This window comes from Peribacillus sp. SIMBA_075, from assembly GCF_046534585.1.
The window spans coordinates 1-57,671 of record NZ_JAWRYN010000014.1 but is presented as its reverse complement, the minus strand read 5'-3'; the positions used below and the strand labels follow the sequence as shown (position 1 = coordinate 57,671).

Genomic DNA, 57,671 nt, shown 5'->3' with positions numbered 1-57,671 from the left:
GATTCGCAATAAAATGAGTTACTCCCCCAAAAGTTCCTGCTTTATTTGGTTCTGTATCCAGAACCACAATCCAATAGATGGAATTTGGTAAATAATTAAAGGCATTGCCTATACACATTAATGCAAGTACTGCTGCAGCACTCTCGACAGTTGGGATCAACATAAAACAAACAGCTGTACAAAATAAGGATGCTACTGTGAACCAAGATCTGGCAATACGTAAATTCCCTGTTTTTCTACGTAATATATCGGAGATTTTACCACCTAATAGTCCAGTGATAATAGCTCCTACCCAGGGAATCATACCAATATATGAAAGAGAAGAAAGTGAATAATTAAATTCATCTTGCAGATATTTTGGGGTCCATGTAAGTAATAAAATATTTACATATAAAAAGGCAAAATATCCAATGGCATTAAATACTAACGTAGGGTTTTTAAAAAAATGGTACCATGGCACATTTATTTGTTCGTCTAATTTCGTCTCACCTTTAATTAAAATATCTGCTCTTCGAATTTCTTCTAGTTCGGTTTTCGAGACTCTTGGATGATCTTCAGGTAAGTTTGTAAATACTTTATTCCAAATTGCTACCCAAATAAAGCCTAATATACCGAGAATAACAAATGTTACTTTCCAGTTAGTGAATGTTAGAAGACCTACTACGATGGGTGCAGTAATTAATGCTCCAATTGGCGTTCCAACTAATCCAAGTGCTACAGCAAACCCTTTTTCTTTAGGGGATACCCAGTTTGCCATCGTTCGGTTCATCGTTGATAAGGTAGGTCCTTCAGCAAACCCAAATAATACACGAAATACAGCAAATCCTGCTAATGCTGACCCTCCAAAAAATGCTGCACCTATGTGACCTGCGAATATTGTCCCGATTTCAAAAAAAGACCATGTGGTTCCAGCAATGATCCACATGAATTTCGGGCCTTTTTTATCTGCCAATGCTCCTCCAAATAGTGCGCCGAATATATAACCATATCCAAAGTAACCTAGTATTGCTCCCCAACTTACTGGATCTAAATTGAACTCCTTGATGATTTCAGCTTGGGCATATGAAAGTGCACCTCTATCAATATAATTAATGATTGTAATAAGAATAATCATAAAAATGATAAAATAACGATAGTTATTTCTCAACATGTAATCCCCGCCTTGATGTTTATTAGAGAGCGGCATTACTTACTGATTTTAAATATAAAAACAGTAATCCTGCCCTTTATCTAGTTTTTTTTTCATTTTGTAAGGTATCAAAGCCTTTTTACATCCACTGAAATTTCAGCGGATGTAAAGAGGCTCCTGATACACTGATTGAACTCCATCAAATGGCTGTATCATGAGAGATACGGTCAAGCAAATGATTGGCGATGGGTATGGCTCTGTTCTTTTAGTGAATTTTATAGACCAGTCAGGCTTTTGGATACAGCCTTCACTCTATCATTCACAACTTGAACACCCTTTTTCCATACGGACTTAACGTGATTAACTCCAAATAAATATTGCAATTCCTGATAGTTTTCTACATTCCATAAAACGACATCGGCTTGTTTTCCGACTTCAAGCGAACCTACCTTTTCTTGTCTGTTGATTGCACAAGCAGCATTGTATGTTGCCGCCGTTAGTGCTTCAGCAGGGGTAAGCCGCATCGAGATGCATGCCAGGTTCATGACAAGAGGCATAGAAGTCGTCGGCGAGGATCCAGGATTGCAATCAGTCGAAATGGCAACCGCTACACCTTCATCAACCATTCGGCGTCCTGGAGCCGCATCTTCTCTTAAATACAAAGCTGTGGCTGGAAGCAAGCAGGCAATGGTTCCTGACTTAGCCATAGCTTGAATCCCCTCTTCGGAAGCCTTTAATAAATGTTCAGCTGAAATCGCTCCTATTTCGGCAGCCAGTTCTGCTCCACCGTATGGCTCAATTTCATCGGCATGAATTTTAGGGATCAAACCGTACTTTTTTCCCGCCTTTAAAATACGCTCTGATTGTTCAGGGGTAAAAACCCCCTTTTCACAAAATACATCATTGAATTCAGCAAGCTTCTCTTCAGAGACAATTGGAAGCATATCATTTATCAAATGGTCGACAAATTCATCCTCACGGCCTTTATAATCCTTTGGAACTGCATGGGCTCCCATAAAAGTAGGAACAAGGTCAATCGGATGCTCCTCCTGTAACTTCTTCATCACCCGCAATTGCTTTAACTCAGTTTCCAAATTCATTCCGTAACCGCTTTTACCTTCTACTGTAGTCACGCCATGAGCGAGAAACGAATCAAGACGCCTTGTGGTTTGTTCCATCAACTCTTCTTCACTTGCTTCCCGGGTCATGCGGGTTGTTGCATGAATGCCCCCGCCCCCGTTCATTATGTCCATATATGTTGCACCTTCAAGACGCATTTCAAATTCACGCTCACGACTCCCGCCATATACAACATGCGTATGGGGATCAACTAGCCCTGGCGTCACTAAATGGCCAGAAGCATCGAAAACTTCAGCTTCATGCATTCTATCTGCATAGAGTTCTTCCAATTCCTTGGTCGTACCGATCGCTTGGATCAAACCAGATTCCATCCATATGCTTCCATCTTCAATCAACCCCAGCTCCGACATTGCCTCTTTGGAACGAGGACCTTTCCTATCAGATGTAAGGGTAGCAAGTTGAGTGGCATGTTTTATCCAAATTGGTTTTTTCATTGTTTATCAATTCCTTTATTAAGCATTGGGATATTAATTCCTCTTTCACGGGCTGTTTCCTCTGCCAGTTCATACCCTGCATCAACATGACGCACTACGCCCATCCCAGGGTCCGTTGTCAACACTCGCTCAATCCTTGCTCCTGCTTCTTTGGTTCCGTCTGCCACAATTACAACGCCTGCATGCATGGAGTAACCCATTCCTACGCCGCCGCCATGATGTACGGAAACCCAGGTTGCACCGCCCACTGCATTCACCATTGCATTTAAGATCGGCCAGTCAGCTACTACATCCGAACCATCCTTCATGGCTTCCGTTTCACGATTTGGCGAAGCAACAGAGCCTGAATCCAAATGGTCACGCCCAATTACTATCGGGGCCTTCAATTCACCGCTTGCAACCATATCATTTAGGATTTTACCAAAACGGGCGCGCTCCCCATAACCAAGCCAGCATATGCGGGACGGCAGGCCTTGGAACTGGATTTTTTCTTGAGCCATCCTGATCCAGTTACATAAATGTTCATTATCAGCGAATTCGCGTAAAATCGCTTGGTCTGTTTTATAGATGTCTTCTGGATCACCAGATAAAGCCACCCAGCGGAATGGACCTTTACCTTCACAAAATTGTGGACGGATATAAGCTGGAACGAAGCCCGGGAAGTCAAAAGCATTCTCTACCCCTTCATCTTTCGCAACTTGACGGATATTGTTGCCATAATCAAACGTCACGGCTCCTTTTTCCATCATTTCAAGCATCGCCCTTACATGTTTGGCCATTGAAGCTTTAGAGAGTTTAATATACTCTTCCGGATTCGCATTCCGTAATTCTGCAGCTTCCTTCATAGACAAACCTGAAGGTGTATATCCATTTAGCGGATCATGGGCGGAAGTTTGATCAGTCAGGACATCCGGAATAAAGTTCCTTGCGATCATTTCAGGAAGAAGATCGGACGCATTCCCAATCAAACCGATAGATAAAGCTTTTCCAGCAAGTTTTGCTTCTTTAGCTAAACGAATGGCTTCATCCAAAGAATCCGTTTTCACATCGGTATAACGGGTCTCAATCCTCCTGTCAATTCTTGTCTCATCAACATCGATCCCGATACAGACACCACCGTTCATCGTAACTGCTAGCGGCTGTGCCCCCCCCATTCCGCCTAAACCTGCAGTTAGAGTAATGGTGCCTTTTAACGAGTTATTGAAATGTTGTTTAGCAAGCTCGGCAAATGTCTCGTAAGTACCCTGAACGATACCTTGCGAACCAATATAAATCCAGCTACCAGCTGTCATTTGCCCATACATCATCAATCCCTTTTTATCAAGTTCATGGAATGTTTCCCAGTTCGCATACGCCGGGACGATATTTGAATTTGCAAGCAGGACACGTGGTGCATCCGTATGCGTTTTAAAAATGGCCACCGGTTTCCCTGATTGGACCAATAAAGTTTCATCTTCTTCAAGCTCTTTTAGTGATTTGACGATTGCATCAAAGCATTCCCAGTTACGAGCTGCTTTCCCAATCCCTCCATATACCACCAAATCTTCTGGACGTTCTGCGACTTCAGGATCCAGATTATTCATCAGCATTCTAAGCACTGCCTCTTGTTGCCATCCTTTCGTATGCAAATCAGTACCTGTATAGCGGATAACCTTGTTTGTAATCGTGTTCATTTTTATTTCCCCCTTGTTTTTGTTATATTTTCATTCTATATGAAAAATTCAGAATAATTTATTATAATTTAATGATTATTTTATAAAATAAATCAAAGTTTTGTAGTTAACTTTACTTTTTTATGAATAGTATTAACATTTAAAAAAAGGACGATTCAATATAACTGAATCGTCCTTTTTTATAATCCAGACCGATAAGCTGATGGTGTACAAGCTTCAAGCAGTTTGAATTTGGCATTGAAATAGGTTTGATGTGAATAACCGGCTAATTGTGCGATTTCCTCCAATGATAAATCCGTTTCCTTTAATAAGCGTTTAGCTTCCCTAATTCGAACTTGATGCAGCGTATTGCGAAAAGACTCGCCGGATTCAGCCGCAAAACGACGGCTGAGTGTGCTTTTATTGACACGCAGAGTATCTGCACAGGTCGCTAGATTCCACTGGGCGTCCCAATAGTTGGACTCGATCAGCTCTCTTGCTTTTTCGCTAAGTGTACGAGCTCCTTCCTGTAATTGCCCATGATCCTGCAGAAGTAAATGGGTGGTGAACGCATGCAGCTCTTTTACTATTTGATGAATGACTGGTTTATGGACGATTTGCTGAAATACGTCATAGTATATTGCTTCTAGTGAAGCATTTTGCAAATTATATGATTTCATATGCCTACGGATCTGCGCAAGTACGCTTGTAAGGCGAATACGAACGATTTCCGGGTCAGGGTATGGTTGTTGAAAAGTAAGGAATTCACGTTCGATCCAGTTCCTAATGGCTTTTGCATCCCGTCTTTCGAGCATTTCTATCCAAAGTCTTTGTTCAAGGGGAGTGAGGAATGGATCCATCTCCTGAGGCGAAGTTTGTTGACTTTCGGCTAAAATGATATCATATCCATCGAAAAAGATTTGTCTTGTAAATTCACGTGTTTGCTGGTACATCCTTTTTAAAGATTCATCAGGATTTGCCGCTTTTATTATGATAGCAAGAGGCTCATCCATTCTTTCTTTCCAGTGGGCCAGGAACGCTTGGTATTCTTCCTTATATACATCAGTTTCCTTTGTTTCCTGGACGCATAAAATAAAATCCGATAAAGCGAAGATTTGATTCTTACCAGTAAAAGAATATCGTTGCAGTTTATCATAAACTAAAGGAAGGGTCTTGTTATCAGGTGTCAAAAATGCCACCATGGTTATTCGACTTTCATGCCTCCGGTCTGTCAAGAAGAAATCAGGATAACCAATATCAAGTGTTTTCTCATCATGCATGGCGTCTGTCGAGAAAAGACCTTGATCATTTCTCAATTGAAAACGCAATTGTTGGATATGCTTTACCAAATCCGCTGAAGAAAAAGGACGGAATAGGACATCTTCCGCACGAAAACGCAAGGCCCGATAAGCTGTTTGAAAGATTCGCTCAGATGAAATGCCTAACCATCGAATTCCCCTCCGCTTTAACGAAACACCCATCGCCTCACTTTCATCCGTCCAAATATCCATATCCAAAATAACGAATTCCGGTTGCTGATTACGAATGCCCTTTTCAAATTCTTCAATCGTTTTCCATAAGATAAGTCTAACTCCCGTTAGGTGCGACTCGACTATCCAACGAATTCCTTGAGCCTCAATCTCATCTTTTGCCACCAAATGAATTTCCACAACATCCCCCCATTTCCACTTCATATTCCTTTCATCATATAAATATGAAGTCAGCCTTTGAAAGAAAAGGAATCCCTGGCCTTTACAAAGTAACTTGTATCTAATCTCCATTCTAATCCCGCCGAATACTTCAAACAAGTCATATTAAGCAGAACCTGCGATTAGGTTAATTTTGACATGCCCAAACGTTATTTTATATCCATGGAAGGTACCATATCTAACACGTTATTAGCGGTATAACTATATGAAAATATTAAAAAAACACCATAGAAACTTGTGGTTTCCAATGATGTTTCTTTTTTTAGTTTTCAGTTAGATCTGTTATAAATGATTAATATTGACTTCAACTTCTTTAATGGTGTTTTCTTCTGGAGCACTTGACAATTTTAATGATAATAGAGTGATGACTCCTATCACAAGTAATCCTGATAAAATAAACATACCTTGAGTAAAGGCAACAGTTCCAAGAATCATCGGTCCTACAAAACCGCCCAATGCTGCAAATGAATTGACTAGGGCTATGCCAACTGGTGCAGTGGACTCAGTGAAGAAAAATGTCATATAAGCAAAGAAGCATCCACTGAAACCGTATAACCCGAATGATGTAATCGTTAACATCAGCACCATCATAAAGACACCATCTGAAAAGCCGCACCCGATAAATCCGGTAACTGCTATCAGGAGACAAACAAGCAAGTGTGGTTTATGTGCATTCGTCCGATCAGAATTCCAGCCAACAAATATAACCGCAGGTATACCGACTAACGAAGGAATCATCGCTAACCAGCCTATTTCTAAATTGGTTGTTGCATTTTCCGATAAAGATTTTATGATGGTTGGCATCCAGAATGACAATCCATAGATAGATGTGTACCCAGCGAAATAAAAAAGTGACAACTTCCAGATTTTCGAATCTTTCAGCATATCAAGCTTAGTGACTTTATTTATTTTCGAGCTTACTTTTCTTTCAGCACTCAACTCCCCTTCTAACCAAACGCTTTCTTCCTTAGATAACCATTTAGCGTTAGTGGGCCTATTAGTTAAATAGAAAACAACAACAACTCCAATAATAATGGCCGGAATGCCTTCAAGGATGAACATCCATCTCCACCCTGCCATACCGAACCAGGAAATATTGTCAAGAATCCATGTCGACACAGGTGCACCAATCAATCCGCCAATCGGTAAGGCTAAAAGCAGGGCCGCTGTTGCCCGTCCTCTTTCGCGGGCCCTGAACCAATATGTTAAATACAAAATTATACCAGGGAAAAATCCAGCTTCGGCGACACCTAATAAAAAACGGAGAATGTATAAATGCATCGTTGTTTGCGCAAAACCTGTTAATATGACAACAAGTCCCCACGAAATCATTATACGGGCAATCCATATCCGAGCTCCCACTTTATGCATGATCATGTTGCTTGGAACTTCAAAGAAGAAATAGCCAATAAAGAAAATACCGGAAAGCAATCCAAAAACCTCAGCGGATAAGGCTAATTCTGCGTTCATTTGTAAAGCAGCATAGCCTAAATTGACCCTGTCCAAGTATGCAATGCTATAAAGGATCAAGATAAATGGAAGAATGCGTCTCATCGTTTTATTAATCGTTCTTTTCTCTATTTCACCACTGAAATGATTCATGATTATTTCCTCCCTTTTCAAGCTACCCTTTCCCAAAAAACATACGATTATAGCGGACCTTTCCTTGCTCCCCGACTCTCTGGTTCAATCCCGAGACCACCAAATTCAATACCACCTCCCCTCCATTTACATTCATTAACCCAACAATATTATTAAACGAGTCCATATCCACAGGATGAAATAACCCTTCGTTCATGAAAGTTACTGATTGGATAGAGATCTTTAGGAAACTTTAACCACCCTTTTCACCCATTTTTAGAAAAACCTCTTGATTTCATTGGATTAACATCCCCTCATACATGATCCGGAACGTTCGAAAGCGCTTTCGTAATATCCCAAATGAAATGAAGAAAGCGTTGTGATTATTCATAATTTACGATAGATTAAATAGACTATCCGCTCTCTAACTAGACTGTAGTCTGATATTAAACTACACAGGAATATTCTGTCAATTATCCCTCGCATATTTTTCCATGATTGATCCAAGAAAGAAACAGCATAGGGGAGATAAGACTCGTGAAGAAATTTTAAAAATATCCTTAAAGCTATTTAGCGAAAAAGGTTATGATAAAGTTACAGTTGACGAAATCGTGAAAAAAGCCGCACGTCAAAAGGGTCATTTTACCAACACTTTTCAACAAAATCGGATATTTTTTTAGTAGGGTTCACAGAAGTCCATGAATACTATTGCGAAGCCTTCCATTCTTTCCCGGATGATACGGAAATTGATCTGTTTTTCTGGAAGAAGAAAATGAAAGTGATTTACTGGTCCGCATTAGATAAAACAGCTGACTGTTAAATGAATATTAATCCCAGCAATCTCACTGAACGGTGTGGTAACTCCATTATTCTATAAAGTTCATACATTTTTATTATTTCACTTGAGTGTCATACAGTTTTAACGAGGAGTCGAAAGCTAGTTATATGAAACGATTTTTCTTTATCATCCTATATGCAATATTATTTGGTTTTTCCCTGCAGGCCTTCCATTTCAAGCTTGACCACCCTATTGCAGAAGATATCAGCCGGCTGATGCCAGTTAAAATGAAAGCGATAAATGCAGAAGATAGTGAAGAAGCAATCAAAAAGGTCGTTTTGGAAGCTGCAAAAAATGATGATCCCATTTCCATTGCCGGTATGCAGCATAGCCAAGGGGGACAGACACTATATCCAAAAGGCATCCTGCTTGATATGAAGCAATATGATAAGATCCTTGATTTGGATGTAAAAGAAAAACGCATCACGGTAGAAAGCGGAGCAACCTGGGCTGATCTACAGAGATATATCAACCCATATGGACTTGCACTGAAGGTCAGTCAATCCCAAAACATTTTTACCATAGGCGGTTCTTTGAGCGTTAATGTCCATGGCCGCGATATCCGTCATCATGCCTTGATAGAAACCGTGGAATCTTTTAGATTGCTTAACGCGAAAGGACAAATCCTGACGGTGAGCCGCGAAGAAAATCCTGAGCTCTTCTCTTCGGTTATTGGCGGATACGGTTTATTTGGAGTGATACTTGATGTGACACTCCACCTTACCGATGACGAACTTTATAAAATTAAAACTAAATCACTCCATTATGATGAATATACATCGTATTTTAAAAGAGACGTTCTTCAAAACGATGATGTCAAAATGCATCTGGCAAGAATATCTGTTGCTCCTGGCTCCTATTTGGACGAAATGTATGTAACGGATTATTATAGGGCAAATGACCAAGCACAGCTATCAAACTACAATACTCTCAAACGGGAAACGATCGTTGCCGTGCCTAAATTCTTTCTTGGTCTATCGCGTTATAATGACTGGGGTAAAAAAAGGTTTTGGGAAACTCAGGAGACTTACACGGCCAATATTGATGGTAACTTGGTTTCCAGGAACAATGTGATGCGGTCGGATTCTGCCTTTATGGATTACAGCAATCCCTCCAAAACTGAAGTGCTGCAAGAATACTTCGTTCCGATTGATCAATTTGCTGATTATATCGATGATCTAAGAAAAACTTTATTCGATGAAAAAGATTTTAATTTATTAAATATTACAATTCGTTATGTGGAACATAATGATGAATCACTCATGTCCTATGCCAAAGATGATATGTTCGCTCTAGTAATGCTCATCAATCAAGGGACAGATAACGAAAGTAAGGAAAATACGGGAAGGGTCATCCGCGACATGATCAATGTGACGCTTGACCATAATGGCAGCTACTATTTGCCCTATTATGGGTATCCAACCAAGACACAATTATTTGAAGCCTATCCGCGCACTAAGGAATTCTTTCAATTAAAAAAGAAATATGATCCTGATAACCGCTTCATGAATCTTTTCTATGAGGAGTACCATCCATGAATTATAAACGTTTCGTTTTTTACCAAGGCACTGTTGGAATGGCTGCCAGCATGATCTTCCCTTTTTATATTTTGCTAATCAAAAATGTAGGTACCAGCTATTCGCAATTCGGATGGGCATATGGCATATTCTCACTGACTGCAGCACTTAGTTACCCTTTAATCGGAAAATTAACGGATAAAGCCGGTGACAAAGCATTTCTCCTTATCTATTCATGGGGGATGGCACTTATCCTTCTTGCCTTTCCTCTCGCATATGAAATTTGGCATGTCTATCTCCTGCAGATTATTATGGGGGTTCTTGGGGCTGTTCAAAAAAATACTGAAAAAACGGTACTTGCAAGGTATGTTAAGAAAACAACTGCGGGTAAGGAAATTGGAAACTACCATGTTTGGACATCCATTGGTGCTGCAGCTGCCGTGATTGCAACCGGATATTTAGTCGACTTTTTAACGATTGGAAGCATCTTTTATCTTGCATCCTTAATGTTTGCCTGGAGTGGATTTATTATAATGAAGATGGAGAAAAAATCTTCACTATCTAATGCAGAATAAATAAAAACATAAGGATTTATTGCTGGTTGCGATAATAACTTTTCAGTAAAAGAAGCATCTGCTTAAACCTCAGTAGATGCTTCTTCTACAATAATTGAAGTACTTAATAGCGTCGATATAGAATCTAGTTATCATAAAAAAGTTTGTAGTTCTTTTGCTATCTCTATCAATCATTCCATCTTACAAAGATAAATTAAACCTGCCTCCCTTTAACCACTTTCGCATCGCCATTTTTACGAATTCTAAAAGTACTGCGTTTATTTGTACAAAGCTATGGACCAGAGCATATAAAAAACTACTTTCTTATCAACTTTTTCATTAATTTTTTGTCTAAAAAAACTAATGACATCATAATTATACCCATTCCAATCAATTGATGAATAGACAGGGCTTCATGTAAAAAGTAAAAGCCTAAAATCATTCCGATGACAGGCACTATATAATTACTAAATGAAGTAAATAAAGCGCCTTCTTGCCGAATCAGCCTATTAAATAATGCGTAAACAACACCCGCATGGAATATGCCTAAAATCGCTAAGTAGATGGATTGAGATGGTTCTATATCCAATTTGAAAGATTGCTCAAACAAAAGGGACATGGGGATTAGAAATGCACTGGCAATCAGTAATACATTTCTCATATGAATAACGGAAGACCCCTCGTTTAATTTCTCCATGATAATCAATGATAATCCAAAACTCATGGCGGCCAATATCAATAGGATACTACCCTGAATACTGTTAAAAAAGTCTTGGAATCCTTGTGTTGGCCAGGATAGGAAAGCAATACCTGCAAACCCGAATAGGATACTTCTAATCTCCCCCCTTGTGCTTTTTCTTTTGAAAAATGCTATTAAAAAGAGGATGGTAAAGACAGGAACCATTCCAATCAGCATCGCTGCGATACTGCTAGGCACCGTTTTCTGCCCTTGTGCAATAAACGCGAATGGCAGTACAACTTCGAAAACCGCAATGATTATATACCATTTATAAAAACTCCTATTTACTCTGCGCTCTTCTTTTGATAAGAAAAAACCAATGAAGAATAAACAGATACCACCGATACATGCTTTGATGGCTGACAAAGTAATAACCCCAACATCATCTATAACTAATGCAATAAAGAAGAATTGAGATCCCCATATACCACTAATCAAGAGTAACAACACATATTTATTCATTCACTTTACCTCCCTTTTCATCAATGGCTCGGCAATAGTTTTACTAATATGCTTTGACCGATTTCCACCAAAATAGTTCGTGCCGATTACACCAACAAGAATAATCATTGCACCTACAACGTGATAATAGTGAATGGTTTCATGTAAGAAAATTACCCCAGCTATGATCGTAATCAATGTCGCTAAATTACTAAAAACGCTCATTTTAGAGGCAGGTAATATAGATAATGCATAGTTTGATAAAAAACCAGTAAGCAGTGACGATAAAGCACCAAGATATACGATTGAAATAAGAAATGAACTACTTGTTAAGGGTAAAAAAAAGCTACTAATTGATTGATTAATTATATGGTTGATGATGGCCATACTATTAAAAGCAACAAAACCAAAGAACGTCATCACATAAGTTAACGTAAATAGTGAATATTGCTTTGTTAATGTCCTTGCTACCACATTATAGAGAGCGGCAGCAATTGAGGATAATAAGATCAGGATCGTTCCTTTCAAACTATGAGCCTCAAGTTGCAAGTCATTCATGACAAAGATAAAGATGACCCCCATCACTGAAAAATAAAGGAAAAATTTTTGACTTTTACCCGCATATTCTTTCAAAAATAATGAAGCTGATAATAACGTGAAAATTGGTATGGTCGCTTGGATAATACCCGCCTCTGAAGATGAGATATATACGAGACCAAACACTTGAAAGGTAAAGAATGAAATTGGATAAAGGAGCACCAACGGAAGAATTTTCAAAGTATCCTTTGCACTCATTTTCACTGATGTCCTCCTATACAGCTTATAAATTATCGCGATCAAAAAAGCCATCGTAAATCTATGTGCCAATATATCTAGCGGACTCGCTTCCATTAATGATATTTTTGTGAAAATAAATGAAAATCCAATAATAAAAGCATATAGTATCGCCGCAAAATAGGCTTTTTTTGTTCTGGCATATTAAGTAATTCCTCCTTTTCAACACCCGGCCGGTTGTTAATATCGTATTAAAAGCTTCACTACGATACAATACAAATAAGAAGCATCTGTAACGGTACAGTTTTTAGGAGGAATTCATGTTAAAATACGAAGCTTTGTTTGATGAATTTGAATCTCTGATCCAAAATGGACAGCTCAAAGCGGGCTTTAAACTCCCATCGATTCGTCGATTAAGCGAACAACATCAATGTAGCAAAAGTACAGTCTTGAAAGCCCTGCAAGAATTGGAAAAGAGGCATTTAATCTACGCGGTTCCTAAAAGTGGATATTATGTCGTGCAAAAAGAATTTGATGGTAAAAGTGAACCAACAGCGGAAATCGACTTTGTTACCTCCGCCCCCTCTTGGCATCAATTTCCCTATCATGACTTTCAACATTGTATCAACAAAGCCATCGATACCTATCAGCAAGAATTGTTTATCTATGGCACCCCAAAAGGACTACCCTCTTTAATTAAAGTGATACAAAAACAATTAGAGCAGTATCAGGTTTTCGCAAAAGAAGAACAGATTTTCATTACTTCTGGCGTGCAACAAGCCCTTTCCTTATTAACGTTCATCCCATTTCCTAATGAACGTACCCATATACTTGTTGAACAGCCTAGTTATCATCTGTTTGTGGAGCAATTGAAAGCGTACAAGATTTCCGTGCTAGGAATCCAACGAACAGCAGCAGGTATTGATTTTGGGGAATTAGAGCGGATTTTCAGCAGTCAGAAAATTAAATTCTTTTATACGATGCCCCGTTTCCATAATCCGTTAGGGACTTCTTACTCTAAAAAGGACAGAGAAGAGATACTAAAACTTGCTGTAAAATATGGTGTCTATATTGTAGAAGATGATTATTTAGCAGATTTCGAAGAGAATATGAAGGTAGACCCCATTTTTTCCGGGGATACTCATCACATGGTCATTTATTTAAAAAGCTTCTCTAAAATAATGTTTCCAGGATTGCGCATAGGTGTTGCCGTATTGCCTAAACCATTAGCGGTCAACTTTCAACTATATAAAAGAACAGCGGATATTGATAGTTCAATGATTTCACAAGCAGCCTTGGAAATCTATATAAAGAGCGGTATGTTTGAACGCCATAGAAACAAAGTACGTCTGTCCTATCTAGGGCGTGCAAAATTGCTATATGATGCTCTAGAAAAGCACTCTGCTCAAGGCTTTTATCGCCCATCATCCATATGTATGAACGCTCATATCGTACTGCCTAATCGTTTAAATAGTGCTCACCTCATCAAAAACTTACAAAATCAACAAGTACTGGTAGAGACGATAGGTCAAAATTATATAGATGGTTTTCACCAGGAAAAAATAGTAAAGATAAACGTGTCCAATACAAATATACAAAAACTTGACCAAGGAATAGCTCTCATTTTTAAAGAATTGAATAACAAGCAAAATTATTACATATAGAACTTTTACAAATGTATAGCCACTTTATAGCAAAAAATAGTGGAAATATATTTTTTGCTATTGTAATAATGAAAACATGGGCAAATGAGCACAAACAAAAGAGAGCCAATTAGAATTGGCTCTCAACAATGTTTATCTTTTCAGTCCACTTTATTTATAAAATTTTATACGATCCTCAAGTGGTTTGAACTCTTTATCACCCGGTTGAGCTGTTGGATTTCCAAATGGCATTTGCGCAATCAATTTCCAGTTACTTGGAACATCCCATTCTTTTTTCACTTCATCATCAATTAGAGGATTATAATGCTGTAAAGTTGCTCCCAATCCTTCTGCTTCGAGTGCAGTCCAAACAACTAATTGATGCATGCCTGATGTTTGTTGAGACCAGATTGGGAAGTTATCGGCATAGGTTGCAAATTGTTCTTGAAGTGATTTCACCACAGATTCATCTTCAAAGAATAAAACTGACCCATATCCCGCTTTAAAGGAATCCATTTTTTGTTGAGTACCAGAGAAATCTCTATCTCCAACAGCTTTCCTTAAAGCCTGTGTCGTAATATCCCAAAATTTATCATGTGCCGAGCCTGTCAAAACAACAAGGCGGGAGGATTGGGAATTAAAAGCCGATGGTGTGTGTTTTACCGCAAATTCAACTATTTCTTTAATTTTCTCATCCGATACTTGGACTTCTTTATTGATTCCATAATATGATCGTCTCTCTTTAATCGCGGTGTAAAAATCTTTTGTCATGATTCATTCCTCCAGAGCATTTTTTCTATTTCAAATGATTATTCCATTTTTTATTTCTACCTATTTTAGTATGGGCATAAACCAATATATAATTCGCAAAAGGCTATCATTTATTCTTTAATGAATTCCTTGGTGCTTCTTACTGTATCAATGGGACGGACCAACTTTTCGATTTGATCCCTTTTCGGTTCTAAGAACGGTGGTAAAGATAACTTTTCCCCAAGCGTTTCATATGGCTCATCCCCCATAAATCCAGGACCATCCGTGGCAAACTCGAATAAAATTTGCGGCGCCACTCGCACGTAAAGCGACTCAAAAAAGTGACGATCAACATAACCGGAAGTATGAAATTGGAAGCTTTCCATTCTTTTGATCCATTCTTCAAGAACGGAACGATCTTCTACACGGAAGGCTGTATGGTGAACAGTCCCAAAACCCTGCCGTGCCTGAGGAAGGATAGAATTATGTTCGACAATTACTTGTGCTCCATTCCCACCTTCCCCTACTTCGAATAAATGAAATGATCCTTCAGTGTCTATTTCTTTGAATAATAGGACTTTTTCCATCATTTCTTTAAAGTATTCGAAGTTGGCGATGCGAATGAAAATTGGTCCTAATCCTGTAATTGCATACTCCAGGGGAATCGGTCCTTTTTGCCAAGGGATTCCAGCTGCAATCCCTTCATTGTTTTCATCTGAGATCAATTGATATTGCTGATCATCAAAATCAACAAAAGAAATGATCTTTTTACCAAATTGTTCTTGGATTCCTGTATTCCCCACTTCTAATCGATCGAAGCGCTTAACCCAATAATCTAATGCTGCATCATTCGGTACACGAAAGGATGTTTTTGAAATCTCATTAGTCCCATGCACTCCTTTTGGAATACCAGGAAAGTCGAAGAAAGTCATGTCAGTACCTGGACCGCCTACATCGTCAGCAAAAAACAGGTGATACGTTTGGATATCATCTTGGTTAACTGTTTTCTTGACTAAACGCATGCCTAATATATTTGTGAAAAATTCATAATTCTTTTCTGCACTGCTTGTTATGGCTGTTACGTGGTGTATTCCTTTTAATCCGTTCATATTTTATTCCTCCCATTAAAACAATTCAACTTTTGGATGTTCAGCTTCTTTCTTTATCCCCTACATTTTTCCTTCAATAAGAATGGCCTATTCATTAAAGGAGGTTTATTATCTCGAATTAATATATCTTTATTTAAAGATAATTTATCATGAATAACATTTGTTGTCAACAACATTACCTCAAATTAATATATCTCAACTTCAAAATAATTTAGGCAAAAAAAAAACGTCCTTGTCCATTTTCATTTTTATAATATCCCCTAAAGCAAATACCATTTTAGAATATAGGTTACTGCTATAGCTATAAGTCGCGGCAAAGACGATCCATCACTTCTTTGGCAAAATTGAATCAGAATTAAATGTGTTTTAATACGAAAGCCCCCAGGAAAAAACAAATCCTTTACGTGAGGGCTATTTCGTTTTGTTTTTTTATTTTACTTGACGCAATTCCCCTTGTTTTTCGGATGAAGAATTTGTACCATCATTTACTTTTGACTTCTTAGAAGAAAGATAAACTCCTGCGAAAATAATAAGCAGGCCAATAATTACATTAGGATTAATCGCTTCTCCCAGCAGGACATAGCCCCAAACCATAGCGGTTCCAGGAATAAGATATGTGACCGTTGCGGCTAATTCTGGGCTGCCATTTTTATTGATGTAGAAATAGATCAGCTGTCCTAGCCCAGAGCCAAAGCACCCAAGTCCGACTATGGATAAAATCGTTAGCGGTTCCAACAACATCACTGGCTTAATCGGCTCTGTTATCAGCATCCCGATCAAACCGATAACGGCACCCGTGAGCAGCGTAAACGTCGTAATGACCAATATGCTGGTATTGGAAAGAAATCTTTTCGTAAATTGGCCGGCAAAACCATAACAGGTGGACGCTAGCAGCATTGTCCCAATCCCAATGAATTCCTTGCCGAAAAGCTGACCGACTTGAAAATCCATCAATACTAGAATTCCGAAAAAACCGATAAGAATGCCCACCCATTGTCGGGCGGTTAAAACATATGAAAAAATGATAAATCCGATGATCCCCGTCCAGATCGGAGTGGTTGCATTAAGAATCGATGCCGTGCTGCTGTTAATCTCTGTTTCACTTAAAGCTATTAATCCCCATGCTAATCCACAATTGAAGATTCCGACAACGACCAGTGCTTTCCACGGCAATTTCCAGTTGATATCCCTGCGCTTCAACCATAAAATGGGAAGCAGCATAACAGCACCTGCCAAACAGCGGAGAAAAACAATTCCCCAAATGCCCGCTGGCGGGAGCAGCCACTTCATAAAAACAAACGATAAACCCCATATCAAACTAAGGCCGATTAAAGCCCCGTATAATCGAAGCATGATGTTCCCCCTTCCTACTTTCTTATTATGACAAACATTGTTAGGGATTTCATATAAAATATAAGATGAACTTGAAATTTATTTTCTGCCAAAATCGGTATAGAGCAGGATAAAAATGCCACAGATTCCGAATCAAATAAATGTTTTTTCATTTCATAAAAAACTAAAGAAGCTGGAGCTCATTAAAGAAGGCAAGCCAGTCCATAGGCTTGCTTTCATCTGAAAAAAAAGTAAAAAAACACAACATGTTATTTCGTTTCTTCCTCCTACCGCCCGTTTAAGCTAAGTTTTGGGTAATACTTAACATGTTCACCAATCACTGTACCGCGTACAACATTTAAAAATTCACAATATTCATTGCTAATATATCGAATTTATCGACAATTACAATTCCATAATATGTACTTTCAAATACCCTAGCTAATAGTTTATTATTGGAGAATTGTCCAGTAAGTCTCCTTTACCCAGAATCATTTACCATATAATGCCGCGCTTTTGTTCAATACATCCTTACAAAATGAAATTTTTTCAAAAAATCACCGCGAAATAAAGTGTTTTTAAAAGGCTGTTTTCACATACTTTGTTGCTATTTACCAGGTAGTGAGTTGTGGTTGACTTCCCCTCCAGATGCTCGCTTTCCTTGGTGCGGGCGGTGAGCCTCCTCGGCGTAAACGCCTGTGGGGTCTCACCTGTCCCGCTGCTCCCGCAGGAGTCTCGCACTTCCGCTCCAATCAACCTTAAATAGTTTCGTTTTAAAAACAACAATCTTTACGAAAAGAGCCATTTAAAAAAATCGGTCGAGATATTATATGCCCTCTCTATCGTAATCAAATAGATTATTTTTTCACGCTTCTATAGATTTTATTTAGCGCAAAAAAAGCCTGGCAACCTTTTTTATAGTTGCTAGACTTACGTTCATTTTTAAGATTCAACCCCGATATAAACGGCTGATTTTGATGTTTACTAATCTGTATTATGTGAACTATTGAAAGTAATAGTAATTTATGAAATAGTCAACTTGTTCGAACATTACTCTTCAGGTGCTTGGTCTATACTCGCTGTAGTCTCGTCTCCAATAATACAAGATAAAGTTTAATATTTGCCCGACTTGCTGCAACGTATAAGATCCGAGAAAATTCTAAGGTCGTTTGACGATAGACTCAACTTGAATGGTGGTATTCTGGGGATGATTGATTATCCCCATTGGCTGAATGGAATAGAAATCACCTGTTTTATTGATTGTTAATGTACCCTTATCCCATATCTTCAGGTTTCACCTTACCTGTTCGGACTTTTTGGGCAAGTTCACGGACATCCTTGGCAATTTCCTACTAGGTTCGTTCCTCCGTTCCGATCATTTAATAGGCTGCCAGGTCCCGCAGTGCCTTTTCAACTTTTTCAGGATTCACCATGAAGGATTTCTCCAATGCTGGGGAATATGGCATCGCTGGAACATCCGGGCCTGCCAGTCTCATGATTGGGGCATCCAGATCGAAGAGGCAGTTTTCTGCAATAATTGCCGATACTTCACCAATGATGCTCCCCTCCTTATTATCTTCAGTAATCAATAGGACCTTTCCTGTTTTCGATGCAGCTTCAATAATGGCTTCTTGATCCAATGGATAAACGGTTCGCAGATCAAGTATATGAACGGATATGCCATCACTGGCAAGTCTTTCAGCTGCCTGAAGCGCAAAATGAACACAAAGGCCGTAAGTAATCACTGTAACGTCCTCGCCGTCACGTTTTACATCCGCTTTACCAATGGGTAAAACATAATCATCAGTCGGCACTTCTTCTTTAATAAGGCGATAGGCACGTTTATGTTCAAAGAAAAGGACCGGGTCATCATCACGAATGGCTGCTTTCAATAACCCTTTCACGTCATATGGCGTAGATGGCATGACAATTTTAAGTCCCGGTTGATTGGCAAAAATGGCTTCAACAGATTGTGAATGGTATAACGCGCCATGTACTCCCCCGCCGTATGGAGCCCTGATGACGATAGGACATTGCCAGTCATTATTGGAGCGATAACGAATTTTTGCAGCTTCTGAAATGATTTGGTTGATTGCAGGCATGATAAAATCAGCAAATTGCATTTCTGCAATCGGCCTCATCCCATACATGGCCGCGCCAATGCCCACTCCTGCGATTGCTGATTCAGCAAGCGGGGTATCAATGACCCGCTGTTCCCCGAATTGTTCGTATAAACCAGATGTCGCTTTAAAAACGCCGCCTTTTTTCCCTACGTCCTCCCCTAAGACAAATACACGGGAATCACGTTCCATTTCTTCTCGCATAGCCATTATAACGGCATCTATATAAGATATCACTGCCATCTTCTTTCCTCCTTACTTATCTGCATAAACGTATTTTGAAAGCGTGTCTTCATTTGCAAATGGAGCATTTTCCGCATAATCCGTCGCTTCGTTCACAACTTCCATTATTTCCTCGTTCATTTGTTTCTCTAATTGATCATCCATGATCCCTACAGCTTTTAAATAGGCCCCGAATGTAATGATTGAATCTATTTTTTTTGCCTCCGATACTTCTTCAGGCGACCTGTATTGACTATCATCATCGTCGCTTGAATGGGGTGTCAACCTGTATGAAACCGTTTCAATCAAGCTTGGTCCTTCACCACGCCTTCCCCTCTCAGCCGCTTCTTTCACCACCCGGTATACTTCGATCGGATCATTTCCATCAACCGTCACCCCTGGCATGCCATAACCAATGGCCCGGTCCGACACTTTGCTGCAGGCCAATTGTTTTTCGATAGGGACGGAAATGGCATATTGATTATTCTCGCACATCAAGATAACCGGAAGTTTATGTACACCTGCAAAATTCGCTCCTTCATGGAAATCACCTTGGTTTGATGACCCTTCACCAAATGTAACGAATGAAACGATATCTTTTCCTTCCATTTTTGCAGCGAGTGCAATCCCCACTGCATGCGGCACTTGAGTGGTAACTGGCGAAGATCCCGTTACGATGCGATTCTTTTTTTGCCCAAAATGCCCAGGCATTTGCCTTCCGCCTGAATTCGGATCTTCCGCTTTTGCAAAACTGGATAACATTAAATCTCTGGCGGTCATCCCAAATGCAAGCACTACCCCAAGATCCCGGTAATAGGGAAGGATATAATCCTTTTCACGATTTAAAGCAAACGCAGCACCCACTTGAGCTGCTTCTTGTCCTTGACAAGAAACGACGAATGGAATTTTTCCAGATCTGTTCAACAGCCACATCCGTTCATCTATACGTCTTGCCAACAACATCACTTTATACATCTCTAGCACATTTTCATCACTCAGACCTACTTGCAGATGACGGTTTTCAACCATATGTCATCATCCCTCCTAATAATCAGAACATTTTACTTTAAAACCCAAATGCTGGTCCTCATACTGGCACCCTTTTCAAACGGGAGTGCTGTATCACGAAACACTATTGTTTCTCTTTAGCTATCTCTTTGTCTCGCAAACTAAATTCGCTTATATTTTCTCGAAGGAAGAAAAATCTCCATTATGTAAACATGCTTTCTATTTAACACCCATACATTCTCATTTACGTTATCATCTAGTATTATTACCTGGTACTAATCCAATTCAATATTATCCTAACACTTTTTATCACATATTTTCAACTAATATCACTTTGTAAAACAGATCAATTTTCTTGTCTAGTGAATTAAGAACATGAAAAAATGTGTTGTTTGAATTTCCTAAACGACTTTGCCTGAAGTACAAAGCCTATTGTTGTTTTTAAAACGAAACTATTTAAGGGTGATTGGAGCGGAAGTGCGAGACTCCTGCGGGAGCAGCGGGACAGGTGAGACCCCACAGGCGTTTACGCCGAGGAGGCTCACCGACCGCACCAAGGAAAGCGAGCATCTGGAGGGGAAATCAACCACAACTTTATGTCCGAACCAAAGTCAAGAAAAACACCGGAATGATGAAATCGTTTTTTTGTTGACTAAGTTGAAAAATAGATGTAAATTAAAATAATTCATAAAAATAAATGTTCAGTTTGGAACAGTTTAATAAAGAAAGAATGGTGATGTTGAGTGAAGAATGAAAAACAAATAATTCAATCAGTACAACTATTGCGTTCATTTTGGAACGTGCAGAAAAATATCATGCGATTCGTTCAAAAGACAGCGGCAGAAAATGATTTAACAGTTCCGCAATATTCGATTTTGATGACCATTTCCCCTCATAAGGAGACCACTCAAAAAATAGTTGGGGAGAAAACGTTTCTTCCAAAAAGCACACTGAGTCAAGCGGTCGATGGCCTTGTTCGGGCAGGCATGCTCCAACGAGAGCATGTGGAGGGCAACCGGCGTGAGATTCAGCTGTCAATCACCGAAAAGGGGAAAAATACATTAAAAATGATTCATTTTCAAGAAAGCAGTATCCACCAAATATTTCAATCGGCGATTGAATTGCTTTCTGAAGAACAGTTTGAAGAGTTGCTTGAAACGCATCTTCAAATTACAAACTTTTTAGAAGCTCAAGCAATAGAAAAAGGAGAGTGTACAAAATGATAAAAATACTGAAAAATTTATCCGTTTATAAGTGGATTATTTCCGCAGTTATCGGTCTGGTTTTTATTCAATCGATGTCGGACCTCTTTTTACCTACACTCATGGCGGATATTATTGATAAAGGCGTCGTTCGAGGTGACACTCCTTACATTTGGAAAATCGGTGGTTTGATGCTGGTGGTTTCAGCACTTGGCGCTTGTGCTTCCATAATCGCAAGCTACTATTCGTCCAAAGCAGCAATGGGAATGGGACGGGATCTCCGGCTGAGAGTCTTTAATCATGTAGAAAAATTTTCGTTACAAGAATTTGACGAAGTCGGTACCGCGTCATTGATTACACGGACGACCAATGATATAACACAAGTCCAGCAAGTGGTTATCATGATGCTACGTATGGTAATCAGTGCACCCATCATGTTAGTCGGTGGAGTGATCATGGCAGTATCCATGGATGCAAAATTGTCCCTTGTCATTGTCGTCACTATGCCTTTTTTGATTGGTTCCATCCTGCTTATTCTATCCAAAGGTGTACCTCTTTTTCAAAAGGTGCAAAAACGATTAGACCGGTTGAACCTTGTATTAAGAGAAAATTTAACTGGAATTCGTGTCATTCGTGCCTTCAATCATGAAACACAAGAAAAAGAACGCCTTAAGAAAGCAAATAAAGAATTGACAGATGTCTCGATCAAAGTCAATAAAATCATGGCGTTCATGATGCCTGTAATGATGCTTGTCATGAACTTGACGGTTGTTGGTATCATTTGGTTCGGAGGAGTTCGTATTGATAACGGCGGCATGCAGATCGGGGACTTAATGGCCTTTATCCAATATGTAATGCAAATTATGTTCGCCCTTGTAATGGCATCCATGATGTTCGTTATGGTTCCACGCGCGGCCGTATCCGCAACGAGGATAAACGAGGTCCTTGACATGAAACCTTCATTCTTAGATGAAGGGACAGAAAAGGCAGATCGTGAACACGGTACACTTGAATTTGAACATGTGACCTTCAGTTACCCAGGAGCAGAAGAGCCTGCATTATCGGATATCAGTTTTTCTGCAAGACCTGGTGAAATCACCGCAATAATCGGTGGAACTGGTTCAGGGAAAACGACGCTCGTCAATTTGATCCCTCGCTTCTATGATACTTTAAGTGGGACAATTCGCGTCAATGGTGTTGATATTCGTAATTCATCACAAGATGAAGTTCGGTCAAAAATTGGCTTTGTACCACAAAAGGCTGTCCTCTTTACGGGTACCATTGCTGAAAACATTCGCTTTGGAAAACAAACCGCCACACAAGATGAAATTGAGTATGCAGCCCGTATCGCGCAAGCTGAAGATTTTATCAGTAACATGAAAGACGGCTATCATGCAGAAATAGAACAAGGGGGCTCAAACCTATCAGGAGGGCAAAAGCAACGGCTTTCGATTGCACGGGCACTCATTAGGAAACCTGATATTTATATATTTGATGATAGTTTTTCTGCACTAGACTTCAAGACAGATGCCAACCTTCGTGCAGCCTTGAAAGATGAAACGAAAAATGCGACGGTACTACTCGTTGCACAGCGGGTCAGTACGGTCGTTGACGCTGACCGAATCATTGTATTGGACGAAGGACACATTGCGGGTATGGGAACACACCAAGAATTGCTAAGTACAAACGACATATACCGTGAAATCGCCTTATCACAGCTCTCAGAGGAGGAAATTGCATGAGTAATCAAAAAAAACCTCAAAGCGGCGGTCAGATGGGGCATGGTCCTGGTGGCGGTAACATGATGATGATGGGTCAAAAAGCAAAAGATTTTAAAGGAACACTAAGACGTCTCTTGGCCTATTTAAAACCGCGGCGCAACAAATTGATTGCCGTGTTCTTCGCTGCAATCATGAGTACGATTTTCATGATTGTCGGACCAAAAATCATGGGAACGGCGATTACGGAATTATTCGAAGGGGCTTACGGGAAATTTCAAGGAATACCTGGAGCAGCTATTAATTTTGATAAAATTGGCCAGATTCTTCTACTACTTGCTGGACTGTATGTCTTAAGCAGCCTTTTCAACTATGTACAACAATACATTATGTCCAGTGTTGCACAAGAAACGGTATATGATCTACGGGAAGATGTTAATAAAAAGCTCGAGAAACTTCCTCTCAAATATTTTGAAGGACGTCCTAACGGGGAAACACTTAGCCGAATGACAAATGATATTGATACAATCGGGAGCACCCTTCAACAAAGCTTAACGCAGTTCATCACATCAATCGTCACGATTTTGGGGATTATCATCATGATGCTTTCCATTAGCCCGTTATTGACATTAATCTCGATAGTCAGCTTACCTTTGTCAATATTTGCAATACGGCCTATTTTAAAAAGATCCCAAAAACATTTTGCCGATCAACAGCGTACACTTGGGCAATTAAATGGGCACATTGAAGAGATGTACACTGGCCATCAAGTCGTTAAAGCATTCGGACATGAAAAAAAGGCAAGTGCCCAGTTTACTAAGGTTAATGAAGAATTGTATAAAGCGGGAAGAAAGGCACAGTTTATATCTGGAATCATCATGCCCATGATGTTTTTTATCGGAAATTTAAGCTATGTCCTCATCAGCGTTGTCGGCGGAATATTGGTAACGCAACGTTCGATCTCAATTGGTGATATTCAAGCATTCATCACATATTCAAAGCAGTTCACCCAGCCGATCACACAAACAGCCAACATCGCAAACATTATTCAGTCAACGGTTGCAGCAGCTGAGCGTGTCTTTGAGCTACTTGATGAAGAAGAGGAAATGAAAGAAAAAACCACAGCTAAAATAAGGAGAGCAAATGGTGCTGTCACTTTTGAACATGTCGACTTTGGATATGGGGAAGAAATGTTAATTAAAGATATGAACATCGATGTCTCGCCTGGACAGACGGTCGCAATTGTTGGACCGACTGGTGCTGGAAAAACGACTATGATAAATCTTTTGATGAGATTTTATGAACTAAATGGCGGAAAGATTAAAATTGATGGTCTGGATACACGGAATATGTCCAGGAATGATCTTCGTAAGAACTTTGGGATGGTGCTTCAAGATACCTGGCTCTTTAATGGCACGATTAAGGATAATATCGCTTATGGAAAAAATGGAGCAACAGATGAAGAAATTTTTACAGCTGCTCGGACGGCACATGCCGACCATTTCATTCGGACACTGCCAGATGGTTATGAGACAGTTTTGAACGAAGAAGCTTCGAACATCTCACAAGGACAAAAGCAGCTTTTGACAATCGCACGAGCTGTTCTTGCAGATCCACCAATCATGATATTGGATGAAGCTACGTCGAGTGTGGACACTCGGACCGAAGTCTTTATCCAAAAGGCGATGAACAGACTGATGGAAGGACGGACTAGCTTTGTCATTGCCCATCGTCTCTCAACGATTAAGGATGCAGATTTAATTCTCGTTATGGATCAAGGAAAAGTGATTGAGCAAGGAACGCATTTGGAATTATTAGAAGTAAATGGTTTCTACGCAGATCTTTACAATAGTCAGTTTACCGAAAATGTAGCTGGTTAATAAGAAAGAGGCTCGATTTCCATTCGGAATCGAGCCTCTCTTTATAATATTCTTACCCACAACCACTCCATGCTTACACCGATTAGTCACCCATAAATAAGCGAAAACTTATAAGCTGTATCAATATCCCCTTTTATTTCCTTTTTTCAAAAATTCCCAATCAACTCAATATTTTTTTTGACCCTTTGAAGAAGATGAAACACCGCTTCCGTTTCTTCCAAAGAAAATCCAGATAATGCAACCTTGTCGTATACTCCCCTTCTTTCTGTAAAAAGGGATAGACCTTTTCACTTTTATCAGTAGGATATAACTTTTTAATTTTTTTGTTGCCCTCATCATTTTTCTTTTCGATAAAACCTTGAATTTCAAGTTTTTAAATGGCACGAGCTGCTGTCGTTCGGTCGACCTTTATCATTTCTGCTAACTTTTCTTGAATGATTCCTCAAAATACAAATACTGCCCTTTTGTAAGGTCAAATTCTTTAAATTCGATATTACTTATAGAGTCCAATGCCCTGCTATCATTCCAATTTCACGGAGTATTTCCTTCATTCAAAAAGCCTCTGACTACTTTTGTTGTATTTTCAACAAAATTAATTTCATTTATACTATAAAAAGGATAGACATTTATTATGACTTGTCTTATTAAATAAATTTAGAAAAGGGATGAAGAACATTGGATTCTAAAAGAATAACTACAGAAAATGATTTAAAAATAGCCTTTCATATCAGAAAAGAAGTATTTGTCGAGGAACAAGGTTTCCAATTAGAAAGTGAATTTGATGAATTTGATACACTTAATGCTCTTTCTGAACACATATTAGTTTATTATAATGAAAAACCAGTCGGAACTGGAAGGTTAAGAGTTGTTGATGGTTTAGGTAAATTGGAGAGAATTTGCATCTTAGAGCCTTACCGTAAATTTGGTCTTGGAAAAATAATAATAAAAACGTTAGAAGAAATTGCAAAAGAAATGGAATTATCCCTGGTTAAATTACATGGTCAAACACAGGCAGAGGGCTTTTATAAAAAACTCGGCTATCAAACTTCATCCGATGTCTTTATGGAAGATGGCGGTCCACATCTTTTAATGAAAAAAGAATTAATAAATGAATAAGTGTGTTAAATGTAGGTAAAACAAAAATTAACCTCTATCTGATCGGGATCATACTATTAACCCTTGGTTGTTCTTTAACTATCCAATCAGACCTTGGAACATCACCATTTGGCGCCCTTTTGGACGGGCTTTCCATACAAGTCTACCTTACTGTCGGAAGCTGGGAATTCATAATAGCCTTTATCATGATATTTTTATATTCGCTTTTAAAAAGGCAAAGACCAGAATTTTTGGTCTGCTGACAGCTTTTATAACAGGTCTTGGTAATTGAATATGGCTTTTTTTATTGCATAATTTGGTACAGCCAGAACTAATACTCAATAAACTTGTCTGTTTAGCTGTTGGGTTAACTGTTATAGGACTAGGAACGGCTATCTACTTACATGAAAATTTTGCACCAATAGACCGTTTGATGTTGATCATTCAAGATTTAACTGGAATGATTAAAAAACATTAATTTATCTTGTTTTGGTAATCACATTCAATGGAACAGTTGGTATCGGGACTCTATTAACCGGTTGTTTAGGAGGGCCTTTTCTCAATTTCTTTTCCCATTAACTAGTAGTTTATTAAATAACCCCATTCCATCAGCAAATAGAGATAAAGATAAAAACCATTCTATATAGGACGGTTTTTATCTTTATTTTTCAGTTTTATTCCACAATCTGTCCCTTTTATGAAGCAACTAAAGCTTAATTTCTCACTTTCCATCGAGGAAATAGGATTATTTAAATTTGGATTTCCTTAACGTTGTAAATCCGCGTATTTCCGGTTCAAGCTAAGGAACCGTAATAACTCCAAGCCCTTTATAACACGAATTGTTATAAAGGGCTCCGCCTTTTCATTACACAACGGGTGCTTTTTCATGAACAAGCGGGTGAAGCGCTTGAGTCTCATCAATGTAAACAAAAGCATCATATCTATTTGACAATACAGAAGGTACATAGTTTCCATATTGTTCATATTCCGGTCTGTATACAACCCCAATCGCCCGATGTCCAATCCTATCTTGGAATAGCTGCCGATTTTCATCATTGAAAATGAGCAACTTATCATACGCCCCCGAAAGGTGCATAGCCTCCTCCCAACTTCCTTTCATTGCCGGGAGTACTGTTTTTATTTCAAAATCCATGCCCCACTCGTCTGCTGCAATTACAGTTCCCCTGTAGGTTCCGAAACCTGTGATAAATACATCTTCAGTTGGGTTTTGCTCACGAATGACCTGGCCGACATTAATCATCCCGGAATCTCTCATATCAGTAGCACTGGCATCGCCAACATGGGTATTATGTTCCCACACAATCGCCTTGCCTTCAGAACCGTAAAAATCCATAATTTCATTAAGTGCATCCACCATATGCATATCTCGAATATTCCATGATCTATCGTCATGAACTACCATTGTCCTGTAATAATTTTCTGCATTATACGCCACCAGTGCATTCACTTGAAGATTCAAATTCAATTCTTCGTGATGAGGGTATTTTTCTTTTTTTCGCTGAATAGTTGTCAGTAATTCGGCCACTTCCTCTATACAGTCTTCCGAATAAATGCCTGCCGAAACTGCGTACTCTTCGTTATTCCGATTGAATGGCTCAAAACATGTGAACGCATGTCTGGCAGCATCGAGGTCAGGTGAATCAATTTGCTTTAAGTAATGGATGACTTCATCCATGGATTCCCAAAGACTATAGATATCGATTCCATAAAATCCAATTTTCGTTTGATTTTGTCCAGACTCATTGTATTGTTTCATCCATTCGATCAAGTCGATTATTTCCTCGTTTGCCCACATCCAGGTCGGCCAGCGGTCAAAATTCTTAAGAACATCCTGTGCGGATTTAGTTTCTAGGTCATAACCTTTAACATATCTATTAATTGCCTGGCATGCGGGCCAATCACCTTCAACGGCTACAAAGGTGAACCCTTTTTCTTTAATCAGTTTTTTTGTTATTTCAACTCGGGCCGTGTAAAACTCGGATGTTCCATGTGATGCCTCACCCAGCAAAACAAATTTTGAATTTTTAACTTGCTGAACGAGCATATCCCAATCAGCTTCACTTGTAAGCGGGACTGAATGTTCGATTATTGACTGAACCAGATTATGATGCACTGTTTTTCCTCCTTTTCTTCTCACGACCATTATCGTTTGTACTCAGCATTATAAGAATTTGAACCTGCGTGTACTGACAGTAGTGTATCAGCGTATCCTACTAGACGATTTACAAGTTCATCACAAATGGAGTAAACCAGCTGAAAATTTTCTTCCTCAAATAGAGCATAGTCATCCAGAATGACCGTCGTATTAATGAACATATCTTTGTTTCCATATAGATTGTAGTGAACTATAACCTTTCCAGCAGCGCCTCCAGTAACTGGATCCTTAAAGCCGGGAATAAAAACAAACCATTCTTCAGCAGTAGCAGACCTGAAGTTTTTTGTGAAAGACATTCGCTCGGTTACATTCTGTATCTTTTTTAAATCTTCCGGGTTTAGATCCTTGATCTTATTCATTCCATAGCCACCCTTAACACCCTTGTTAATAATCATCAGTTATAGATTTTCCTTAAGGGACCAATCCTATAAATATTATTATGAAAAAATGACTTTCCACGGAAAAAAGCACGCCTGAACCGCCTAGACTGGCATAAACTTCAAGAGAACCAAATTTTTTGCCATATACTTATTATTGTTCAGATTCTTCATTAATTTTAGGTGAGAATGGGTCGGTCAGAATATCACTTAATATCACTGCCCAAAAGGGGACAAACTATATTTGAAATAAGAAAGGAGATGTGAGACATGACAAAAAAATTTAATAAAGGCAGCCGAAATCAAAATTCACCGCAATTACACGGACAAGCTCCTGTTAGTGGCGACAACAGTAAAGGAAATAAAAGAAATAAAGACCAAAGTTCAAAAAGAGATAGTGGAATTTAAATGAAACAAACCGGTCATATTGAAGTGAACCCAAAAAGTTAGACACTTTATTTAATTAGACAGACTTGAGGGCATGAACCCGGTAATCTACTGGGCTCATGCCTTTTAATTTCGCTTTGATTCGTCGGTGATTGAAGTGGATATAATCTTCTAGTTCTTGTTTAAAATGTTGTCGGTGATCGGCATTCAAAAGGGCTGAAAATTTTATGCATATTAAATCTGACCGGAAAGTGGGATTTGAAGCAGGCCTTCACAACAGGTGGCATGCCAAGTTCGCACTAATCCTATGTGGGAGCGAATAAAGGCTGGTTGCATACGGAGACATCTCCTGCGACAGCGTTTGCCGTGATTGTGATGAATGATGCTCAGGGGATTCGGCGCCATACAGGTGCTAAGTTTGTGAATGATCTTGAAGATAATCTGCGAAGTTTTCTGGAGAGTTTCCGAGTTTTGAGTTTGTGGAGCGTGAAAAAGAACTAAATGAACTGCTCGGACATTAGCCTGTGGAGGTGGGAGCTGATGAACTGCTTGGAGTTGTACTTGGGTTTATGTCGGGTAAATTGGAGGATGGCAAGCCCTCAAAAATCAAACGGCTGAAAACGGTGGATAAGCCTTCATATTCTAAATCTTGAAGTAATGTATAAAAATTTCATAACGCTTATATTAATCCGTTCCTGTGCTATTAAAATAGACGAACAATAACTTAAGATAATGGGTTTTTAACAGTTCAAAACCGAATAATTTATCTCAATGAATTTAGAGCTAAAAATGACCTAGGCCTCTCTGCTTATTAGAAAGGCTTAGGTCATTTCATGTCCCCAAACTCAGTTCTTCCGGGACATTTTCATAGCGAAAGAGTACATATCGGATCTGAATAATCCTTTATAATATTCTACTAAGTTACCATCAGAATCAAAAATCATCCGTTCTGTAATCAGCAAACACATCGTTTCTTTTATTCCCAAATGTTCTGCATCTTCTTTTGTTGGAAAGCCGCAGGTTATAATTTGTTCCGCTTCACAAAAGTTAATGTTCAGATCTCCTTCGAGTGCGTCATACAATACGGTGGTACTTAAATCGAATTTCGTCAATTCTTTTCCTAGGTCCAAAGAATAATAATGCAATTCAATGGCTATGGGGACATCCCCCTGTAGTCGCAGCCTTTTAATATGGTAAGATTCATCTTCAAAACCATTTGCATCAGCTATATTTTCAGGCGTCATTACCCGGCCATGATCCAGTAATTCAATCCCCATGCCTTTAGTGGTTTCAGTGAAACTTATCATTTTAAGCCATTCCTGTACGGGTTTAAGGGAAACAAATGTTCCCTTCCCATGCCTTTTTTCCAATATCCCCTCACGAACCAGGATGGATACGGCTTCCCGGACAGTGCTTCTGCTGACTGAATACATATCCATTAGTTCCCTTTCACTCGGGATTTTGTCTTTATAATAACCTTCTAAAATCTGATTTTCCAATATGGTTTTTAATTGAGCGTGTAATGGGATTGGATTTTTAAAGTCTAACTCCATAAAATTTCCTCCAAACAGAAAAAGACATCGTAATGTTCGTATCAGCTCTTATATTGTAAACCAAATAGTTATAATTTTCAAACATGCCAACATTCACTTTTCCTTATATTGGGATTCGGCAGATTATCCATTGTTTCTTTTCCAATACAACTCACATTCAAAAACCGTTTTCTATGAATGAATAAATAAGCCCCGTTTAGTACTCGTATTCAGGGTATCCTATATGCACCCTTCACCACAAGTGGAAGATTAAACAATAAAGTACGTGATTATGGAAAGCAGCAAAGAGGTAATGGTCATGGCTAAAAGAGGACGCATGGCTTTTGTGCGCAGTGCCTGCAGGCTTACATTCAGTCCAAGACCGATCATGGCCATTGTCAATATGAATGTAGTTGTATTGGAAATACCATCCATTACGATTGGAGACACCGTAATATAAGTTCCAAACACATAACTTCCAATTAGACTCATGATTATAAAACCAACGAGGAACCAGGGAAAATCAATTTTGGCATCATGGCCCATTTTCCCGGATGTACGTTTTTTCATCCAATACATAAAAATGAAGCATAAAGGGATAAGTAAAAAGACACGGCCCAATTTTGCGAGGAGTGCAATCGCTAGCGCATCTTCACCAGCCGGAGCTCCTGCCAATGCAACATGGGCGATTTCATGAAGACTGATTCCAGACCATATACCATAATCCAAAGCGGACATCGGTAGGATTGGACGTAAAAGGGTATAAACAATGGAGAAAAGCGTTCCCATTAAAGCGATTATCCCGACGCCTATGGCTGTATCTTCTTCCTTTGCTTTCACGATTGGAGATATTGCCGCAATAGCCGCTGCACCGCATATCCCAGTTCCAACAGCAAGAAGAAGGGAAATGGAGGCATCTGCCTTAAACCACTTTGCAACCAGGACCATCACGACTATGGCAAATGTTACTGTCCCTATGTCACGTACCAACAATGGCAAACCCTGATTGAAAATCACATCAATATTTAACTTCAATCCGTATAAAATAATGGCAAAACGCAAAAGTTTTTTAGCGGAAAATTCAATTCCCGTCCGGAATTTTTCTGGATAACCAGCGATTTGACGATAAATCACGGCAATGATGATCGAACACGCAAGAGGACCGATACGATTGAATCCCGAAATCTTCGAAAGCCCCAAACCTAAAAGCGCAATGAAAAAGGTAAAAGCGATACCGCCCATCCACAAAAGCACCTTATTTTGAAGTGGGTTTTGCTGTGCCTGGGGTGCTTCTTCAAATGGCTCATATTTTTCTAATTCCATACATTCCTTCCTCCTTTCCAGATAAACTAAATATCATCCCATCCTTTCAATCGTTTGAAAAAAATCGGTTTCTTCTAGATTAGGAAATGAATTCCCTTTGATAAAATACTCGGATTCCTTTAAAAAAGGCAAGCTTGGATTTTGATTCGTCCACAATTCAGGAACGGCTAAAGTCTGAGAACGATGTGACCTTAAGGCACGGATCTTTTTCTTTAAAGTCCCTGCTATATTGACTTCTGTGATACTCCCCGGCCCGTTTTCCTTTAACCATTCATCATAAAAGGCATGCCAAAGGACAAAGTACAAACTTTGAACCTTAATAGCTGGAAATACTGGATCTGGATAAAAATCGGGATCACCGGAGTTTAAGAAAGCAAATGCGGCAGCACGGCCAATCGCACAATGGTCTGGATGCCCGCCATATTTCTCATGGAATGTTACTAGTGCATTCGGTTGAACCTCACGAATCACCTTTACGATTCTCCCCGCCAATAAATCGAAGCTTTCAAATTCAATCGTTTTATCCCTTACGTGTAAAAATCGCAGGTCGCTGATCCCCAATTCTTCACAAGCTCTTTTTAACTCCTCTACCCTTAGTTCAGGCAATGCCTCCCTTGTAGTAAGAATGGGATTTCCCATGCGCCTGCCCATTTCGCCTTTTGTCGCACATAGTAAAGTTATATGAACACCTCTTTCAGACATTTTGGCAATGGTTCCGCCACACAGGAATGATTCATCATCGGGATGAGCAAGAACCACCAATAACCTTTGTTGTGATTGCATATTTCCTCCTACTTCGGATTCTCCCAGTTTTCCCACACTGTGAGACCCAATATGAAAAAATGGACATGGATGTCAAACGGGGAGACATATCATGCCCATCTTCAAATTCGTCTATAAATATAGCACCCTAAAGCTAATCATCTTTTATGGTTAGCATAATTCATATAAAACGGATTTAACCGTTTCAATGACAAAGCGTAAATCTTCAACGGTCGAAGATAAAGGCGGTGCAATGATCAATACATTTCCATATCCAGGAACTGTATCACCATTACGGCCGATGATAAGGCCCTTTTCCTTGCAAGCCCCTATTATTTTACCCATGAACTCATCGGAAACAGGTGTTTTTTTCTTTTTATCTTCCACTAATTCAATGCCATATAAAAATCCAACACCACGTACTTCCCCTACTTTATCCAGTGCTGTCAATTCAAAGAGTTCACTGAGTGTCGATTCACTGAGTTCAGATACTCGTTGAACGATTTTTTCATTTTCTATGATCTCAATATTCTTTAGAGCAACTGCGCAAGATGCTGGATGGCCTCCATATGTTGACACATGCCTGAAATGATTTAACTTTCCATTCTCTTTGAATTTCTCATATATCCTAGAATTCACTGCAGTTGCTCCAAGTGGAAGATAACCGCTGGTTAAACCCTTTGCCATCGTTACAATATCAGGTTGGACATCATCGGAGTGCATGAATCCAAACATTTTTCCGGTTCTTCCAAAACCTGAAACCACTTCATCCACAATCAAGAGAACATCATGCTTCTTGCAGATTTCTGAAACTCTTGTTAAGTATTCGTTCGAAGGAATGAGGACCCCGCCACCAGAGATGAATGGTTCAAGAATAACACCGGCTACCGTTTCGGACCCTTCAAAATTAATTACCTGATCGATATATTCGGCTGCTAGCAAATCGGAGTTTTCAACGTTTTCCCCAAATGGGCTTCGATAACTGTACGGCGGTGGCACATGCAGGAAACCTGGAACCGCCGGGTCATATTTCACTCTCCGGTTCGCCTGTGCGGTCGCGCTTAGCGCCCCGAAAGTATTACCATGATAAGCTCTATACCTAGAGATGAATTTGTATTTACCTGGATTTCCATTTTGTGAATGATATTGCCTGGCAATCTTGAAAGCTGTCTCATTCGCCTCAGAGCCGCTGTTCGTAAAAAAAGTGGTATAGGAGCCCTTTAAATGTTCACTTATTTTTGCAGATAATTCGATTGCCGGCTTATGGCTTAACGTTAAAGGGAAGTAAGATAAGTTAATCATTTGTTCATAGGCTGCCTGCGCGATTTCTTTTCGTCCGTGACCAAGATTCAAGCACCATAAACCGGAAACCCCATCTAAATATTTATTACCTTTAGTATCTGTGAACCATGAACCGGATCCTTCTTTAGCCATCATGGGAGCATCCTTCTCATTATAGCGATGCATCGCATGCCATAAATGGTCTTTATCCATTTGAACAAGGTCTTTCGTTTCAGTTTCCATCTTCACTATTGAAACCCCCTTATTTTTCATTAATTGCAATTAAGTTAAGTTCCCATGCTGTTACAGATCTTTAGAGCGAATTGGTGATGGAACGATAACCCCTATTCAGGTCATCGCACAAGTCATATCACTCTTTTCGAACCATTATTTATCCCAGTTTTTATGATCTAAATGAGAATATTTTTCTAATAATCTAGTAGGCATTTTTAATGCATCTTTTCTAAATGGAGGAGCTAATTGTGTTCCATCCACTTGTATATCAATGACAGTCGGTTTGTTTGATTTTATTGCTTTTTCGATGACAGAACCCAATTCCTCAGGTTTTTCCACTCTAATGCCGACAGCACCCATAGATCGGGCAACTTCTGCAAAATCAGGATTTTGGATATCAGCCCCTACAAAACGGTTATTATAAAAATCGACCTGGTTCTTTTTCTCTGCGCACCATGCATTATTATTGAAGACACATGCTATGACCGGTATGTTTTCTTCTACAGCCGTACTCACTTCATGTAAGCTCATTCCCCATGCGCCATCTCCAACAATGGCTATAACAGGTGTATTCGGCTCAGCTAATTTGGCACCTAATGCGGATGGGTAAGCAAATCCCGTATTCCCGAATGTAAGCGCAGCGATATGCCTGCGGCTCTGATTGAATTTCAAGTAAGCGTTTGCAGTTGACGATACATTACCGATATCTGTAGTAACGATGGCATTTTCGGGCAACACTTTAGTCAATTCCAATAGGGCACGACGCGGATTGATCGGGGTTCCATCGATCATCGCAAGTTTCACCAATTCTTCTTCCCATTTTTGTTTTTCATTCGTTACTTCGACAATCCGCCCTTTTTCTTGTTTTAGGTTAGGTTTACTAGCCTTCAACCGTTTCAAGATTTCACGACTCGCTTCACGGGCGTCTCCGATGATCCCGACTTCCACAGGGTGCGTCCTCGCTATTTGCCTTGGGTTAATATCTATTTGGATGATTTGCGCATCTTTAGGGAAATAATCAATGTCATAGCATGGTAACGTTCCAAATACCGATAATCTTGTACCGACCGCCAATATGACGTCCGCTTTCTTAAGTGTATTCATGGCAGCCTTTGAACCCATGTAACCGATTGGGCCGACTGACAATGGATGATCGGCAGGAAAGGCATCATTATGCATATAGGAGACAGCTACCGGTGCCGTTAAATATTCTGCAATATCCTTAATTTCCTCAATACCATCTGAATCAACCGTTCCCCTCCCGGAAATGATGACAGGATACTCAGCCTCAGCTAAAATTTCAGCTGCTCTATCCAAGGATGCAGAAGATCCGCAGCCCCTTTCATCTACGCGATATTGATGTGGTTGAAGTATTTGATCTTCCACTTCACCATAGAAGTAATCACGGGGGATATCGAATAAAACCGGTCCCCTTTCGGCATAGGCAATCCGGAATGCTGTCCTCAGGCAATCAGCGACCCGGCCTGGGTGTGTCACTCTAACCGTTTCTTTCGTGATTGCCTTGAAGATGGATACCTGATCACATTCTTGAAAACCATCCCATCCAACTGTTGGTGTACCAGCTGAAGGTGATATGACCACCATAGGAGTATGAGCTTGATTGGCCGCTGCAACAGAGGTGACCATATTCGTCATTCCAGGTCCGTTTTGCCCGATGACAACTCCAGCAACACCTGATACACGACAATACGCATCTTCCATATGTGCTGCACTTTGTTCATGGCGGACACCAATGAAACGAATGCCTGCAGTTGGCAATAAATCAAGCATATCCATGAAAGCCGATCCCAGAATTCCAGAAATATGTTTAACTCCCTCAGCCACTAATGTCTCAACGATGGCTTCACTTGGTGTCATTTTAACTTTCGTTCCTCTTAACATTTTTGTTTCGACCATAGCACATTCTCCTTTAATTTTAGTTATTTCTGATAGTGACGTTGCGACGTCCGTACCAGTTATAAGATGTATAATACTACCATTGGATGAAACAGTCAATGAATAAATTGAATATTTTGAATTTATTTAAAACCTTTGCCATCATAGTCACTAACTCATGTATTTGAATCTTTTTTAACCAATAAATATATCCTTTTTTTCTGTCAATCTGTAGTTGATCCTATCGATGATCTCCAATAAATCACCTATATCATCAATTACGAAATCGGCACCTGCATTCCAAAAACGATTTTCTGCATGTTTCATCCGTTTTTGCAGATCATATGGGTCCATTTCGTTGATTTCTGCTTCAGAAAGGCCGATTTCACTGCCGCCCTTCAATACGGCAACAGTCCACATTCCTGCAGAAATGCCTTCTTTGATGTCACTTATCGTATCGCCAACTTTAACGATTTTACTGAGTGGATACACTTGGAGATTCATCGCCGTCTTAAAGCACATCCAAGGGGCAGGCCTTCCTGTAGGCACTTCGGTAGACGCAACGATGGAATCTGGTTGATAGCCCCATTTTTCCGCCTCTTGTTTAACAACATCAATCATTTCACGAGTGTACCCTGTTGTCGAACCGATTTTTATTCCTTGCTGCCTTAAACGGCTGACTAATTCAATTACGCCTGGTATTGGCTTGGCGTTTTCCTTGAGAACCTTAAAAAGCAAAGCCTCAAAGTCCATATATAATGATTTTAGATCTCTTTCGTCCGGTTCTTTCCCGAATTTAGCAATCCATAAATTGGAGATTCGGTTCATTTTCAGGAGTTCCATTATATGATCCATTTTCAATAAACCCATAGGTTCCCTTGCTTCCTTAATGGTAATATCTATCCCCCTTATCCTGAAAATCTCGACAAATGCTTGGACCGGTGCAAAACAACCATAATCCACCGTCGTTCCTGCCCAATCAAATATCACAGCTTGAACCTCTTTGCATTCTTTTGCACTTTCCAAACTATGTCCCCTCCTATCGCTTACACCCTCCAAAATCACCGAACTTGCTAAACCTGTTAAAACCTATAAATTTCCCACTTGTGATAACCTAGGTATAAAGAGAATTTCATTTCACTTCTTCCAAAAATAACTGTAGATCTTCTTTAGTAGCTTCAGAGAGTCGTTTTATCTTTTCAAGGTCCTTATCCGGATTCCCTGACTCCCCAATTAATGGGTAAAGGGTTTTCTCAATCCGTTCATACCAATCAGGGTATTCATCTTCCACTTCCTTTTCTATCGAATCCCAAGTAGAACTGATCTCTTTTCCCATTTCTTGAATTTTCCCTGAATCCGCCTCCTTACTTATTTCTGATTCCAATCCTTTAATGGATTGAATCACATCTTCGACACCTTTTTTAATAACCTCTGCATTTGGGGTTTCACCCGTATTTGAATCTGGATTTTCATTCATGACTGGACTATTTTCTTGTTGGGCCTCGTCTGGTTCGCTTGAATTGTTGCAGCCTGATAGCAATATGGCTCCAAGGACAACCCCACTAGTAATTACACGGAAACCATTCAACATAATCCCTCCTTCATGATTTAAAGACAGATGTCACCAAGCACTTGTTGGCACAACTCTCTTTTTCTATGGGAAATCATATTCTAGCTGATTAGTGATTGAAGAATTTTGTCTGAGGAATTCCATAGAAGTAAACGAAGCATTACCTTAAATTAAATCAATGCTTTAGAGCCAAAGCTATAACTTTTCAGAATTAGGGGATCCAGAAACAATATTTAATTCATTCTCCATATACTTCGCTTTTTTTCGCCGAAGGAAAAAGAATGAACAGATAACGATCAAGCTAAATAGCATGGTAAAAATAAACTGTGGACGCTGCGAATCGATAAATGCCATTAATATTAACACGGAAATCATGGAAATTATGGTCGCATAAGTCAAATACGGGAATAACCACATCTTGATTTTGAAAACTCCGGGATTCTCTTTCTCCATTCTCTTCCTTAATCGGAGATGTGAAACCGCAATGGCCAGATAAACAAGAATTCCGACTCCACCCGAGGAATTCACTAAAAAGAAAAAGATTTTATCAGGTGAAACATAACTGAAAATGGTGCTGATAAAGGCAAATAAGGTAGAGCCGACTACAGCAAATATAGGAACGCCGTTTTTACTCACTTTTGAAAATAACTTTGGAGCGTCGCCTTTTTGTGCAAGTGAAAATAACATGCGTGAACTTGTATATAATCCCGAATTCAAACAAGAAAGCAACGCAATGAGAATCACTAAATTCATGATCAGGGCAGCAGAAGGGATACCCATCATTTCAAGTACAGCAACAAATGGACTTTTCAGCAAAGAAGCCGAATTCCAGGGTAATAGCGTCACTAGTATGGCGATGGACCCAATATAGAAAATCAGGATTCGCCAAACTACACTATTCAATGCACTTCTGACTGACTTTACCGGATCACTGGTCTCACCAGCGGCAATCGCGGGAATCTCCACTCCAACAAAAGCATGAAAAACAATTGCGACACCAACAAGCACAGAACTTATCCCATTTGGAATAAAACCGCCAAAATTCAAAAGATTAGAAGTGCCAGGTGGTTTTATCGTTGGGATAAAACCTAATATCACTGCCACGCCCAGGAACAAAAAAAGGATGATACTGATTATTTTAATGATTGAAAACCAGTATTCGAACTCACCAAACGATTTTACGGAAAAAATATTCGTCATTTTCAATAGGATAATCAAAGATAGACTTATGACCCAGACGGGAACGGAAGGAAGCCAGCTGTGTATGATTGCAGCTCCCGCTGTTGCTTCCAAAGCGATTACGATAACCCAAAAGAACCAATATAACCAACCTGTTGTAAAACCGGCCCATTCACCAATCCCCTCTCTTGCATAAACGGCAAAAGATCCAGTATTCGGATTCACTGTGGCCATTTCCCCAAGCATCCTCATGACTAAAACAACGATCAAGCCTGCCAAAACATATGATAAAATCGCCCCGGGGCCCGTTTGACCAATAATGATACCGCTTCCTACGAATAAACCAGCTCCTATGACACCACTCAAAGATATCATCGTTAAATGTCTTTGTTTCAGACCTGGCTTCAGTTCTTCCTGTTGATGTTTCATACCCTCCACCAACTTTCAATATTTTGGGGAATCAACTAAGATAATCGCTACTTGAATGTAAAAACAAGGCTTTTCAGCTGCCTGTCCTTTACACTTTCACAAAGATAGTGGGAACTTGGAAATGACGCTATGAACTTAAGATTCTATATCACTATTCCTCCTTTCTTAAGGCTTGAAATCCGAAGCGACTCGAACATCACTACGTCATGATGTTAGTACCACTTTCTATGTGTATAATACACTCTGATTTTTTTAAAGTCAATTTAAAAATCAGAATATTTAGATAACAAAATGAAAATTTAAATACATGGCGGCCCTTAATACAAGAATCACTGCTAACCTCTAATTTTTCATTTTACTTCTTTCACACTGGAGGTTTCATCGAACGCACTATCCCTTCCTATCATTAAGGCCTTATGCTTCCTATCCAGCATTTTCTTTAAAAGAAATGAAAAAAACAATGTAAACGCAATTCCCTTAACAATCGATGTATAACCGTAAACAAGAAGGCCCAATATTAGTACGATAAGATTAATAATCCTTATTGTCGCTGCAATATCTATTTTTTCATTCTTATGATGTAATATTAAGGCGATCACGTCAAAGCCAACAGTGGAGGCATTTGCTGTTATACAGAAATAGTATCCTATCGCTATCAAAATCGATGAAATAAGAATCACTAGAACAATATTCACATCAAAATCAAAATTCAATGAATAAAAAAAATTGAAGAACAGCATATAGCTAAAGGAACTTAAAATTGACTTAAAAAAGTACTCTTTCCCCAGAAAAACTAAACAAATGATTAACAATAATCCTGTAACTAAATTGGCGAGCATGGCAATATTATAACCTGATAATGCATGCAATAATAATGCCGAGCTAGTTACGCCTCCATTAATAATTTCATTGGGAACGATTAAAAAAGCATAGGCAAAGGTCATGAAAATGTTGCCTGCGATAATTTTCATTAAATCCCTCATAAATTTCTCACCACCCCTTTCAATATTTTGATAATGCTTTCCTCCCTAGATATATATTTATACTTGAACGATGTAATCAACATTCATTTCTCCATCCAATTTTTTCGAATCATTCAGCTTTACAATCACATTGATTTTATAATGCTTCCTTTGGAATGACCCCTTACCTTATTCATGTTGGGGTTTCTTGTATTAATGGTATTTTGTTTAAAATGATTGGGTGAAATTAAAATAGGTTGGTTTATGTCAAGTGATTACAATTATTCGCTAACCATAATCCCCTCTCCTTCTAATAAATAAAATAAAACATGCCACTTATAATCATTTAGGGATTGCAGGCCTTTTGTCCAACTATGTAACTTATGATTTCCTTGAAACGGTACAGAGTCTTTGATTTACCTAAATGAATATGATTCCAAAAAATGATTTGAATTTTCAATTCCCGTACTTTTTACAGGTTATATTACAAGTTATAGGCTATGTATATACCGGTTTTACCTGAAAGATCAAACACTTTCATGAAGGACTTTACATAGTGAAGCGCAGTATTAACCTTCACTCATTCTAATGATTGCCTCCATTGACTTAGTTTAGATTCCCACGGATGCCATATCCTGGAGATGTGGGGACCTGATAAAAAATGGATTAGAAAGTGATCCAGCAAATATTATTCCGCAATAAAAAAGTTAAGGGAATTATGTCCCTCAACTTTTTAGTGTTCCATTGACTATTTCCCAAGAAATGTTTTTTTCAATAGCAGCTAACCATTTCATGTTACAGGTAATGATGACTCATCTTTCATAAGCCTTTTTCGATAAACCATATTGGACAGCTGCACACTCACTTCATAAAGCACAAGCAAAGGGACGATAACTAAAATGTCCGAAATCATATCAGGAGGCGTAATCAGGATAGAGATGATGACCAGGACGAAATAAGAAATCTTACGAGACTTTTTCAACACTGTTGGATTGATGATTCCCAATCTGGTCAGGAACATGACCACAAGCGGCATTTCGAATAAAATCCCGAATGGTAGGATCAAATTAATCATGAACCGAAAATATTTTTCAGCTGTGAACATCATCTCGAATTGCCCGGCTGATAGCGAAGTGAGGAAACCAAGCACTATTGGAAACAACACAAAATATCCAAATGAGATACCTGTGATGAATAAGATGAACAGCCCAGGAATGAACCGAAATGTAACTCTTCTCTCTTCCGGTTTCAATGCAGGAGCCACAAAGCGCCATAACTGATAGGCAGCTAGCGGAATCGTTGCAGCTATTGCGCAAACTGCAGCAATTATCATATAGACCCACAGGATGTCACTTGGACCAAGCACGGCAAGCTTCCCATCTAAATCCTTAATAAGCAGTTCATAAATATCCTGTACGAATATGAAACTCACTATAAAAAAAACGAGAAAACCTATCAGTGTTTTAATGATTCTGCTTCGGAGTTCCTCCATATGCTCAATAACGTGTATATCCTTGCTCTCCACTTTCACTCCTCCTTTTTGACAATTTACAAGCCATATATAAGTATTAGAATTGCTAAATCCAATATCCCTCGAACTCTTCTCATGAAAAGAAGCAGGCGAGTCTTTCCGCCCGCTCTATCCCATTAAATTCATCCCTCTTTTTTAACGGCTTTTAACGCAGCTTTATTCTCGTTTTCATCCTCTTTATCTGAATCATTCACCAATCCTTTGGTTGCACTTTTGAATTCGGATAAAGTTCGACCAAATGCACGGCCGATTTCCGGCAGCTTGGACGGTCCAAAAATAATCAGTGCAATCACGAGGACGATGACCAGGCCAGGTATCCCTATATTAGAAAGCATTCTCATTCACTCCAATCAAGTATAATTATTTTCCCATTCACATTTCCTTGTCTTTCTATCAATTAGTGACTTTCCTCTGCCTGTTCATTCTTTGTTTTTCATGTGCGCGATTATGGGCCCGTGTCCGATCTTCCTCGACTTCTTTCGTTTTTTGGATACCTTCCGTAACCGTTGCTGACGCAACCTTTCTTAGTCCAGTTTGATCCTTATCAAACACAAAGGATGCTCTTGTTGATATATCCGCTCCTGGATCTGTCACGAAAGGAACTACACGGTAATCCGCCTTCCATTGTTCTGGTGTTACTTTGCATCGGACATACCCACGGTAATCATTAAAGAACTTGATATGTGGATTCTGGCTTAGTATTTTATCCGTATCCGCACGCTTATCTGCTCCGTTTCCACCGGATGTAATGGATGTGCCGACAAACTCCACACCGAAAGTCCTTGAATTTGGATCATTGAAATCCGTCTTTAAATTGGCTGCCCAGCTTGCATGTACATCACCGGTCAACACGACCAAATTTTCTATATTATTACTTTTAATTACATCAATCAAACGATCACGAGCAGCCGGGTAACCATCCCAAGAATCCATGCTGAATTTGGGAGCGGTAGGTGTTCCATAATTCCGTTGTGCAAAGAAAATCTGCTGTGGGAGCACATTCCACTTCGTTTTTGATTTCAAAAGATTATCAGTTAGCCACTGTTCCTGCTCTTGACCTAGTAATGTACGATTTGGATCAAGTGACTCAGGCGTTTGCGGTGAACTGACATCGCCGTTTGCCTGATCATCCCTGTATTGGCGTGAATCCAATACGAAGAAAGAGGCCAGGTCGCCATAAGTGAAATTTCGGTATAACCGCATATCCGCTCCCTTTGGCAAGGAAGATTTACGAAGGGGCATATGCTCATAATAAGCCTGATAAGCGGCTGCCCTTCTCTTGATGAATGCTTCAACCGATTGTCCTTTTTCCGGAATGACATTTGCATAATTGTTTTCAACTTCATGATCATCCCAAGTCACGACCCATGGGAAAGCAGCGTGTGCCGCTTTTAAATGAGTATCAGAGCGGTATTGTGCGTATCTATTTCGATAATCCTCAAGAGTAATGATTTCCGGACTGTTATGTACACGGACATTACCTGTAGAAGCAACATATTCATTTGGCCCGTACTCATATATGTAATCGCCAAGGTGAAAGACAAGATCCAAATCTTCTTTTGCCAAATGTTTATATGCCGTATAATAACCATGCTCAAATTGCTGGCATGAAACAAAAGCGAATGACAGGCTTGAAACACTTGAACCGATTGGCGGAAGTGTTTTCGTTTTCCCAGTCTGACTTACTTCCCCTCCACTTTTAAAACGGTAAAAATAGACCATATCCGGTTTTAACCCGCTTACTTCCACATGAACGGAATGGCCAAGTTCCGGCCTGGCTATTTCCTTGCCTTGTTGTACAATCTGTCTGAAATTTTCATCCTTTGCCACTTCCCATTTAACGGATATGGCTTCTTGTGGCATACCTCCTCCATTTAACGGATCAGGTGCCAGCCTTGTCCATAAAACAACACTATCCGAGAGCGGATCACCGGAAGCTACACCAAGATTAAATGGAAAATCACTGAATTTCGGGGCAGCATTCACTTCAATCCCGCCCATTGATTGAGCAAGGGCAAGACCTAATGAAAGTCCGGCAAGTTTACTTGCTCCCTGGATAAAGTTTCGGCGGTCCATATTCTTACCTAATTCGCTCCAATTCTTAATTAAATCATCCATTGCTCTTTCATTATTCATTGATCTTTCCCTCCTATTATTTGAATCTGTTTCAAGTATAGTATGGCCCTTTTAAAGGTGTATGAATAAGTGTAAATCAACAAATTTCCAATTAGGGATTTCCGTGCAGGACTTATGGGTCTCTAAAATCAATAAAACAGATCTGATTCACTCATACATTTACATAGACCTACAAACTTTTACCTACAACACCATTCTTTCAACCTATTTTTCTTAATGAATCATTTATTTAATCGTTACAAATAACTGCTATGGGCTATTTTTACAATAAACCTTTAAAACTATAAAAGCCTAAAGAAGCCAGCGAAATAATGGAATAAAAGAAAGATCGCCATCACGTGGTTGGATCCCACCGCAGTAAGGAAACCTTGATTCAAAGGAAGGTTTAGAAATCATCATAGTTTTCTAAAATCGGACTAAAAATGCTTCAGTAATAATCTTATAAGTCAATATTCACCTTTGGTTTAAAAACATCCTAATTTATGTAATAATAGTTTCATGACAAAAAAAGAAAGCACTTGAGGATTCTGCATTGGAGAGTATGGAAGCATTATTTGAAAAAATTGAGATATTGAGGAAAGAACTAATAAACACCGGATTGATTTATGGATTTACTGCCCCAAAAACATTACATAAAAGCCAGGAACTAGATGAACTGTTGAATTTACTTACAAATGAAAAAGAACCAAATGATTTAGAATATGTCTAAAAAGATCCATGAACTAATACTTCATGGATTTTTCTTGGACTTTTACCTATTGCTTCCTAGTATAGTTTTCTACCTTATTTCGTGTAGAATTCGCCATGGGACTAGAACATAAAAAAGTTATAATAGAAAGATAACCAGACATCAAGGGGACGTACAATGGATAGTAATGATTAATCTAAAGATTTTTTAATGCAGGAGTTACTAAAGCTAAAACTTTCACTAAGACATGAATTAAATCGTGTCACTCAAATAATAGATCATTTAAACCCGGATCAAGAGGCTGTACCTCCTTTAAAAGATGTGTCAATACATAATGAATTGTTGGACGATAAGGATATATTCTCCCTTGTTAAATTACAAATGCAGAAAAAGATCTCTAAACCGAGCTATGAGACTTGGATGAAAGATGTGTACTTTTCTTCTATTGAAAGTGACCAAATGACATTAGTTGCACCTAATGTATTCGCTCGAGATTGGCTTGAGGAAAGGTACGCAGAATTAATTAAATTCTTGCTGAAGAGTATCAATGGAAAAGATTATACGATTCAATTTATTATGAAATAAGGGAACTCTTAATCAACCAAACGAAGAAGCTATAAAGGCTCCTTCGTTCGTTATAAGAAAATAATAAAGTACATGTTATGTGCCTAAAGCTTTAGTCTGAGATAATATGAAGTAAATAGGCAGCCAACTGGCTGTTTTTTCGTCCGGAATTTCCCCAATTTCATAAGTTTAGCGTTTTCTAAGCATTCATTTTCCTATATCTTACGGTCATATCAACGATTGTCAATAATAAAACAAACCATAACATAGGATTATTCAAAGAGATTCCTACAGGAGATTTTCCGCCCATTACCGTTAATAAGCCTATTAGCACTAACATATAAAAAATAAATACTGCTTCTCCAATTAATGCATTTTCACAATCTTTTTCAGTCTTTCGATTAATGACAATATAGACAACCGCTAATGAGATCATTCCAATTGTCAGTGCAGTTTTAGGAATGTCTTTGAGAACGAGATGAGGGAAATAATCAAAAATCATAAGAAAAGAAAATAATAAAAAGATACCTATTCTCAATAATATTTTCAAATTCATCTTATTCCCCATTTCCTCGATTTATTATTTCCCAAACCAGTAATTGCATTGGAAATATTGAACTGATTAGGTGATGTGTAATTACTTTTGCCATAATGAACCACTGTCGCATGATAATTTCTTTTCTTTTCTGCAGTGCTATATGAACTTGATACCCAAGAACCCACGTAAGTTGGACTAATTTTGGACCAGCTATTTAACTTTACAAAAAGCCAATTAGCGAATACACTATCTGTCAGTTTAAATTAGATTTTTGGCTTCATTTATACCGGTATTTTTGTAGGTTCTATAAATAGGAGCTATTTCAGTTATTGTTGATCCACCTGATATAGGTCCATATGCAGTTATACCCCCTGAGTTAAGTGTATTAATACTCATAACTTCATTATATAGATTTTCAATCTCAGAATGAAAAGGCAAATATATTTTTCATAATATTCTATTCCCCTTCTAGTAGATTTTTTCTTAACATTTTTCCTACATTTAAGAAATAAATTCTCTCATAGAAGATGCTGTTTATGGAGTGATCTAAGTAGAGGCTGAAGGCTGAGGCGGGAACAATTCCGATTTCTATATCTGTTTATAAAATCCTCTCCTTTCCATGTTTAGGTATTATCTACCACTTTACATTAACATTAGTATGAAAATATAACTAGATTTATTTTATTTTTATAAATATATATAAAAAAAAGGGTCTGAAGAATCATTATCCAAATTATCGTTACCTCTTTTAGAAGCTGTGGAATTTTATGACTTCATTCAAGACTTGGAATATGTCTCAGTCAAGAATTTTTTCGAAAGAAGTAGTTTTTTATGTTCGGTCAATTCTTTGATTGGTTCACATAGACGTCGTAAAAGATACTATTTATTATGTCATCTAATAATTTTTAAAAGTCTCATTTCCTCATACATTTAAATGCTTTTATAATATTTGTTAAGCAATATCAAAATAATATATTATCTTAATTTTTTATGATTGTAATTCCACTTATTGCTTTTGAATTAAATGATTGGTTCGTTCATTCAATAAGAAAAAGAGCCGTTGTAACAGCTCCTTGTCCCCTCTTTCCCCCTGTTTCTCCTACTCTTTTTTGACTCTTTGCAAGCGTTTGACCTTATATTGTTCAAAATCCCACTTCGACAAAAATTCTTTTGCAGAAGTATAGCCTGATTTATAGAGAAAGTCGATTTCATCCTCATTCAGTTCAAAATCCGTAGCGTTGATGCCGCCAGTAGGAATTTGAATCGTGCGTTCAATCGTTTCTTTGTTCATATAACGTAAATCATGGGCTTGAAGCATCGTTTTAAATATATTTTTGAAAAGGTGGATTGGCGTTGGTATAACTGCATCTATGTTAACTTCATCTTTAACAAAATGGAATCCGAACGTTGGAAAGCGAGGATTGTCTGTATCAAAAATCCATATTGGGAAGTTACTAAGTAAACCACCATCTAAAATGTAGGATTTTTTCCGGTCTTTTGATTTCCAAATAACCGGACGGAAGAAAAATGGTAAGGAGGCACTCATCATTACGGCAGTTGAAACTTTTAAATCAGCAGGAGTCATCCCATAGCGATCCAAATCATCTGGCAAAATAAGCATCTGGCCATTCGAAACATCAGAAGCAATTATCTTCAACTTTCCATCTGGAAGATCCGCGAATGTCTTAATCCCTTTTTCTGAAAGAAGAGAATCCACCCATGTTTCCAAATAATCGTTTTTGTAAATCCCCAGATGAACCATAAGTTCCAAAAAGAATCCACAAATGGGAATTCGATTCAGAATTGTCCTGCCCCGAAGCTTTGAGTAATTGATTTCACTATACCGTTCTTTAATTTCATGGCTTTTATAGCCACTAGCCAAAAGAGCAGCTATTACTGCTCCTGCTGATGTCCCAGCAAGTCTTTCCCATTCTACTTTTTCCTCTTCCATTGCTTGAATCGCTCCAATAAAAGCAATTCCCCTGACCCCCCCACCTTCAAAAACGGCATCTGCTTTCATTTTTTCCCACCTCTCGATAAGAGTTATTATTATTAACGATAATTTCTAATAGAAAGAATTTTTCACACGCTTGAATCCTGAAAATCAGCCCAAGCCAGTTTTAGGATAAACTACCCCGCTTGCCATCCATGATTGGAATCAATGACGGTTCTATTTTCTCTAACAAATTAATTCGGAAACAGTATCAAGACACTCATGAGTTTAAAAGATTTTGTTTTTCAATCTGTAACACAACTTCTGTATAGTCACGTTCTTTGAACTTCCAGATTTTCAAGTCGTTCGCATGGTTAATGATACTTCTAATCTCTGTTTATGCAGTTCATCCCTGATTGACAAATTGGTTGCCTATCACCTTTATTATTTCATCATGTCTGTGACATCTCCCACTTGAGAAACCCTTAATCATTTACTCTGTCTCTACTGCAAAAATATCAATAGTGGATAGCCCCCCTTAACAATGGCCAACACAATATTGATGGATCAGCCGTAATGGCAATAGTAGGATAGCATCTTTTATCATGGTATGTATATAATGAGGCATTTGCATGGGACAAATTATCAGATACCTTCTAAAAAATTTAATTGAATCAAAATAATGTTTATATTATTGAACAAACGCCTCAAAATCTTCCTTTTTTAGGGTAAGTCATTTATTTAAACTAACAGAATAACCACCAGTCGCGAGTGAGAGAAAACTTCTTCTTTTTTCAAACTTTGTGGAAACTCTTTTTTAATTAATTGAGAACTTGAACTATTTGTATGCATTTATGAATTTTGATAATCACTATTTGGATATGTTTTCTATAAAATGTCAACGTGGTCAAAAGCCTAGGTTTGTCTTAATATAGTTCATCTAAATTAAGCTGGGCATGGAGTTCCCTCCATATCCAATTTTCGGGACATATAGTAGCAAAAGGAACAGTTGTCTACATGGGCATTTTTTTCCCCGGGATGGTCAGCCATCGCATACTGACTTGATTAGCTTAGAAAAAAGTTTTAGCGTTAAACGCTTAACCCACAAAGTGCCCAGGATTCATCTTCTTTTGATTCTGACTTTTTTTCTATCATAAAAAATAGGAAAGACTGATGCCTTGGCCTACACTTCTAATAATAGTATATTTTGAAAAAATAAAGCTATAACAATGGCTATCTAACTAGAGAAAACACCTACCGCTTTTTAGTGCGTTTTTTTTCTAATTTCCCCCGCTCAAGACAAGAATTACGTCATTCTGATGGAGATTGATTTTTTTTTGAATAAAAGGAAACTTTTGTAATTATAGATCGTAATAAATTAATAGGAATAAATCTTATTGGAGGTATTGAGATGGACTATGGTTTATTGATCATTGGTATAGCTTTTTTATTAATTTCCTATTTAGTGGGAATCAAAAAGCAAACATGGCTGTTAGCTGGATTTAATGAAAAAATGATTAAAAATAAATCCTTATTGGGGATAGTGACAGGCAGCGGCTTTTTTCTTCCATTAGGCTTATTAATGATTATAAACAGCATGATCGACTATCATTATGAAGGTAAAATTCTTACCCTAGCCATATTTGTCTTTTTAACAATTATATACGTGTTTATCAATAGAAAGTTACTGGATTAATCATTGAGCATATTTAGAATAAAACCGAAGGATTAGAAATGGGAACTATGAGGAATGTTTGGCATAGGAACACTCAGCATTCCTTTTACTTTTTCAGGAAAATTCCCCTCTTTAATATCAAGATTTTTAGCAGGATTTGATAAAGGTATTCTTTAATTATTGTCGAAATGGGTTAAGTAACAATAGAAGGAGTGAGAAAAATGGAAAAGAACCGTGCCACGAAAATGTATGATTACCATGTTTGGGCTAATCAGCAAGTTTTCCATAACTTAAAACAATTACCTGACGGAGTCTATGTCGACACGATAAAAAGTGTCTTTCCATCCATTAAGGACGTCCTGGTTCACCTTTACGCAACAGATATCACATGGTTGGAGATAATGAAAGGAAGCACCATTCAAGATACTTTTAAGAAAGTTGAACGGCGGCGGGAAGAAGTGGTTGGAGTTTCAATAAATGAACTAGAATCGTGCTATGATGCACTTGCAAAGGATTATTATGATTTTCTTGCTACGCAGCCTGATCTGGAACGGACCATTGTAACCGAACACCCCAAAATGGGGGCTTGTGAGTTTGTACTTGCCGACCTCATCCATCATGTAGTGAACCATGGAACCTATCATCGGGGTAATGTGTCAGCGATGCTCCATCAACACGGCGAGCGTGGCGTACCTACAGATTTTGTATTTTACTGTTTAAAATAAGCTTGGCATGGCAACCTCGATAATAAAGGAACATCAGGCAGGAGTCGCTGTAAATAACTAAAGTTCATTTTCCAGATGAATGCCGATTGTCCCCTTGCCTAGGATTTATCGGCTTTTTATATGTAATGGCAAATCCAACTCTCAAATCATATTAGTCATTAAGATAGAAAAAGGCATTGATAATTACCAATGCCTTCTTTTTATGGTTATATGATTTTTTATAGCTTTACCCGTTGAAGGCGCAGTGCATTTAAAACGACTGATACAGAACTGAAAGCCATGGCAGCACCCGCTAACCACGGGGCAAGCAGTCCGATTGCGGCAATTGGTATTCCGATTACGTTATAAGCAAATGCCCAGAATAGGTTTTGTTTGATATTTCGCATCGTTTTCCTGCTCATGAGGATTGCATCTGCGATACTGTTCAAATCACCTCGGATCAAAGTGATATCGGCAGCTTCCATGGCTACGTCCGTCCCGGTTCCGATAGCCATTCCTATATCAGCAAGTGCAAGTGCTGGTGCATCATTTATCCCATCCCCGACCATTGCCACTTTTTTACCGGCGGCCTGCAGTTTTTCAACTTCCTCTGCTTTCCCTTCAGGAAGTACTTCTGCAATCACTTGGTCAATGCCCACTTGATTGCCGATGGCATTTGCTGTCCTTTGATTATCCCCTGTTATCATGATGACCTGGATATTCATTGCTTTTAACCTTTTTATAGCCGTTACCGAGGTATCTTTTATCGTATCCGCAACAGCAATGAGGCCTGCATATTCACCTTCAATGCTAGCGAGCATCGCGGTTTTCCCTTGCACTTCAAGTTCTTCCATCGCTGTTAGCGCATTTGTTATATCCACGTTATTTTGCTTCATCAATTTTCGCGTCCCGACGAATAGCTCTTTTTGATCCACTACAGCTCTCACCCCATAACCAGGTATCGCTTCGAATTCCCCAACCTCTGCAAGTGATACCTGTCTTGCTTGAATTCCTTGAACGATGGATTGGGCAAGAGGGTGTTCGGATTGTTTTTCAACTGCACCAATAAGAGATAAAAACTGATCTTCTTCCATTCCATTCTCGATGATGACATCGGTTAACACAGGGGTACCATTCGTTACCGTTCCCGTTTTATCCAAAATGACCGTATCAATATGGTGAGTGGTTTCCAAATGCTCCCCGCCTTTAAATAAAATACCGAATTCTGCAGCCCGCCCTGATCCTGCCATGATGGATGTGGGGGTGGCCAGACCTAAAGCACAGGGACAAGCTATGACTAGCACTGCAATCATCGCTTCAAAAGCAGGTAGGAATTCTCCAGGGCTGACCCCTATAATCCAAACAAGAAAAGTTAAAAGGGCGATTCCGACAACGATAGGAACGAAGACACCGGAAATTTGGTCAGCAAGCCTTTGAATCGGAGCTTTGGACCCTTGAGCATCTTCGACGACTTTAATGATTTGAGAAAGAGCTGTATCCTTTCCGATCTTCGTCGCATTCATTTGGAGAAAACCATTCTTATTCAATGTTGAACCTATCACAGTATCCCCGATTGTTTTATCTACCGGAATGCTCTCACCCGTTAACATGGATTCATCGACTGCCGAGTTCCCTTCAACCACTACTCCATCGACAGGGATCTTTTCACCCGGCTTCACCAAAACCGTATCCCCTACAATGACCTCTTCAAGTGGTATGTCACGCTCTTCACCATTCCTTAACACCAATGCCGTTTTGGCCTGAAGCCCCATCAATTTTTTGATGGCCTCGGAAGAACGTCCTTTTGCTTTTGCTTCAAAAAGCTTCCCTAAAAGAATGAGGGTGATAAGAATCGAACTTGTTTCGAAATAAAGTTGTGCCGTATTGTGATGGAATCCAATCGAAATGATCGCCTGATAGACACTGTAAAAATAGGCAGCGGATGTTCCCATTGCGACCAATACATCCATATTGGCGCTTTTATTTTTCAAGGCTTTATAAGCACCAACATAAAACTGCTTTCCAATGATGAATTGCACGGGGGTGGCAAATGCCATTTGCACCCAAGGATTCATGAGGAAATCAGGCATATAGATAAACGAAGTAAAACTAAAATGGCTAACCATTGCCCATAACAATGGAAAAGATAAAATGACGGAAAAGGTGAATTTATTCTTTTGTTTTTGAATTTCTTTCTGACGGAAATCCACTGAATCCATATTATCTTCCTTGATGATCGCCCCATACCCCAACTTCTCCACTCGTTGAATGATATCAACTGGGGACGCTTCCGAAGGATCATATTCGACGGTCGCATTTTCAAGCGCCAGATTCACATTAGCCAGGCTCACTCCATCCAACTTATTTAACCCTTTTTCAATTCGGGTAGCACAGGCTGCACAGGTCATGCCAGTAATCATAAATTCCTTTTTCTCTTTCACTACACCATAGCCAAGATCTTGAATTTTCTTTTCAAAGTCCTTGTTGCTTAATTTTTCTGAATCATACTTTATGACTGATTTCTCAAGAGCCAAATTAACGGTGGCTTCTTCCACGCCTTCCATTCTGTTTAACCCTTTTTCAATCCTGGTTGCACAGGCAGCGCAAGTCATGCCTGATATCTGCATACTTGTTTCTTTTATATGGCTGCTCACATCATCACGCCTTCCCATACCGCTATGGGGTATATTTTTTTGTAAAAAAGAAGTGCCTTAGAAGCACTTTTTTCGTCTACTCGACATCGTAGCCTTGATCATCGATTGTTTCTTTTATTTTTTCAAGTGATACTCTTTCTTTATCAAAAGCTACATCTACTTTGCCTGCTTCCAAATGCACTTTTACGCTTTCAACACCTGCAAGTTTTCCTACATTACCTTCAACAGCATTCACACAATGACCACAAGACATTCCACTGACATTCAATGTTACATTTTCCATTTAAAACCACTTCTCCTTTACTTCTTCATTAATTTTTGTATCGTTACAAGCACTTCATCTATAACCGCCGTATCCCCATCATTCAGCCGTTCAACCACACAATTCCTAAGATGGCCTTCCAATAAAATCTTGGCCACACTATTCATCGCACTTTGAGTAGCAGCTATTTGGGTAATCACATCGTCACAGTACGTATCTTTTTCAATAAGACCCTTTATACCGCGAATTTGACCTTCGATGCGATTTAACCGGGTCGTTAAATTCTTTTTTACTGAATCCGAGTGATGACTCTTTCGGCCGTGGGAAGAGGTCGTACAGCATTCATCTTCGTTCATCGAATCATGCCCATTCATTATTTCATCCATTTTCCATCCCTCCTAGAAATTAATATACCATACCCTCCTACCCTATGTAAAGAATGAGATTTACGTTCTTTATTTATTTACTATTCGTTTTTTACCATTTTCTATTCTTTAGTTAGGAAACTCATATTTTGGGAGTTACCAGCCAAGGTCCTCTTTGCCTAAGAAATGCGAGTAGTGAGGATGTTTTATTAATACATTAGCCCAAACTAAACGCTGAAGGTTGTAAAAATTCGAACGTTGATTGGAACGTTGGGCACTCGCTTTCCGCGGGCGGTCGGGGGTTCTCCCCTAGACGCCATTTTCTAAGCAGGAGTCTCGACACTCGCTCCAATCAACTTTGTTTTAACAATTAGATAGAACCGCTTTTGCCTAAAGTCTTTTTTGTTTTAGGCTCTTTTCGTAAAGATTGTTGTTTTTAAAACGAAACTATTTAAGGTTGATTGGAGCGGAAGTGCGAGACTCCTGCGGGAGCAGCGGGACAGGTGAGACCCCACAGGCGTTTACACCGAGGAGGCTCACCGCCCGCCCCGCGGAAAGCGAGCATCTGGAGGGGAAATCAACCACAACTCACAACCTGGTAAATAGCAACAAAGTATGTGAAAACAGCCTTGTTTTAAAATAGGAGTATAAAAACTTGAGGTGATGACGAAGCTTTCGAAACATCATTCTTTTCAGCGAGATCAACTTGAAATGATTACTTTGGATCAACTGGTGCCAGCGAACCATTTTGTTCGAAAAATGGAGGCCGCCACTGACTTCTCATTCATATATGACTTGGTGAAAGATATGTATTCAGAGATAGGGCGCCCAAGAATGGCTTAATATAGTGGGCTCGTAGAGGCCCCATCTCTTAATCTTGAGAAAAATTAAAAAGGGGATTTCAAAAGGGGTCCGGAATTAAAACATTCCGAACCCCTTTTGTCTACAAACTGCGCTAGAGGCTACTCATGTATCCTCAGCGTTTTTATTTTCATTTAATTTATGATTCCAATGTGATGATTACTGTTCTTTTGAAATATTATTATCATTATTCCTTTTCTTTTTCACTAAAAGAATGATGCCAATGATAAAAGCTATTACGCTATATATCCAGGTGAACATAAAAGCAAGGCCCAATCCGATATTCGCGTCCAAGTAATCGCTGGTCGCATGATCAATGGCTAGATATAGAAGCGGCGCACCTCCAATGATGAACAGGATAACCAAGAGAGCATTCTTTTTCCCATTCCTGGCCGATAAAAACATGATGATGAAGGATAGCAAGAGAAACGCTTCTGAAGCTATCGTCAAAGTTACAAAATTGCTCAAGATAATTCACTCCTGATCATGGTTCCATAAATGGAATTCATTTTACGTGTGTTCCCTTATATCTATGTTCCTTTTTGCACCTTTTTCATAAATCCCCAATTTTTTTTATTAACTGTGTAAACTGCTATAGAAACTACTGCGGCACACACGCGTAATGACGGCGAACCTGGAAACCTCCAACAGGAAATGAAGGATCCAGGTTTCATGTTAATTTTTCTTTGATAATTGCAGGGCATTTTTAATGCTTTTCAGTGATTTTGAGCTTCCGTACATCAAGACTCCACCACGATAGATTTTTGATCCGATTATACCAAGTAAAACAATGGTTAGGATCAACACTGAAATGCTGATGGCGATTTCCCAGAATGGAACATCAAGCATGCCTACGCGCAGGAACATGATCATAGGCGTGAAGAATGGAATGAATGATGTAATCGTAATATAATTGGCTGACGGATTCCCTAGTCCAAACATCGCAATCATGAAGGCAATGACAACTAACATGGTCATCGGTGAAATCATTTGCTGGACATCTTCAATTTTGCTGACAACGGACCCCAGACATGCAGCAAGAGTCGCATAAAGAAGATAACCAAGCAAAGCGAAGATGATTGCATAAATGATCGTTGAGATATTGATGTTGCCGAATCCAAAAAACGAGAAGAATCCTTCATCCATACCTGTCAAGTTTTGTTTAATCGAGAAATAACCCACGCCAAAAAATAAAAGCATTTGAGTAAGACTAAGCAAAGCTACCCCCATTATTTTTGCGAACATCTGCGTGACTGGCGGGACACTTGAAATCAGGATTTCCATGACCCGTGAAGTCTTTTCAGTAGCTACTTCCATTGCAATCATCGTTGCATACATCAACACACCGAAGTAAATGACGAATAAGAGCACATACACAAGACCGCGAGCTTGATTGAGGTCTTCTTCTGTTTTTGCATTTTTCTGAAGCGCAATCGTTTCATATGCTGGCGGCGTATTCAATTGTGCGATTTGCTGCTCTGTCAATTTCAATTCCTTCGCTGTTATTTGGCCCTTCAATTGGGTAAGCGCTAGAAGCAAATCATTACTTACCATTGAATCTGAAATTTGATTCGCTTTATACGTTCCCTTGAAGCCGAGGGTCTCATCCTTTTTGATCAACAGATACCCAACGATTTCTTCTTTGCTGACCATTTCCTCCGCTGCTTTTTCATCCTGGGCGGATATTACCGAAATGCCCTCGTTCACACCTGCTACCGCATTTTTATAAGAATCAAATATGCCATCTTCAGTCTGATCGATGACAGCAACCTTTTCCTGATCATCACTATCGAATGAATCTATAAGTTTCGAAATATTCGTAAGGACAAGAATCAAGGCCATCATAATGATTGTAGAAATGATAAAGGATTTCGTTTTTAATTTTGATAGATATGTATGGGAAAGGACAATCCAAAATTTATTCATAGACGGCACCTACTTTTTCAATGAAAATATCCGTAAGCGAAGGTTCTTCCAATTCAAATTTTCGAACGAAACCTCTTGGAACGAGATCACGAATCATGTTCTCAGCTACATCTTCACCAGTGACTTGAAGGATTTTCCCCTCCATCGTGTTCTTAATTTTTGTTACACCTGAATAAGTATCCAGGAAAGATAAATCAAAATCGGCTTTTATTGAAACATTCTTTTTACCAAAAGAACGCTTAATTTCTTTTAATTTTCCAGCCACAACCGGGGAACCTTTATGCATGATGCAAAGATGCTCACACATCTCCTCAACATGCTCCATGCGATGGCTCGAGAAAACGATCGTCGTGCCGCTGTCCCTTAAGTCGATGACCGCTTTCTTCAGTATTTCCACATTAACCGGATCCAGCCCGCTGAATGGTTCGTCAAGGATAAGTAATTCAGGTTTATGAATCATGGAGGCGATCAGCTGGATTTTTTGCTGATTCCCCTTTGAAAGCTCTTCTACCCGCTTATCGATGTACTCGGGCACCATAAAGCGGTCTAGCCAATACTCCAACTCTTTCAAAGCATCTCGTTTGTTCATCCCTCTTAATCTAGCCAAATACACAATTTGATCGCGTACCTTCAGTTTAGGATATAGCCCGCGTTCCTCTGGAAGATAGCCAATCAATGAGCTGGTCGTATAATCGATTTTCTTACCATCCCAGATCACTTCGCCTTCAGTGGGGTCAAGCAGGCCGAGTATCATCCGGAACGTTGTCGTTTTCCCCGCCCCGTTCCCACCTAAAAAACCGAACATTTCTTTCTCGGGGATCGTTAAATCAAGCTGATTGACAGCTGTGAAATCCCCGAATTTTTTCGTAACTTCTTTGATTTGTAAAGCCAATGTACAACCTCCTAATATATGATTCTATTCCATGTTAACGGAAAGGTTTTCCAATTTCAACTGCCGAGGTGATCTAAAGAACTCTTCTCCCCACCATTATATGCAAAGTTCTAGAAACAAATTTTCACTATCTAGAGCCACTTGAAAAGAATTACAAACGCTTTTAGCGTTTTCAGACTGTAGACAAACTCGATGAAAATCGAGTTTGTCTATTTTTTATGAGTTGTACAATTTGGCCGTTGATTGG

46 protein-coding genes and 7 pseudogenes (1 of these 53 running past the window's edge) are annotated in these 57,671 nt (G+C 39.1%); 16 read left to right on the top strand and 37 right to left on the bottom strand.

All coding sequences use genetic code 11. The features are described from left to right. The 5 genes from SB775_RS12805 to SB775_RS12785 form a co-directional block, all read right to left on the bottom strand. Positions 1–1,150, bottom strand: partial view of an MFS transporter gene (locus SB775_RS12805; protein WP_289337677.1) — the 5' portion only. 173 nt of this gene lie to the left of the window's left edge; 1,150 of the gene's 1,323 nt are visible here — the first part of the coding sequence; its start codon is at positions 1,148–1,150; the stop codon falls past the left edge of the window. Positions 1,151–1,404: 254 nt separating this feature from the next. After that, the gene (gene hutI / locus SB775_RS12800) at positions 1,405–2,703 is read right to left on the bottom strand and encodes an imidazolonepropionase (RefSeq protein ID WP_061462848.1); all 1,299 of its coding nucleotides are present in this window, start codon (positions 2,701–2,703) and stop codon (positions 1,405–1,407) included. Beyond that, positions 2,700–4,376: a urocanate hydratase gene (gene hutU, locus SB775_RS12795; protein WP_410861815.1), complete on the bottom strand. Its 1,677-nt coding sequence runs from the start codon at positions 4,374–4,376 to the stop codon at positions 2,700–2,702. The genes hutI and hutU overlap by 4 nt, the downstream gene beginning before the upstream one ends. A gap of 179 nt (positions 4,377–4,555) precedes the next feature. Next, positions 4,556–6,049: a helix-turn-helix transcriptional regulator gene (locus SB775_RS12790; RefSeq protein ID WP_410861814.1), complete on the bottom strand. Its 1,494-nt coding sequence runs from the start codon at positions 6,047–6,049 to the stop codon at positions 4,556–4,558. A gap of 297 nt (positions 6,050–6,346) precedes the next feature. Further along, complete coding sequence (locus tag SB775_RS12785) at positions 6,347–7,666, bottom strand: MFS transporter (protein ID WP_410861813.1); 1,320 nt, start codon at positions 7,664–7,666, stop codon at positions 6,347–6,349. Positions 7,667–8,139: 473 nt separating this feature from the next. On the opposite strand from SB775_RS12785, the gene SB775_RS12780 reads away from it, so the two are divergent. The 3 genes from SB775_RS12780 to SB775_RS12770 all read left to right on the top strand — a co-directional run bounded on the left by SB775_RS12780 (position 8,140) and on the right by SB775_RS12770 (position 10,575). After that, positions 8,140–8,325: a TetR/AcrR family transcriptional regulator gene (locus SB775_RS12780; protein WP_410861812.1), complete on the top strand. Its 186-nt coding sequence runs from the start codon at positions 8,140–8,142 to the stop codon at positions 8,323–8,325. Positions 8,326–8,590: 265 nt separating this feature from the next. Beyond that, complete coding sequence (locus SB775_RS12775) at positions 8,591–10,021, top strand: FAD-binding oxidoreductase (RefSeq protein ID WP_089363136.1); 1,431 nt, start codon at positions 8,591–8,593, stop codon at positions 10,019–10,021. Beyond that, positions 10,018–10,575 carry an MFS transporter gene (locus SB775_RS12770; protein WP_410861811.1) on the top strand — a complete coding sequence of 186 codons (558 nt, stop codon included), beginning with the start codon at positions 10,018–10,020 and terminating at the stop codon, positions 10,573–10,575. The genes SB775_RS12775 and SB775_RS12770 overlap by 4 nt, the downstream gene beginning before the upstream one ends. A gap of 295 nt (positions 10,576–10,870) precedes the next feature. Here the strand turns inward: SB775_RS12770 and SB775_RS12765 are convergent, their stop codons facing one another. Both SB775_RS12765 and SB775_RS12760 read right to left on the bottom strand, forming a co-directional pair. Then, entirely contained in the window at positions 10,871–11,755 is an 885-nt protein-coding gene (locus tag SB775_RS12765) for a DMT family transporter (RefSeq protein ID WP_410861810.1), read from the bottom strand. Next, positions 11,756–12,712 (bottom strand): annotated as a pseudogene (locus tag SB775_RS12760) (DMT family transporter); the annotation flags it as partial. It lies immediately after the preceding gene. A gap of 116 nt (positions 12,713–12,828) precedes the next feature. Here SB775_RS12760 and SB775_RS12755 point away from each other — a divergent pair. Then, positions 12,829–14,172 carry an aminotransferase-like domain-containing protein gene (locus SB775_RS12755; RefSeq protein ID WP_410861809.1) on the top strand — a complete coding sequence of 448 codons (1,344 nt, stop codon included), beginning with the start codon at positions 12,829–12,831 and terminating at the stop codon, positions 14,170–14,172. A gap of 150 nt (positions 14,173–14,322) precedes the next feature. Here SB775_RS12755 and SB775_RS12750 read toward each other — a convergent pair whose 3' ends face one another. The 6 genes and pseudogenes from SB775_RS12750 to SB775_RS12725 form a co-directional block, all read right to left on the bottom strand. After that, a complete protein-coding gene (locus tag SB775_RS12750; protein WP_089363312.1) occupies positions 14,323–14,922 on the bottom strand; it encodes a nitroreductase family protein in 600 nt (199 codons plus the stop codon). 110 nt (positions 14,923–15,032) lie between these two features. Next, a complete protein-coding gene (locus SB775_RS12745) occupies positions 15,033–16,010 on the bottom strand; it encodes a ring-cleaving dioxygenase (protein WP_061462838.1) in 978 nt (325 codons plus the stop codon). 429 nt (positions 16,011–16,439) lie between these two features. After that, positions 16,440–17,363: a DMT family transporter gene (locus SB775_RS12740; protein WP_410861808.1), complete on the bottom strand. Its 924-nt coding sequence runs from the start codon at positions 17,361–17,363 to the stop codon at positions 16,440–16,442. A gap of 1,141 nt (positions 17,364–18,504) precedes the next feature. Continuing rightward, a pseudogene (locus SB775_RS12735) lies at positions 18,505–18,688 on the bottom strand (2-oxo acid dehydrogenase subunit E2); the annotation flags it as partial. A gap of 33 nt (positions 18,689–18,721) precedes the next feature. After that, on the bottom strand, positions 18,722–19,705 hold the full coding sequence (locus SB775_RS12730; protein ID WP_061462836.1) for an alpha-ketoacid dehydrogenase subunit beta: 984 nt from the start codon (positions 19,703–19,705) through the stop codon (positions 18,722–18,724). A 12-nt stretch (positions 19,706–19,717) separates the two neighbouring features. Then, on the bottom strand, positions 19,718–20,713 hold the full coding sequence (locus SB775_RS12725) for a thiamine pyrophosphate-dependent dehydrogenase E1 component subunit alpha (RefSeq protein ID WP_410861807.1): 996 nt from the start codon (positions 20,711–20,713) through the stop codon (positions 19,718–19,720). A 722-nt stretch (positions 20,714–21,435) separates the two neighbouring features. Between SB775_RS12725 and SB775_RS12720 the strand changes: the two genes are divergently transcribed. From SB775_RS12720 to SB775_RS12710, 3 genes are read left to right on the top strand one after another with little or no spacing between them, the layout of a single operon-like run. After that, a complete protein-coding gene (locus tag SB775_RS12720) occupies positions 21,436–21,915 on the top strand; it encodes a MarR family winged helix-turn-helix transcriptional regulator (RefSeq protein ID WP_061462834.1) in 480 nt (159 codons plus the stop codon). Further along, on the top strand, positions 21,912–23,636 hold the full coding sequence (locus tag SB775_RS12715) for an ABC transporter ATP-binding protein (RefSeq protein WP_410861806.1): 1,725 nt from the start codon (positions 21,912–21,914) through the stop codon (positions 23,634–23,636). The genes SB775_RS12720 and SB775_RS12715 overlap by 4 nt, the downstream gene beginning before the upstream one ends. Then, positions 23,633–25,492: an ABC transporter ATP-binding protein gene (locus SB775_RS12710; protein ID WP_410861805.1), complete on the top strand. Its 1,860-nt coding sequence runs from the start codon at positions 23,633–23,635 to the stop codon at positions 25,490–25,492. Before SB775_RS12715 ends, SB775_RS12710 begins: the two co-directional genes overlap by 4 nt. A 120-nt stretch (positions 25,493–25,612) precedes the next feature. Here the strand turns inward: SB775_RS12710 and SB775_RS12705 are convergent. Further along, a pseudogene (locus SB775_RS12705) lies at positions 25,613–26,043 on the bottom strand (MarR family winged helix-turn-helix transcriptional regulator). Between the two features lie 124 nt (positions 26,044–26,167). Here SB775_RS12705 and SB775_RS12700 point away from each other — a divergent pair. Further along, entirely contained in the window at positions 26,168–26,608 is a 441-nt protein-coding gene (locus SB775_RS12700; RefSeq protein ID WP_089363305.1) for a GNAT family N-acetyltransferase, read from the top strand. A 2-nt stretch (positions 26,609–26,610) separates the two neighbouring features. Next, positions 26,611–27,234 (top strand): annotated as a pseudogene (locus SB775_RS12695) (YczE/YyaS/YitT family protein). A 218-nt stretch (positions 27,235–27,452) separates the two neighbouring features. On the opposite strand, the gene SB775_RS12690 reads toward SB775_RS12695, so the two are convergent. Then, positions 27,453–28,721, bottom strand: a complete 1,269-nt coding sequence (locus tag SB775_RS12690; RefSeq protein ID WP_410861804.1) for an erythromycin esterase family protein — start codon at positions 28,719–28,721, stop codon at positions 27,453–27,455. Positions 28,722–28,750: 29 nt separating this feature from the next. Further along, entirely contained in the window at positions 28,751–29,122 is a 372-nt protein-coding gene (locus tag SB775_RS12685) for a hypothetical protein (RefSeq protein WP_061466050.1), read from the bottom strand. A 288-nt stretch (positions 29,123–29,410) separates the two neighbouring features. On the opposite strand from SB775_RS12685, the gene SB775_RS12680 reads away from it, so the two are divergent. Next, a complete protein-coding gene (locus SB775_RS12680; protein ID WP_167555979.1) occupies positions 29,411–29,548 on the top strand; it encodes a hypothetical protein in 138 nt (45 codons plus the stop codon). Between the two features lie 55 nt (positions 29,549–29,603). Here the strand turns inward: SB775_RS12680 and SB775_RS12675 are convergent. Continuing rightward, a pseudogene (locus tag SB775_RS12675) lies at positions 29,604–29,717 on the bottom strand (IS3 family transposase); the annotation flags it as partial. A 26-nt stretch (positions 29,718–29,743) separates the two neighbouring features. Here SB775_RS12675 and SB775_RS12670 point away from each other — a divergent pair. Beyond that, positions 29,744–30,180 (top strand): annotated as a pseudogene (locus SB775_RS12670) (divergent PAP2 family protein). 192 nt (positions 30,181–30,372) lie between these two features. On the opposite strand, the gene SB775_RS12665 reads toward SB775_RS12670, so the two are convergent. The 12 genes from SB775_RS12665 to SB775_RS12610 form a co-directional block, all read right to left on the bottom strand. Continuing rightward, positions 30,373–31,080: a GntR family transcriptional regulator gene (locus SB775_RS12665; protein WP_089363302.1), complete on the bottom strand. Its 708-nt coding sequence runs from the start codon at positions 31,078–31,080 to the stop codon at positions 30,373–30,375. 249 nt (positions 31,081–31,329) lie between these two features. Then, positions 31,330–32,382 (bottom strand): YeiH family protein, encoded by a 1,053-nt coding sequence (locus SB775_RS12660; protein ID WP_410861803.1) that lies wholly within the window; start codon positions 32,380–32,382, stop codon positions 31,330–31,332. Between the two features lie 33 nt (positions 32,383–32,415). Then, positions 32,416–33,165, bottom strand: coding sequence for a PIG-L family deacetylase (locus tag SB775_RS12655; protein WP_410861802.1), 750 nt, complete (start codon positions 33,163–33,165; stop codon positions 32,416–32,418). 150 nt (positions 33,166–33,315) lie between these two features. Continuing rightward, positions 33,316–34,668: an aminotransferase gene (locus SB775_RS12650; RefSeq protein ID WP_410861836.1), complete on the bottom strand. Its 1,353-nt coding sequence runs from the start codon at positions 34,666–34,668 to the stop codon at positions 33,316–33,318. A 144-nt stretch (positions 34,669–34,812) separates the two neighbouring features. Then, positions 34,813–36,576: a sulfoacetaldehyde acetyltransferase gene (xsc, locus tag SB775_RS12645; protein ID WP_125163301.1), complete on the bottom strand. Its 1,764-nt coding sequence runs from the start codon at positions 36,574–36,576 to the stop codon at positions 34,813–34,815. A 174-nt stretch (positions 36,577–36,750) separates the two neighbouring features. Continuing rightward, the gene (phnX, locus tag SB775_RS12640) at positions 36,751–37,581 is read right to left on the bottom strand and encodes a phosphonoacetaldehyde hydrolase (protein WP_089363299.1); all 831 of its coding nucleotides are present in this window, start codon (positions 37,579–37,581) and stop codon (positions 36,751–36,753) included. Positions 37,582–37,687: 106 nt separating this feature from the next. Next, positions 37,688–38,143 (bottom strand): hypothetical protein, encoded by a 456-nt coding sequence (locus tag SB775_RS12635; protein WP_410861801.1) that lies wholly within the window; start codon positions 38,141–38,143, stop codon positions 37,688–37,690. Between the two features lie 177 nt (positions 38,144–38,320). Continuing rightward, entirely contained in the window at positions 38,321–39,733 is a 1,413-nt protein-coding gene (locus tag SB775_RS12630; RefSeq protein ID WP_284471040.1) for an amino acid permease, read from the bottom strand. A 350-nt stretch (positions 39,734–40,083) separates the two neighbouring features. After that, the gene (locus tag SB775_RS12625) at positions 40,084–40,704 is read right to left on the bottom strand and encodes a YitT family protein (RefSeq protein WP_289337693.1); all 621 of its coding nucleotides are present in this window, start codon (positions 40,702–40,704) and stop codon (positions 40,084–40,086) included. A 781-nt stretch (positions 40,705–41,485) separates the two neighbouring features. Continuing rightward, positions 41,486–42,187, bottom strand: coding sequence for a twin-arginine translocase subunit TatC (gene tatC / locus SB775_RS12620; RefSeq protein ID WP_410861835.1), 702 nt, complete (start codon positions 42,185–42,187; stop codon positions 41,486–41,488). Between the two features lie 161 nt (positions 42,188–42,348). Beyond that, a complete protein-coding gene (locus SB775_RS12615; RefSeq protein WP_061462820.1) occupies positions 42,349–42,561 on the bottom strand; it encodes a twin-arginine translocase TatA/TatE family subunit in 213 nt (70 codons plus the stop codon). Between the two features lie 58 nt (positions 42,562–42,619). After that, positions 42,620–44,362: an alkaline phosphatase D family protein gene (locus tag SB775_RS12610; RefSeq protein ID WP_410861800.1), complete on the bottom strand. Its 1,743-nt coding sequence runs from the start codon at positions 44,360–44,362 to the stop codon at positions 42,620–42,622. 541 nt (positions 44,363–44,903) lie between these two features. On the opposite strand from SB775_RS12610, the gene SB775_RS12605 reads away from it, so the two are divergent. After that, positions 44,904–45,071 (top strand): aspartyl-phosphate phosphatase Spo0E family protein, encoded by a 168-nt coding sequence (locus tag SB775_RS12605; RefSeq protein WP_089363293.1) that lies wholly within the window; start codon positions 44,904–44,906, stop codon positions 45,069–45,071. A gap of 189 nt (positions 45,072–45,260) precedes the next feature. Continuing rightward, positions 45,261–45,635, top strand: a complete 375-nt coding sequence (locus SB775_RS12600; protein WP_410861799.1) for a DnaA N-terminal domain-containing protein — start codon at positions 45,261–45,263, stop codon at positions 45,633–45,635. A 178-nt stretch (positions 45,636–45,813) separates the two neighbouring features. Here the strand turns inward: SB775_RS12600 and SB775_RS12595 are convergent, their stop codons facing one another. Further along, positions 45,814–46,170, bottom strand: a complete 357-nt coding sequence (locus tag SB775_RS12595; protein ID WP_410861798.1) for a hypothetical protein — start codon at positions 46,168–46,170, stop codon at positions 45,814–45,816. Between the two features lie 1,081 nt (positions 46,171–47,251). Beyond that, positions 47,252–48,172, bottom strand: a complete 921-nt coding sequence (locus SB775_RS12590) for a patatin-like phospholipase family protein (RefSeq protein ID WP_089363290.1) — start codon at positions 48,170–48,172, stop codon at positions 47,252–47,254. A 1,324-nt stretch (positions 48,173–49,496) separates the two neighbouring features. Here SB775_RS12590 and SB775_RS12585 point away from each other — a divergent pair. Both SB775_RS12585 and SB775_RS12580 read left to right on the top strand, forming a co-directional pair. Then, entirely contained in the window at positions 49,497–49,781 is a 285-nt protein-coding gene (locus SB775_RS12585; protein ID WP_089363289.1) for a DUF3784 domain-containing protein, read from the top strand. Between the two features lie 200 nt (positions 49,782–49,981). Continuing rightward, entirely contained in the window at positions 49,982–50,485 is a 504-nt protein-coding gene (locus SB775_RS12580) for a DinB family protein (RefSeq protein WP_089363288.1), read from the top strand. Between the two features lie 218 nt (positions 50,486–50,703). On the opposite strand, the gene SB775_RS12575 is transcribed toward SB775_RS12580, so the two are convergent. From SB775_RS12575 to SB775_RS12565, 3 genes are all read right to left on the bottom strand, one after another. Then, positions 50,704–53,118 (bottom strand): heavy metal translocating P-type ATPase, encoded by a 2,415-nt coding sequence (locus tag SB775_RS12575; protein WP_410861797.1) that lies wholly within the window; start codon positions 53,116–53,118, stop codon positions 50,704–50,706. A 76-nt stretch (positions 53,119–53,194) separates the two neighbouring features. Next, entirely contained in the window at positions 53,195–53,401 is a 207-nt protein-coding gene (gene copZ / locus SB775_RS12570) for a copper chaperone CopZ (RefSeq protein ID WP_061462811.1), read from the bottom strand. A 17-nt stretch (positions 53,402–53,418) separates the two neighbouring features. Next, positions 53,419–53,754, bottom strand: coding sequence for a metal-sensitive transcriptional regulator (locus SB775_RS12565; RefSeq protein WP_089363317.1), 336 nt, complete (start codon positions 53,752–53,754; stop codon positions 53,419–53,421). A 654-nt stretch (positions 53,755–54,408) separates the two neighbouring features. On the opposite strand from SB775_RS12565, the pseudogene SB775_RS12560 reads away from it, so the two are divergent. After that, a pseudogene (locus SB775_RS12560) lies at positions 54,409–54,576 on the top strand (transposase); the annotation flags it as partial. 189 nt (positions 54,577–54,765) lie between these two features. Here SB775_RS12560 and SB775_RS12555 read toward each other — a convergent pair. The 3 genes from SB775_RS12555 to SB775_RS12545 form a co-directional block, all read right to left on the bottom strand. Next, on the bottom strand, positions 54,766–55,074 hold the full coding sequence (locus tag SB775_RS12555) for a hypothetical protein (RefSeq protein WP_089363285.1): 309 nt from the start codon (positions 55,072–55,074) through the stop codon (positions 54,766–54,768). Positions 55,075–55,281: 207 nt separating this feature from the next. Then, positions 55,282–56,532, bottom strand: a complete 1,251-nt coding sequence (locus SB775_RS12550; RefSeq protein WP_410861796.1) for an ABC transporter permease — start codon at positions 56,530–56,532, stop codon at positions 55,282–55,284. Continuing rightward, a complete protein-coding gene (locus SB775_RS12545; RefSeq protein ID WP_061462806.1) occupies positions 56,525–57,424 on the bottom strand; it encodes an ABC transporter ATP-binding protein in 900 nt (299 codons plus the stop codon). The genes SB775_RS12550 and SB775_RS12545 overlap by 8 nt, the downstream gene beginning before the upstream one ends. Between the last annotated feature and the right edge of the window lie 247 nt (positions 57,425–57,671).

Bases quoted from the DNA above. Each gene is read 5' to 3' on its own strand.
- hutI (WP_061462848.1), bottom strand. From the start codon at position 2,703: ATGAAAAAACCAATTTGGATAAAACATGCCACTCAACTTGCTACCCTT.
- hutU (WP_410861815.1), bottom strand. From the start codon at position 4,376: ATGAACACGATTACAAACAAGGTTATCCGCTATACAGGTACTGATTTG.
- SB775_RS12790 (WP_410861814.1), bottom strand. From the start codon at position 6,049: ATGAAGTGGAAATGGGGGGATGTTGTGGAAATTCATTTGGTGGCAAAA.
- SB775_RS12785 (WP_410861813.1), bottom strand. From the start codon at position 7,666: ATGAATCATTTCAGTGGTGAAATAGAGAAAAGAACGATTAATAAAACG.
- SB775_RS12780 (WP_410861812.1), top strand. From the start codon at position 8,140: ATGATTGATCCAAGAAAGAAACAGCATAGGGGAGATAAGACTCGTGAA.
- SB775_RS12775 (WP_089363136.1), top strand. From the start codon at position 8,591: ATGAAACGATTTTTCTTTATCATCCTATATGCAATATTATTTGGTTTT.
- SB775_RS12770 (WP_410861811.1), top strand. From the start codon at position 10,018: ATGAATTATAAACGTTTCGTTTTTTACCAAGGCACTGTTGGAATGGCT.
- SB775_RS12765 (WP_410861810.1), bottom strand. From the start codon at position 11,755: ATGAATAAATATGTGTTGTTACTCTTGATTAGTGGTATATGGGGATCT.
- SB775_RS12755 (WP_410861809.1), top strand. From the start codon at position 12,829: ATGTTAAAATACGAAGCTTTGTTTGATGAATTTGAATCTCTGATCCAA.
- SB775_RS12750 (WP_089363312.1), bottom strand. From the start codon at position 14,922: ATGACAAAAGATTTTTACACCGCGATTAAAGAGAGACGATCATATTAT.
- SB775_RS12745 (WP_061462838.1), bottom strand. From the start codon at position 16,010: ATGAACGGATTAAAAGGAATACACCACGTAACAGCCATAACAAGCAGT.
- SB775_RS12740 (WP_410861808.1), bottom strand. From the start codon at position 17,363: ATGCTTCGATTATACGGGGCTTTAATCGGCCTTAGTTTGATATGGGGT.
- SB775_RS12730 (WP_061462836.1), bottom strand. From the start codon at position 19,705: ATGGCAGTGATATCTTATATAGATGCCGTTATAATGGCTATGCGAGAA.
- SB775_RS12725 (WP_410861807.1), bottom strand. From the start codon at position 20,713: ATGGTTGAAAACCGTCATCTGCAAGTAGGTCTGAGTGATGAAAATGTG.
- SB775_RS12715 (WP_410861806.1), top strand. From the start codon at position 21,912: ATGATAAAAATACTGAAAAATTTATCCGTTTATAAGTGGATTATTTCC.
- SB775_RS12710 (WP_410861805.1), top strand. From the start codon at position 23,633: ATGAGTAATCAAAAAAAACCTCAAAGCGGCGGTCAGATGGGGCATGGT.
- SB775_RS12685 (WP_061466050.1), bottom strand. From the start codon at position 29,122: ATGAATAAGATCAAGGATCTAAACCCGGAAGATTTAAAAAAGATACAG.
- SB775_RS12680 (WP_167555979.1), top strand. From the start codon at position 29,411: ATGACAAAAAAATTTAATAAAGGCAGCCGAAATCAAAATTCACCGCAA.
- SB775_RS12665 (WP_089363302.1), bottom strand. From the start codon at position 31,080: ATGGAGTTAGACTTTAAAAATCCAATCCCATTACACGCTCAATTAAAA.
- SB775_RS12660 (WP_410861803.1), bottom strand. From the start codon at position 32,382: ATGGAATTAGAAAAATATGAGCCATTTGAAGAAGCACCCCAGGCACAG.
- SB775_RS12655 (WP_410861802.1), bottom strand. From the start codon at position 33,165: ATGCAATCACAACAAAGGTTATTGGTGGTTCTTGCTCATCCCGATGAT.
- SB775_RS12650 (WP_410861836.1), bottom strand. From the start codon at position 34,668: ATGGAAACTGAAACGAAAGACCTTGTTCAAATGGATAAAGACCATTTA.
- xsc (WP_125163301.1), bottom strand. From the start codon at position 36,576: ATGGTCGAAACAAAAATGTTAAGAGGAACGAAAGTTAAAATGACACCA.
- SB775_RS12630 (WP_284471040.1), bottom strand. From the start codon at position 39,733: ATGAAACATCAACAGGAAGAACTGAAGCCAGGTCTGAAACAAAGACAT.
- SB775_RS12625 (WP_289337693.1), bottom strand. From the start codon at position 40,704: ATGAAAATTATCGCAGGCAACATTTTCATGACCTTTGCCTATGCTTTT.
- tatC (WP_410861835.1), bottom strand. From the start codon at position 42,187: ATGGAGGAACTCCGAAGCAGAATCATTAAAACACTGATAGGTTTTCTC.
- SB775_RS12615 (WP_061462820.1), bottom strand. From the start codon at position 42,561: ATGCTTTCTAATATAGGGATACCTGGCCTGGTCATCGTCCTCGTGATT.
- SB775_RS12610 (WP_410861800.1), bottom strand. From the start codon at position 44,362: ATGAATAATGAAAGAGCAATGGATGATTTAATTAAGAATTGGAGCGAA.
- SB775_RS12605 (WP_089363293.1), top strand. From the start codon at position 44,904: ATGGAAGCATTATTTGAAAAAATTGAGATATTGAGGAAAGAACTAATA.
- SB775_RS12600 (WP_410861799.1), top strand. From the start codon at position 45,261: ATGCAGGAGTTACTAAAGCTAAAACTTTCACTAAGACATGAATTAAAT.
- SB775_RS12595 (WP_410861798.1), bottom strand. From the start codon at position 46,170: ATGAATTTGAAAATATTATTGAGAATAGGTATCTTTTTATTATTTTCT.
- SB775_RS12590 (WP_089363290.1), bottom strand. From the start codon at position 48,172: ATGAAAGCAGATGCCGTTTTTGAAGGTGGGGGGGTCAGGGGAATTGCT.
- SB775_RS12585 (WP_089363289.1), top strand. From the start codon at position 49,497: ATGGACTATGGTTTATTGATCATTGGTATAGCTTTTTTATTAATTTCC.
- SB775_RS12580 (WP_089363288.1), top strand. From the start codon at position 49,982: ATGGAAAAGAACCGTGCCACGAAAATGTATGATTACCATGTTTGGGCT.
- copZ (WP_061462811.1), bottom strand. From the start codon at position 53,401: ATGGAAAATGTAACATTGAATGTCAGTGGAATGTCTTGTGGTCATTGT.
- SB775_RS12565 (WP_089363317.1), bottom strand. From the start codon at position 53,754: ATGAATGGGCATGATTCGATGAACGAAGATGAATGCTGTACGACCTCT.
- SB775_RS12550 (WP_410861796.1), bottom strand. From the start codon at position 56,532: ATGAATAAATTTTGGATTGTCCTTTCCCATACATATCTATCAAAATTA.